The organism is Campylobacter concisus (assembly GCF_002913225.1).
Lineage (GTDB): Bacteria > Campylobacterota > Campylobacteria > Campylobacterales > Campylobacteraceae > Campylobacter_A > Campylobacter_A concisus_J.
Genome location: NZ_PPAW01000072.1, coordinates 1 through 57,671 on the forward strand (window position 1 = coordinate 1; position 57,671 = coordinate 57,671).

At 39.1% G+C, this 57,671-nt stretch carries 57 protein-coding genes and 6 tRNA genes (1 of these 63 running past the window's edge); 13 read left to right on the forward strand and 50 right to left on the reverse strand.

Annotation, left to right across the window (positions count from 1 at the left end; translation table 11 throughout):
- Positions 1–186 precede the first annotated feature (186 nt).
- The 5 genes from CYP26_RS09730 to mqnE are packed head-to-tail and all read right to left on the reverse strand — an operon-like array spanning position 187 to position 4,925.
- Positions 187–873, reverse strand: a complete 687-nt coding sequence (locus tag CYP26_RS09730; RefSeq protein WP_103631237.1) for a type II secretion system protein — start codon at positions 871–873, stop codon at positions 187–189.
- 3 nt (positions 874–876) lie between these two features.
- On the reverse strand, positions 877–2,094 hold the full coding sequence (locus CYP26_RS09735; protein ID WP_103631238.1) for an ArnT family glycosyltransferase: 1,218 nt from the start codon (positions 2,092–2,094) through the stop codon (positions 877–879).
- 9 nt (positions 2,095–2,103) lie between these two features.
- Entirely contained in the window at positions 2,104–2,544 is a 441-nt protein-coding gene (locus tag CYP26_RS09740; protein WP_103631239.1) for a phosphoribosyltransferase, read from the reverse strand.
- Between the two features lie 12 nt (positions 2,545–2,556).
- Positions 2,557–3,849: an NCS2 family permease gene (locus CYP26_RS09745; RefSeq protein ID WP_103631240.1), complete on the reverse strand. Its 1,293-nt coding sequence runs from the start codon at positions 3,847–3,849 to the stop codon at positions 2,557–2,559.
- A gap of 11 nt (positions 3,850–3,860) precedes the next feature.
- Positions 3,861–4,925 carry an aminofutalosine synthase MqnE gene (gene mqnE, locus CYP26_RS09750; RefSeq protein WP_103631241.1) on the reverse strand — a complete coding sequence of 355 codons (1,065 nt, stop codon included), beginning with the start codon at positions 4,923–4,925 and terminating at the stop codon, positions 3,861–3,863.
- A gap of 110 nt (positions 4,926–5,035) precedes the next feature.
- Between mqnE and CYP26_RS09755 the strand changes: the two genes are divergently transcribed.
- From CYP26_RS09755 to CYP26_RS09785, 7 genes are all read left to right on the forward strand, one after another.
- A complete protein-coding gene (locus CYP26_RS09755) occupies positions 5,036–7,534 on the forward strand; it encodes an HD domain-containing protein (protein ID WP_103631242.1) in 2,499 nt (832 codons plus the stop codon).
- Positions 7,535–7,537: 3 nt separating this feature from the next.
- The gene (gene glmS / locus CYP26_RS09760) at positions 7,538–9,349 is read left to right on the forward strand and encodes a glutamine--fructose-6-phosphate transaminase (isomerizing) (protein WP_103631243.1); all 1,812 of its coding nucleotides are present in this window, start codon (positions 7,538–7,540) and stop codon (positions 9,347–9,349) included.
- A 145-nt stretch (positions 9,350–9,494) separates the two neighbouring features.
- Positions 9,495–10,283: a peptidoglycan-binding protein gene (locus tag CYP26_RS09765; protein ID WP_103631244.1), complete on the forward strand. Its 789-nt coding sequence runs from the start codon at positions 9,495–9,497 to the stop codon at positions 10,281–10,283.
- A gap of 1 nt (position 10,284) precedes the next feature.
- Positions 10,285–10,707, forward strand: coding sequence for a gamma-glutamyl phosphate reductase (locus CYP26_RS09770; RefSeq protein ID WP_103631245.1), 423 nt, complete (start codon positions 10,285–10,287; stop codon positions 10,705–10,707).
- A gap of 144 nt (positions 10,708–10,851) precedes the next feature.
- Positions 10,852–11,088 (forward strand): DUF4172 domain-containing protein, encoded by a 237-nt coding sequence (locus tag CYP26_RS10705; RefSeq protein ID WP_103631289.1) that lies wholly within the window; start codon positions 10,852–10,854, stop codon positions 11,086–11,088.
- A 65-nt stretch (positions 11,089–11,153) separates the two neighbouring features.
- A complete protein-coding gene (locus CYP26_RS09780; RefSeq protein WP_103631246.1) occupies positions 11,154–11,405 on the forward strand; it encodes a hypothetical protein in 252 nt (83 codons plus the stop codon).
- A 63-nt stretch (positions 11,406–11,468) separates the two neighbouring features.
- A complete protein-coding gene (locus CYP26_RS09785) occupies positions 11,469–11,690 on the forward strand; it encodes a hypothetical protein (protein WP_103631247.1) in 222 nt (73 codons plus the stop codon).
- 36 nt (positions 11,691–11,726) lie between these two features.
- Here the strand turns inward: CYP26_RS09785 and CYP26_RS09790 are convergent, their stop codons facing one another.
- Both CYP26_RS09790 and CYP26_RS09795 read right to left on the reverse strand, forming a co-directional pair.
- A complete protein-coding gene (locus CYP26_RS09790) occupies positions 11,727–12,221 on the reverse strand; it encodes a hypothetical protein (protein ID WP_103631248.1) in 495 nt (164 codons plus the stop codon).
- Positions 12,222–12,232: 11 nt separating this feature from the next.
- Entirely contained in the window at positions 12,233–13,432 is a 1,200-nt protein-coding gene (locus CYP26_RS09795) for a tetrahydrodipicolinate N-succinyltransferase N-terminal domain-containing protein (protein WP_103631249.1), read from the reverse strand.
- Positions 13,433–13,592: 160 nt separating this feature from the next.
- Between CYP26_RS09795 and CYP26_RS09800 the strand changes: the two genes are divergently transcribed.
- Positions 13,593–14,189 carry a YagU family protein gene (locus CYP26_RS09800; RefSeq protein ID WP_103631250.1) on the forward strand — a complete coding sequence of 199 codons (597 nt, stop codon included), beginning with the start codon at positions 13,593–13,595 and terminating at the stop codon, positions 14,187–14,189.
- Between the two features lie 173 nt (positions 14,190–14,362).
- Here CYP26_RS09800 and CYP26_RS09805 read toward each other — a convergent pair whose 3' ends face one another.
- From CYP26_RS09805 to thiC, 7 genes are all read right to left on the reverse strand, one after another.
- A complete protein-coding gene (locus tag CYP26_RS09805) occupies positions 14,363–14,815 on the reverse strand; it encodes a hypothetical protein (RefSeq protein WP_103631251.1) in 453 nt (150 codons plus the stop codon).
- Between the two features lie 187 nt (positions 14,816–15,002).
- Positions 15,003–15,692 carry a cytochrome-c oxidase gene (locus CYP26_RS09810; RefSeq protein WP_103631252.1) on the reverse strand — a complete coding sequence of 230 codons (690 nt, stop codon included), beginning with the start codon at positions 15,690–15,692 and terminating at the stop codon, positions 15,003–15,005.
- Positions 15,693–15,770: 78 nt separating this feature from the next.
- On the reverse strand, positions 15,771–16,178 hold the full coding sequence (locus CYP26_RS09815) for a hypothetical protein (protein ID WP_103631253.1): 408 nt from the start codon (positions 16,176–16,178) through the stop codon (positions 15,771–15,773).
- A 25-nt stretch (positions 16,179–16,203) separates the two neighbouring features.
- Positions 16,204–17,541: a PFL family protein gene (locus tag CYP26_RS09820; protein ID WP_103571225.1), complete on the reverse strand. Its 1,338-nt coding sequence runs from the start codon at positions 17,539–17,541 to the stop codon at positions 16,204–16,206.
- Between the two features lie 9 nt (positions 17,542–17,550).
- Entirely contained in the window at positions 17,551–17,817 is a 267-nt protein-coding gene (locus tag CYP26_RS09825) for an ACT domain-containing protein (RefSeq protein WP_002939508.1), read from the reverse strand.
- Positions 17,818–17,947: 130 nt separating this feature from the next.
- Positions 17,948–19,048: an Mrp/NBP35 family ATP-binding protein gene (locus tag CYP26_RS09830; RefSeq protein ID WP_103631254.1), complete on the reverse strand. Its 1,101-nt coding sequence runs from the start codon at positions 19,046–19,048 to the stop codon at positions 17,948–17,950.
- Entirely contained in the window at positions 19,042–20,340 is a 1,299-nt protein-coding gene (gene thiC / locus CYP26_RS09835; protein ID WP_103631255.1) for a phosphomethylpyrimidine synthase ThiC, read from the reverse strand. The genes CYP26_RS09830 and thiC overlap by 7 nt, the downstream gene beginning before the upstream one ends.
- 149 nt (positions 20,341–20,489) lie before the next feature.
- Between thiC and CYP26_RS09840 the strand changes: the two genes are divergently transcribed.
- The 4 genes from CYP26_RS09840 to CYP26_RS09855 are packed head-to-tail and all read left to right on the forward strand — an operon-like array spanning position 20,490 to position 24,130.
- On the forward strand, positions 20,490–21,608 hold the full coding sequence (locus CYP26_RS09840; RefSeq protein ID WP_103631256.1) for a bifunctional 2-C-methyl-D-erythritol 4-phosphate cytidylyltransferase/2-C-methyl-D-erythritol 2,4-cyclodiphosphate synthase: 1,119 nt from the start codon (positions 20,490–20,492) through the stop codon (positions 21,606–21,608).
- Positions 21,605–22,495: a response regulator gene (locus tag CYP26_RS09845; RefSeq protein ID WP_103631257.1), complete on the forward strand. Its 891-nt coding sequence runs from the start codon at positions 21,605–21,607 to the stop codon at positions 22,493–22,495. The genes CYP26_RS09840 and CYP26_RS09845 overlap by 4 nt, the downstream gene beginning before the upstream one ends.
- Positions 22,473–23,654, forward strand: a complete 1,182-nt coding sequence (locus tag CYP26_RS09850) for a sulfate adenylyltransferase (protein ID WP_103631258.1) — start codon at positions 22,473–22,475, stop codon at positions 23,652–23,654. The genes CYP26_RS09845 and CYP26_RS09850 overlap by 23 nt, the downstream gene beginning before the upstream one ends.
- An 8-nt stretch (positions 23,655–23,662) precedes the next feature.
- Positions 23,663–24,130 carry a phosphatidylglycerophosphatase A family protein gene (locus tag CYP26_RS09855; RefSeq protein ID WP_103558370.1) on the forward strand — a complete coding sequence of 156 codons (468 nt, stop codon included), beginning with the start codon at positions 23,663–23,665 and terminating at the stop codon, positions 24,128–24,130.
- A 56-nt stretch (positions 24,131–24,186) separates the two neighbouring features.
- Here the strand turns inward: CYP26_RS09855 and CYP26_RS09860 are convergent, their stop codons facing one another.
- From CYP26_RS09860 to CYP26_RS10010, 31 genes are all read right to left on the reverse strand, one after another.
- Positions 24,187–24,753 carry a hypothetical protein gene (locus CYP26_RS09860; RefSeq protein WP_103631259.1) on the reverse strand — a complete coding sequence of 189 codons (567 nt, stop codon included), beginning with the start codon at positions 24,751–24,753 and terminating at the stop codon, positions 24,187–24,189.
- 78 nt (positions 24,754–24,831) lie between these two features.
- A complete protein-coding gene (locus CYP26_RS09865; RefSeq protein ID WP_012001513.1) occupies positions 24,832–25,266 on the reverse strand; it encodes a fatty-acid CoA ligase in 435 nt (144 codons plus the stop codon).
- Complete coding sequence (gene ccsA, locus CYP26_RS09870; RefSeq protein ID WP_103631260.1) at positions 25,267–28,362, reverse strand: cytochrome c biogenesis protein CcsA; 3,096 nt, start codon at positions 28,360–28,362, stop codon at positions 25,267–25,269.
- A 45-nt stretch (positions 28,363–28,407) separates the two neighbouring features.
- The gene (locus tag CYP26_RS09875) at positions 28,408–28,965 is read right to left on the reverse strand and encodes a c-type cytochrome (RefSeq protein ID WP_103631261.1); all 558 of its coding nucleotides are present in this window, start codon (positions 28,963–28,965) and stop codon (positions 28,408–28,410) included.
- A gap of 93 nt (positions 28,966–29,058) precedes the next feature.
- A complete protein-coding gene (locus tag CYP26_RS09880) occupies positions 29,059–30,330 on the reverse strand; it encodes an OprD family outer membrane porin (protein ID WP_103631262.1) in 1,272 nt (423 codons plus the stop codon).
- Positions 30,331–30,598: 268 nt separating this feature from the next.
- On the reverse strand, positions 30,599–31,036 hold the full coding sequence (locus CYP26_RS09885; protein ID WP_002941161.1) for a hypothetical protein: 438 nt from the start codon (positions 31,034–31,036) through the stop codon (positions 30,599–30,601).
- Positions 31,037–31,161: 125 nt separating this feature from the next.
- Complete coding sequence (locus CYP26_RS09890; RefSeq protein WP_103631263.1) at positions 31,162–31,749, reverse strand: hydrogenase-4 component G; 588 nt, start codon at positions 31,747–31,749, stop codon at positions 31,162–31,164.
- An 83-nt stretch (positions 31,750–31,832) separates the two neighbouring features.
- Positions 31,833–32,267: a Dps family protein gene (locus CYP26_RS09895; protein WP_009294499.1), complete on the reverse strand. Its 435-nt coding sequence runs from the start codon at positions 32,265–32,267 to the stop codon at positions 31,833–31,835.
- 153 nt (positions 32,268–32,420) lie between these two features.
- A complete protein-coding gene (locus CYP26_RS09900) occupies positions 32,421–32,798 on the reverse strand; it encodes a rhodanese-like domain-containing protein (protein ID WP_103631264.1) in 378 nt (125 codons plus the stop codon).
- Between the two features lie 223 nt (positions 32,799–33,021).
- A tRNA-Arg gene (locus CYP26_RS09905) sits at positions 33,022–33,098 on the reverse strand.
- 78 nt (positions 33,099–33,176) lie between these two features.
- Complete coding sequence (gene fusA, locus CYP26_RS09910; protein ID WP_087583697.1) at positions 33,177–35,255, reverse strand: elongation factor G; 2,079 nt, start codon at positions 35,253–35,255, stop codon at positions 33,177–33,179.
- Between the two features lie 12 nt (positions 35,256–35,267).
- Positions 35,268–35,738, reverse strand: coding sequence for a 30S ribosomal protein S7 (rpsG, locus tag CYP26_RS09915; protein WP_103631265.1), 471 nt, complete (start codon positions 35,736–35,738; stop codon positions 35,268–35,270).
- A gap of 78 nt (positions 35,739–35,816) precedes the next feature.
- Positions 35,817–36,212, reverse strand: a complete 396-nt coding sequence (gene rpsL, locus CYP26_RS09920) for a 30S ribosomal protein S12 (protein ID WP_002941121.1) — start codon at positions 36,210–36,212, stop codon at positions 35,817–35,819.
- Between the two features lie 80 nt (positions 36,213–36,292).
- Positions 36,293–37,426, reverse strand: coding sequence for a beta-aspartyl-peptidase (gene iadA, locus CYP26_RS09925; protein ID WP_103631266.1), 1,134 nt, complete (start codon positions 37,424–37,426; stop codon positions 36,293–36,295).
- The gene (gene nhaC, locus CYP26_RS09930; protein ID WP_103631267.1) at positions 37,423–38,835 is read right to left on the reverse strand and encodes a Na+/H+ antiporter NhaC; all 1,413 of its coding nucleotides are present in this window, start codon (positions 38,833–38,835) and stop codon (positions 37,423–37,425) included. Before nhaC ends, iadA begins: the two co-directional genes overlap by 4 nt.
- Before the next feature lie 135 nt (positions 38,836–38,970).
- Positions 38,971–39,360, reverse strand: a complete 390-nt coding sequence (locus CYP26_RS09935; RefSeq protein ID WP_103631268.1) for a DoxX family protein — start codon at positions 39,358–39,360, stop codon at positions 38,971–38,973.
- A gap of 133 nt (positions 39,361–39,493) precedes the next feature.
- On the reverse strand, positions 39,494–44,008 hold the full coding sequence (rpoC, locus tag CYP26_RS09940; protein WP_103631269.1) for a DNA-directed RNA polymerase subunit beta': 4,515 nt from the start codon (positions 44,006–44,008) through the stop codon (positions 39,494–39,496).
- Positions 43,995–48,140 carry a DNA-directed RNA polymerase subunit beta gene (gene rpoB / locus CYP26_RS09945; RefSeq protein WP_103631270.1) on the reverse strand — a complete coding sequence of 1,382 codons (4,146 nt, stop codon included), beginning with the start codon at positions 48,138–48,140 and terminating at the stop codon, positions 43,995–43,997. Before rpoB ends, rpoC begins: the two co-directional genes overlap by 14 nt.
- A gap of 117 nt (positions 48,141–48,257) precedes the next feature.
- Positions 48,258–48,635 carry a 50S ribosomal protein L7/L12 gene (gene rplL / locus CYP26_RS09950; RefSeq protein WP_009294518.1) on the reverse strand — a complete coding sequence of 126 codons (378 nt, stop codon included), beginning with the start codon at positions 48,633–48,635 and terminating at the stop codon, positions 48,258–48,260.
- Positions 48,636–48,662: 27 nt separating this feature from the next.
- Positions 48,663–49,148, reverse strand: a complete 486-nt coding sequence (gene rplJ, locus CYP26_RS09955) for a 50S ribosomal protein L10 (RefSeq protein ID WP_103567743.1) — start codon at positions 49,146–49,148, stop codon at positions 48,663–48,665.
- A 104-nt stretch (positions 49,149–49,252) separates the two neighbouring features.
- Positions 49,253–49,954, reverse strand: a complete 702-nt coding sequence (rplA, locus tag CYP26_RS09960) for a 50S ribosomal protein L1 (RefSeq protein ID WP_103631271.1) — start codon at positions 49,952–49,954, stop codon at positions 49,253–49,255.
- Between the two features lie 59 nt (positions 49,955–50,013).
- A complete protein-coding gene (gene rplK, locus CYP26_RS09965; RefSeq protein WP_021092996.1) occupies positions 50,014–50,439 on the reverse strand; it encodes a 50S ribosomal protein L11 in 426 nt (141 codons plus the stop codon).
- A 10-nt stretch (positions 50,440–50,449) separates the two neighbouring features.
- The gene (nusG, locus tag CYP26_RS09970) at positions 50,450–50,983 is read right to left on the reverse strand and encodes a transcription termination/antitermination protein NusG (RefSeq protein WP_180385147.1); all 534 of its coding nucleotides are present in this window, start codon (positions 50,981–50,983) and stop codon (positions 50,450–50,452) included.
- A 12-nt stretch (positions 50,984–50,995) separates the two neighbouring features.
- Positions 50,996–51,175 (reverse strand): preprotein translocase subunit SecE, encoded by a 180-nt coding sequence (gene secE / locus CYP26_RS09975; protein ID WP_002941070.1) that lies wholly within the window; start codon positions 51,173–51,175, stop codon positions 50,996–50,998.
- A 17-nt stretch (positions 51,176–51,192) separates the two neighbouring features.
- Positions 51,193–51,268: transfer RNA gene (locus tag CYP26_RS09980), tRNA-Trp, on the reverse strand.
- A 19-nt stretch (positions 51,269–51,287) separates the two neighbouring features.
- Complete coding sequence (gene rpmG / locus CYP26_RS09985) at positions 51,288–51,446, reverse strand: 50S ribosomal protein L33 (protein WP_002941157.1); 159 nt, start codon at positions 51,444–51,446, stop codon at positions 51,288–51,290.
- 53 nt (positions 51,447–51,499) lie between these two features.
- Positions 51,500–52,699: an elongation factor Tu gene (gene tuf / locus CYP26_RS09990; RefSeq protein WP_002941132.1), complete on the reverse strand. Its 1,200-nt coding sequence runs from the start codon at positions 52,697–52,699 to the stop codon at positions 51,500–51,502.
- A 72-nt stretch (positions 52,700–52,771) separates the two neighbouring features.
- A tRNA-Thr gene (locus tag CYP26_RS09995) sits at positions 52,772–52,846 on the reverse strand.
- Between the two features lie 124 nt (positions 52,847–52,970).
- Positions 52,971–53,047: transfer RNA gene (locus CYP26_RS10000), tRNA-Gly, on the reverse strand.
- Between the two features lie 7 nt (positions 53,048–53,054).
- Positions 53,055–53,139, reverse strand: a tRNA-Tyr gene (locus CYP26_RS10005).
- Between the two features lie 52 nt (positions 53,140–53,191).
- A tRNA-Thr gene (locus CYP26_RS10010) sits at positions 53,192–53,267 on the reverse strand.
- 257 nt (positions 53,268–53,524) lie between these two features.
- On the opposite strand from CYP26_RS10010, the gene CYP26_RS10015 reads away from it, so the two are divergent.
- Positions 53,525–53,773 (forward strand): flagellar biosynthesis protein, encoded by a 249-nt coding sequence (locus CYP26_RS10015; RefSeq protein ID WP_103589490.1) that lies wholly within the window; start codon positions 53,525–53,527, stop codon positions 53,771–53,773.
- Here the strand turns inward: CYP26_RS10015 and CYP26_RS10020 are convergent.
- The 5 genes from CYP26_RS10020 to CYP26_RS10040 form a co-directional block, all read right to left on the reverse strand.
- Entirely contained in the window at positions 53,770–54,264 is a 495-nt protein-coding gene (locus tag CYP26_RS10020; RefSeq protein WP_223228736.1) for a transglutaminase-like cysteine peptidase, read from the reverse strand. The two genes, CYP26_RS10015 and CYP26_RS10020, sit on opposite strands and share 4 nt — an antisense overlap.
- Positions 54,265–54,385: 121 nt before the next feature.
- Positions 54,386–55,021 carry a response regulator transcription factor gene (locus CYP26_RS10025; RefSeq protein WP_103631272.1) on the reverse strand — a complete coding sequence of 212 codons (636 nt, stop codon included), beginning with the start codon at positions 55,019–55,021 and terminating at the stop codon, positions 54,386–54,388.
- A gap of 17 nt (positions 55,022–55,038) precedes the next feature.
- Positions 55,039–55,536 (reverse strand): DUF5416 family protein, encoded by a 498-nt coding sequence (locus tag CYP26_RS10030; RefSeq protein ID WP_103631273.1) that lies wholly within the window; start codon positions 55,534–55,536, stop codon positions 55,039–55,041.
- Positions 55,536–57,002, reverse strand: coding sequence for an HlyD family type I secretion periplasmic adaptor subunit (locus CYP26_RS10035; RefSeq protein WP_021092966.1), 1,467 nt, complete (start codon positions 57,000–57,002; stop codon positions 55,536–55,538). Before CYP26_RS10035 ends, CYP26_RS10030 begins: the two co-directional genes overlap by 1 nt.
- 2 nt (positions 57,003–57,004) lie before the next feature.
- Positions 57,005–57,671: the end of a type I secretion system permease/ATPase gene (locus tag CYP26_RS10040; protein ID WP_021085509.1), read on the reverse strand. It continues 1,472 nt past the right edge of the window; the window shows 667 of its 2,139 coding nt (coding positions 1,473–2,139); its start codon lies beyond the right edge, outside the window; it ends in the stop codon at positions 57,005–57,007.

Consider the following 57,671-nt stretch of genomic DNA (forward strand, 5'->3'; position numbering starts at 1 on the left):
AAGATTGACTAATAGTTTAACAATTGTAAGTTAAAAGAACAACGATAAGAAAAAGGCTTTATTAACGTTGAAGTTAAAGGTGGTTTCTCATTTCGTGAGCTGGAATTATATATGAGGGATGCTTAAATGCAGATTAAAAAATGGCAACTTTTTTAAAAAATAAAAACTATAAGATTTTAATTAAATTTAACTATTTTCTTTTATAGATGCAAAGCCACTTTCTTTTTCTATAATAATAGTTGTTTGATTACCGCGTTTATCTGTTATTGTTATACTGCAATCTTTTTTAACAAGTCTATCGTATGGTCGCTTTATACCACCACCAACAGTGCTTATTGTCCACATCGGTCGTCCCATCTCATCAAAGGCTACTTTTTTATTTGCCTTACCTTTTACACATCCACCAGATAGAGTTACATCTATTATGCCAAATCTTTTTTCTATATTTAGCTCTTTGTTTATCTTTTTGCAGTCACCACCTGGCATACCACTCCAGCCAGCTGTTAATAACTTTCCAGTCTTATAAATATCACTTGCAAACTCATCTTGTGAATTCGGGTTTCCAGTCATACTTTTATCATAATAAATACTATATTTCCAAGTTAGCTCATTATTTTTATCAACCGAACAGCCATCTACTTTATCTTTCGCAAAAGCTATCGTCCAGCGCTGTTTTGCCCATCCTTTTTCGGTGATAGAATACTTATCATCCTGCATGGCGAGGTGTTGAGTGTATCTTATATGAGTTAGGATCTGATTTGCGGCTTCTCTTGAGGCATTTCTATTTAGTTTTGGGATCATAATGGCAGCTAAAATTCCAACAACAACAATAACAAAAACAAGCTCTATCATCGTAAAAGCTCTTTTTTTCATATTTTATCGTTCCTTGATATTGAAATTTGCAACTACTTTTCCCATTTTTTCTATACTAAATTTTGACTTCTCATCTAAATCGGCACTTGCTAATAAATTTTTAGAGTAGCTTTTTGTTTTTATGCCATAAAATTTAAGCCTTAGTGCAAGCCTTGTATCTTCGGTCACTATATCTTGCACTCCAGCCTCTTTTAGCTTATCTGCCAGCTCTTTTGCTACATCAAATTTATAAGTGAGATGTTTTGTAGGATCGTTTAAAAAGAGGTAAAAAATTTGATTAAAGATGATCGCTGACCAGTTAAATACCAAAAAAAGCATCACTAAGCCAGTGCAAATTTTGTGTCCTTTTCTAAATTTTGGCAGTCTCACGCGATATGAATTGAAAAAAACTCTTACCATAAGTGGCGTTGCGATCACGCAAAATGGCAAGAACTGCTCAAGCTCTAGCCTTTGGCGCACAGAGACTATCATACAAAAGCAAAATGAGCAAATGGCGATAAACCACAAAAGATCCTTCTTCTCCTTAACCCAAATTCTATAAATCGTATATACAAAAAAAATAAAGACAAATGGCGAAAAGACGGCGGCAAATATGCCAAAAGTATCGATAAAGTGCCCACTTGGTCTGCCATTTGTTTCAAAGCCAAAAAAGTAAAGTGTCAGCAAAAATAAAATGGCACTGAGCCAAGCAAGTGGCGGCTTTCGTTTATAAAGTGCAAATATAAAAAATCCTGCATAAAATATCAAAAAATCGCCATCTATGAAAAAGGCTAGGCAGAAAAAGAGACTAAATAAAATTTTCTTTTTAATATGAAAAAGATATATGCACAAAAGCGCTAAAGTGATGCAAATTCCAGCATTGTTTATAATAAGGGCTGAAGCTAGCGTGCCAGGAAGTAGCACAAAAAGTAGGACCGCTACGATCCTGTCAAACTCAAGCTTGATGTAAAATTTACTCACCTTATACATCAAAACTACGCTTGCGATGTGAAAAAAGATCATCACGCCTCGCACAGCAAGGTCATTTTGACCAAAAAAATGGGCGCTTAGTTTTAAGATATAGCCAAGAAGGCTGTGCTTTTGAAAGAAAATTTCAGCCTCGTTGTAGCTTATGCTAAGAGAATTTGTCGCATAAAGTAGAAATACAAAATCAATCAAACATATCAAAAATACGCTAAAAGCAATGTGCCTGCTAGCAAATTCTCTAACTCTTTCTAACAAATTTTGCCCTTAAATATGTATATCCCAGAAAAACTCAACCCAGTCATGAGCCTCTTTTACCTTAAATTCAGGCAAAAGCAGAGCCTTCTCTTTATAAAATACAGTAGCTATCTTTATATCTAAATTTGGATAGCGTTTAAGCAGCTCCCTTTTTATCTCAACCATGCTCTCGCCGCTATCGATGATATCATCAACAAGCAAAATTTTAATGTATCTGCTAAGATCTGGCACATTAAAAATTTGTATCGTATCAAGCTTGTTTGTATCTTCGTAGTGGATAGAATTTAATGTAAATAAATTTCTATTTTCAAGCGCAACAGCTAGTGAGTGGCCAAGCGTTAGACCGCCTCTTGCCACAGCTAGTATCACCTCTGGATCAAACTCATCTTTTATCTGTTTTGCCATCTTTTTGGCATCAACGGCAAATTCATCGTAACTATAAAATATCATCTTTAATCCTTATCAATGCACTAAAAATACGATAAAACTAATGAGCGCCAGCACAACTACACCTAAATTTATATCGCTAAATTCTCTCTTTATGAGCTTAACTATGACGTATGACATAAAGCCAAATGCAAGACCGTTTGTGATCGAGTAAGTAAGCGGGATGAGCACAACTATGAAAAATGTCGCAACGGCGATGGCTGGATCTTTGAAATTGATGCTAGCAAGCTCAGCAAACATAAGCACGCCAACCATTACAAGGATCGGATAGATGGCGTTACCAGGGATCGCTTTAAAAAGTGGCAACATAAATAATGTAAGTATAAATAAAAGTCCGCAAAATACAGCCGTTAGACCAGTCCTACCGCCCTCTTCTACGCCGCTAGCGCTTTCTACAAACGATGTGGTCGTACTTACACCTACAAGTGAGCCAGCTGCAGTAGCAACAGCGTCAGCTTCAAGAGTTTTTTCAAGTTTTACGACGCCATCTTTTTTGTTTTCGTCAAATATCCCAGCCCTCGTGCCAACGCCAGCTAGCGTGCCTATCGAGTCAAAAAGATCAGTCACAAAAAATGTAATAACAACTGGTAGTAAGGCTAGGCTAAACGCACCTTTTATATCAAGCTCTAAAAATATCGGTGAGATAGAGGCTGGAGTTGAGAAAATTTCTGTTGGATGAGGAGCGATGCCAAGCACCCAAGCTATCACAGAAGTAGCAAGCACAGCTAGAATAAATGCGCCCTTTATCTTCCATGCCCAAAAGCAGATAACCAAAAATAGCCCCAAAACGCCAAGAAGCACGTTTGGATCTTTGAAATTTCCTATGCCAACTAAAACCGCATCGTTATTTACGATAAAGCCCATTTGCTGAAATGCAACAAAGCTGATAAATGTGCCTATGCCAGCGCTTATCGCTCTTCTTAGATCAAGTGGGATGGATCTTATTATCCACATTCTAAAATTTGTAAAAGATAAGACGACAAATATCACGCCACTCAAGAAAACAACGCCAAGAGCCGTTTGCCAAGGCACTTTCATACCGATGCAAAGACCAAATGTAAAGTAGGCGTTAAGCCCCATGCCAACGCTCATCGCAACTGGCGTGTTCGCCCAAAGACCATTTAATATCGTAGAAAATATGGTAATTAGCGCTGTTGCAGTGATTAGTGCCTCATAAGGCATGCCAGTTTTGCTCATAATGATCGCATTTACCGGCACTATATACATCATCGCTAAAAATGTCGTAAGTCCCGCTCCAAATTCCTGCTTTACACTCGTTTTGTTTTGTGCTAAGTCAAAAAATTTCACCCCAAGCTCCTTTAGTAAATTTTAAGTTCGTTATATAAGCTATCACGCTCAACCGGCGTAAAACCAGATGTTTTAATAAGATCGCAAAATGTCTTTAGTGTGACGCCATTTGCGCTATTTGCACCAGCTGCACTTTGTATGCTCTCTTTTTCTATCGTGCCATCAAGATCATCAGCGCCAAATTCCTGAGCGATCATCGCTAAATTTAGCGTCGATGTAGCCCAGTATGCCTTTATATGTGGGACGTTATCAAGCACCAAGCGAGATATCGCCATAGTCTTTAAAATTTCAGCCGATCCTAGAAATTTCACATCTTTTAAGTAGTTATTTTCTCTTTGATAAACTAGCGGGATAAATGCGTTAAATCCGCCAGTTTCGTCCTGCAAGTCTCTGATTCTTAGCATGTGATCGACCCTATTTTCGCGGCTTTCTATGTGACCAAAAAGCATTGTTGCGTTGCTTTGTTTGCCTTTATCATGCCACATTTTGTGGATCTTCAGCCAGTTCTCGCTACTTACTTTGCCTTTACAAATTTTAGCCCTGACCTCTTCGTCAAAAATTTCAGCCCCACCGCCTGGCATGCTATCGACGCCATATTCGAGCATCTTTTCTATCACCTCATCGTAGCTTAAGCCGTAATGCCTTGACAAAAAGTCGATCTCAGCCGCCGTCATCGCCTTTACATGAAGCTCTGGATGAGCTGCCTTTATCTTTTTAAAAATTTCTAAGTACCACTGCCAGCCGCTAGTTGCGTTGTGGGCGGAGACGATGTGTATCTCTTTTGCGCCGTGACGCACGCTCTCATCAACGATCTTTAAAATTTCTTCGTGGCTCATTAAGTATGGATTTGGATTTTTTCTGTGGGCTGAAAATGCGCAAAATTTACAGATATCAGCACAGATATTTGTTGGATTGATATGGCGATTTACATTAAAAAAGACCTTGTTGCCGTGCAGTTTTCTGCGCTTTTTATCGGCAAATTTAGCTAAGGTAAAAAGATCAAGCTCATAAAGCGAAAAAGCCTCTTGCTTGCTTAATCTCTCGCCACTTTCTAGTTTTTGTAATAGATTCATTATTTATATCGTCCTAAAGCTGAACTTAAGGCTTCATTATAAGCAAATAAAGCTTTGTTTTTGCAAAAATTATGTAACATTTGCCAAGATATTTTTAACAATGGAAACACTAAATGCTAGCTGATAAAAGTGCCAAAAATAGTGATAATTATTCAAAGATCAAAGAGAAATTTCTTGATTTTAAGGCAAATTTGCCAAAACATTTTCAAAAAAATCAAGGTAGAAATTTCACAAATTCCTTAGCCAAAGAGTATGATGATTTTATAAAATCTTATTTAAATGAAACTATGCGAGATTTTTTTGATGAGTTTGTGCCACAAAACGACAGCTTTGCTTTTAGCGTTCTAGCCACTGGCAAATACGCCCAAACGCTACTTAGTGCAAATAGTGAGCTTGAAATTTTACTAGTTTATAAAAATTTAAAGGGCTATAATATAAAGAATTTCTTAAAAGAATTTTCTGAAATTTTAGATAGCTCTGGCATGAAATTTGTGATAAAAAGCGCCGAAGTGGATGAAATTTTTATAAATTTCAAAGATGACCTTAAATTTAAAAGTGAAACCTCGCAACTTCGCTATATCTGCGGCTCAAAAAGCTTATATCGCTTAGTAAAAAGCGAGATCATAAAGATAAAAGAATTTGATAAAAAAGCCTTTTTAAACTACCATTTAAAGGCATTTTTACCATTTTCTAGCATAAGCTACTTGACACAAGAGCCAAATTTAAAAAGTGGCTTTGGCGGGATCGATGAAATTTACCACTTAAACTGCATACTAAACTGCCTTGATAGCGACGTTTCGGTTAGATCGCAAGCGCTTAAAGTGATGAATGAAAAAGAGATCGCTAGCTTTAACCTAAATGTGGATTTTTTACTAAGCTTGCTAAGCGCTTTAAATTTAACCCAAAACACCGATACTTTCAGCGCCTCAAGTGTTGAGATCACGACAAATTTCATGCAGACAAAGTCCAAAAAGCTGCAAGACAACGAGAGCGTCATCAGCCAAAAGATGCTAAGCTCGATGAATAACGTAGCCATTTATTCAAGATTTATCGCGGCTTCGCTTTGTAGGCCATTTTTCAAAAGCGAGCTAAGCTTCGAGCAGAGAAAATTTGCTAGGCTAAAAAATGGCTTTTACGAGATAAATGGCGTCATCTACGTGCCACTTCACAAAAAGCCAGCCCTTATCGAGGATCTCATAAATGAGCTTTTGGAGCTAAAAGATGTGGATTATAAATTTGATATAAGCGCGATCTTTTATATCAAGCGAGCCATCATCACAAAAGATGGCTTAGAGCGCGCTATCAGCGAGTTTAAGAAGATATTTTTAAGAGAAAATTCCTACGCTATTTTAAAATCCTTGCTCGATGCGCAGATGATACAAATTTTGATAAAACCAATGGAGCATATCTCCCAGCTAGCAGAATATGACGGCTATCACGAATTTACGGTTGATGAGCATAGCGTTTTAAGTGTCAAATTTCTTGAAAATATAAAAGATAAATTTATAAAAGATCTCTACTCCGAGCTTTGCTTGGAGGGCAAAACGATGCTAAAGATCGTGACGCTTATGCATGATGTTGGCAAAGGTCTTGGCGGAAAAGATCACGCAAACATCGGCGCAAACATCTTTAGAGCCTACGCGAACAAGCTAAATTTAAGTCAAAAAGCTATCAACATCGGCGTTATATTGATAAAATACCACACCCTAATGAGCAACGTCTCAAACAGAGAGGACATCTACTCGCAGCGCGTCATCTTTGCCTTCATATCAAAGCTAGGCGACAAGCAGGTTTTAAAACTACTTTACATCCTTAGCTACTGCGTGATAAACGCCACAAATGAGAGGCTTTACAACGCCTACACAGCAAAGCTTTTAAGGGAGCTTTATGAAATTTCTCTTAGCGCATTTAGCGATGAAAATTTACTTGATGAAGCGACAAGGCGAGTAAAAAAAGAGCAATCTATAAAACGAAATAGCGAGTTTTTGGCGCTTGAGCCAAAACTGCAAGAGAAAATTTTCAAGATCACATCAAATTTGGTCTTTACAAAATATAGCGCGAGCGAGATCATAAATTTAAGCAAAGTGGCTGATAGCTTAAACGAAACAGAAATTTTCATAAACAATAGTAAAAATTTAAGCATTCAAATTTATACAAACAAGAGCCTAAATTTAAGTGCCCTGCTCTATGAATTTGCCAAATTTGACCTTGCGTATATGGAGATATTTGAGCTATTTGAGAAGAAATTTTATATCAGGCTTGACTTTAACCAAAATGTAAAAAATCATGAGCTTGAAAATACTAAAATTTTAGCCCTAAAATCCCTAAATAGCGAGGTTTTAAGAGAGCCTTTGAAACCAAATATTAACAAAGATGAGATAAACTTCGAGCTAAAACACTCAAAAGATTACGCCAAACTTAGCATCAACGCAAAAGATCAGCGCGGGCTAATGGCTTATGTGATGAGTGTTTTTGACAGACTTCATTTTCAAGTCACGAGTGCGAGAATTCAGACGGTTAAAAATAGAACGAGAAATCTCTTTTTGATCGAGAAAAACGAGCGACTTGAGAGTAAAGGCGATGAGATATTAAATTTATTAATAAGCGAGTAAAACATGTGTGGAATCGTAGGATACATCGGAGATAAAGAGAAAAAAGAGGTCATTTTAAGCGGACTAAAAGAGCTTGAGTATCGCGGATACGACAGCGCTGGCATGGCTGTGATGAGTGATGGCAAGATCGACTTTTTCAAAGCGGTCGGCAAGCTTGAAAATTTAGTCCTAAAGACAAAGGATTTTACATCTGAGGGCTTTGGTGTGGCGATAGGCCATACACGCTGGGCGACTCATGGTAAGCCAACTGAGATAAATGCTCACCCGCACCTTGGCGAGCACTCATTTGTCGTTCATAACGGCATCATCGAAAACTACAAAGAGCTTAAAGATGAGCTTGAGGCAAAGGGCGTTAAATTTGTCAGCCAAACCGACACCGAAGTGATCGTGCACCTTTTTGAGGAAATTTTAAAAGAGAAAAAAGACCCATTTAAGGCTTATGAGGCGACTATCGCGAAGCTAAGAGGCGCTTATGCGACGCTACTTATCACTAAAACTGCACCTGATAAGATATTTTTTGCAAAAGATGCCGCTCCTATGGCGATAGGCAAAAGCGACAAAAAAGAGCTATATTTTGCCTCATCAGATGCGCCGTTAATCGGCAACGCAACAGAAGTGGCATATCTTGATGATAACAACTACGGCTATGTGAGCTTAGATGAGATAGCTGTTTTTAAACACAGCAAAAAAGCTAGCATAACATTTAACGCACTGCCAAAAGATAAGAGCTATGCCCAAAAAGAGGGTTATACATTTTTCATGGAGAAAGAAATTTACGAGCAAGGCGCAGTCGTGTCTGAAACCATCATGGGCAGAGTTAAAAACCACAAAGTCACCCTTGAAAATTTAGACGATGAATACCTAAAAGGCATCGATGATGTCGTGCTTTGTGCGTGCGGTACGAGCTACCATGCAGCGCTTGTTGCAAGCTATCTTTTTGAGAGGCTTGCCAAAGTTAGAACAAAGGTCGAAGTGGCAAGCGAATTTAGATACAGAAAGCCTTATCTAAACAAAAACTCGCTCTTCATCGTCATCTCGCAAAGTGGCGAGACAGCTGACACTCTTGAGGCACTTAGGATAGCAAAAGAGGCTGGGCTAAAGACACTTGCAATTTGCAATGTCGATAACTCATCTATCGTTAGACTAGCTGATAATACGCTTCTAACTCGCGCCGGCATCGAAAAAGGTGTGGCAAGTACAAAGGCCTTTGCTACGCAAATCATCGTGCTTTGGATGCTTGTGCTTCAAATGGCATCAGCAAATGGATCTATCAGCAAAAAAGAGCTTGATCACGAGATTAAAACGCTTCTTCACATACCACAAATTTTAAATATAGATAACTCTTTGCAAGAGAAGCTTCACCGCCTAAGCAAGCACTATCTGCACGGTCATGGCTTCTTCTTTATCGGTAGAGACATCTTCTATCCGCTAGCACTTGAAGGTGCGTTAAAACTTAAAGAAATTTCATATCTTCACGCCGAGGGCTATCCATCAGGCGAAATGAAGCACGGACCTATCGCGCTTGCAGATGAGAAGCTATTTACGATCGCTTTAATGCCTCAAAATTTGTTATATGAAAAGACAAAGAGCAACGTCGAAGAGCTTGCTGCAAGAGATGCATATATCCTAGCGATCAGCCCACTTGAGTTTGAGCTAAGCGATGACTACGTAAAAACAAGCGTTCAAGATCACTATATGAGCGAATTTTTCGAGATGATGCTAGTGCTTCAGCTACTTGCACTTGAAATTTCCGTTAGACTTGGCAACAATGTCGATATGCCAAGAAACCTCGCAAAAAGCGTAACTGTCGAATAATTTATGTGGCTGGTATCTTGCTGGCCGCTTAAATTTTTGTAAAAATAATTTTGCATTATGTTATTAAATATAAATTTTATATTAATATTTTTATAATATTTACTCATATATAATTCTAAAACTAACTTAAACATTAAGGATAAAAATGAAGTTAAGTTCATCTTTACTAAGCGTAGGTCTTGGAGTTTTGCTTCTAAGTGGTTGCGCAACTGGTAACAACAATAGCGTAACTGGCAGTGCTGCTGGCAGCAACAACAAAAATGCTAACACAAAAATAGAAAAGTGTAGTAGCACTATTGGAACACTTGCGTTTTATGAAGACCAAAATTCAGACTGGTATTCATATTTAACACGCAACTACAAGCTAACATCAACTATTCCTGTTCTGCGCCTTCTTGCACAACAAACTGGTTGCTTTGTTATAGTTGAGCGTGGTGCTATGATGGATAATATGATGCAAGAGCGTGCGCTTGATAGATCAGGCGAACTACGTAGCGGTTCTGGCTTTGGCAAAGGCAAAATGGTGGCAGCTGATTATACTATTCGCCCTGAAATATTCTTTAGTAATGAAGATACAGGTGGTGCAGGTGGTCTTGTTGGAGCACTTTTTGGTAGTGTAGCGGGTGCTATAGCTGGTGGTTTTTCAACAAAAGAGACACAGACTACATTGGTTCTTATAGAAAATCGTTCAGGTGTTCAATTAGCAGCGGCCATTGGCTCAGCTTCTAGCACTGACTTCTTTGGCATGGGTGGCGGCGCTGGCGCTTCTCTTGGTGCTGGACTTGGCGCATATTCAAGAACACCTGAGGGAAAAACACTTGTAAATGCTTTCCTTGATTCAATGAATCAATTAGTTATCGCTCTAAAAGACTACAAAGCGCAAACAGTAAAAGGTGGTCTTGGCAAAGGTGGAAGCCTAAAAGTAGGAGATTAATATGAAATTTATAGCCATTTTATTTTGTTCATTAACTTTTTTGTTTTCTATGAGTTACGAAAAAAAAGTTGAAGCTAGGCTTTGTGGTCTTATAAATCAAAGAGAAATGGCTAAAATTTATGGCGACATAAGAAGTATTGATAGCTTTGATAAAAAAATAGAAAGCTATAAATTTCGCAACGGAATAGAAAAATTTGACGAGGATAGTTGTCGTGCAAATGGCTACTATCCTGTTGATCCAAACTATGCGCCATATTCGCCTAACTACCGCCCATACTATCAAAATGAGTACGAAAGATTTGATAGATTCCAGCGTGATTACCGCGGAGGCTACTATAATGATGACGACTATGATGATGGTTTTGATCGTGGTTATAGACGTGGTTATAAGGATGCCAGAAGAGATTATAGGCTAGGTAGATAATCTTATCTAGCCTTAACTTTCCTTAGCTCTATTTTCTAACAAAAAATTATTTTTACAAAATAACAAATCAAAAGCAATGCATATATCAAATTTTACTGCTATAAATAAGTTCAATACATTAAGTAAAAATTACAAAACCTTTGGATATGGCAACATCCTAACTACCCAAATTTCTCTTTCGATAAAAGAGAGATAGATATCATCATAAAAAAGCTAGAGCAAAATAACGAAATTTTAAAAGAGATAACAAGCAAGATCAGTAGAAACGATCTTTTAAAGGCGCAAATTAGCGCACTTGAAGATGAAATAATAAGCTCATCTCTCATAGAGGGCGAGAGACTTAATAGATCAAGCATTCGCTCATCGGAAAAAAGAGACTAGATGAAAAATTTGACTGGTTAGCTGACACTTATGCGACTAGACATAGCAATAATCTAGTCTCGCTAATGTTTGATGCAAATTTAAACAAAGCTCCTATGAACTTCGAGCAGCTACATGGCTGGCACAATGCCTTGTTTGAATATAGCCAAAGCAAAGCTTACAAGATAAAAAGAGCTAAATTTAGAGATGATGAGATGAGCGTCGTCTCAACTCCTTCAAAAAATGTGCAAATCCACTATGAAGCCTTGCTAGCAGAGCGTGTAGAGGATGAAATTTTTAAAATTTTATCAATAAAAGCTCCGAAAACGCCTATGTAAAAAGTGCCTTAGCACACCTTTGGTTTGTGATCATCCATCCTTATGATTGACGGCAACGGACGCATGGCAAGGGCTTTGGCACACTACTGCTTGGCTAGTGAAAGCATTGAGCCGTTTTCTATCTCGAGCATTATTTACGCAAATAAAAAAGGTTATTATGAAATTTTAGAGCAGATAACAAAGCTTAACAATAACCAAAATTTTGATTTTACGACGTGGATAGTGTGGTATTTAGAAACAGCAAATAGCTCCATAAAAGAGGCTATAAATTTAGTAAATGAGTAAAATTATCCAAAAACAAATTTAAGAGCCAAAAAGCCCTTAAATTTCGTTTTTGTTTAGTATCTTTACGAGCTGTTCTTTGATCTCATCATCAAATTCGCTAACACTTATCACGCCCCTGCTCTCGCACATCTTAGCGTCATTTACCTCGCAGTAGCCGCTTAGCGCATTTTTATATCCGCCCCTTATGCAGGCCTCTCTGTCCTCTAAAAACCCAGCCCCACCAAGGATGAGCACGCCAAGGTCAAAGCCGATCTTAAATTTCGCGCTCGCCGAGCTTTTTATCCAGCTTAAAAATATCTCATCATATCTTAGCCCAAGCGCCCCAATGCCATCTGGCACGACCAAGATATCCACGCCATAAAGGCTTTCAGCGTAAATTTCAGGATGAAGTCTAATGCCAAATTCATCGACTATCTCAGGCTTTAGGGCGTAGGTTTTGATGTTAAAACCTTCAAATTTATGCAAAAAATCATAAATTTTGGCAAAGCTTAACAAATTTATCTTGTCAAACATCAAAATGCCAACTTTCATGTTAGCTCCTTTTAATGAAGTGCCTCATTTAGCTTGATCGCCCTTTTGATCGCACTCGCGGTGATCTGCCCTGTTTGGCTATTTTGCCTAAAATGAAGTCCTTTTAGTCCGCCAAGCTCAAGCGCTTTGTAAATTTCAGCCTCAAATTTAAACTCTGGATTTAGCTTAACTAGCTTTTCGCGCTCGCTTGCCGAGATATAGACCTTTGTGCCCTCAAGCACCGCTATGCCAGCATCCACGATGCAGTTATCACCAAGAGGCACGCCAGTGACTGAGTTTGCGCCGAGCAAGCAGTGTTTGCCGATGCTTACAGGGTTGCCGTTTGTGCCGCTTAGCACGCCAAGTATGCTAGCTCCGCCACCAACGTCACTGCCCTCGCCCACTACGACAGAGCTGCTGACCCTGCCCTCGACCATGACGCCACCAGTCGTACCTGCGTTAAAGTTGATGTAAGCAGCCCCTGGCATGACGACTGTGCCAGGATGCACAGCAGCACCCATGCGGACTTTGGCAGCGTCTAAAATTCTCGTGTTATCAGCTGGGATGATGTGACTTAAAAATCTTGGGAATTTATCCACGCTCACGATCGCTGGATACTCGCCAAACATTTTTAGAGAAATTTCATTTTCTCTTAGCCACTCAAGCTCGATCGGGATGTTTTGGCTAGTCCATGCGACATTTGGTAACACCCCAAAGGCTCCATCAAGCACGATCGTCCTAGGTGCGACCTTGCCAAGTGATATCAAGTAGAGCTTGAGATAGACAGCCTCCACGCTAAGTGGCTTTGCGTCGTCGAACAAAAATACAAGCTTAAATTTATTCTCATTTAGCTCAAGATCGTCATCAAACGCCATCTTTACAGCGTGCAAATTCTCCACGTTTTTGTGTGATTTTATATCTTTTTCAAAGACGCTAAAGAGCTTACTGGCCTTTTTTGCTACCTTTGGCGTAAGCTCAGCCACGAACTCATGAGCGCTAAAATCAACCTCAACATCGCACTTTTGCAAGGCATAGATAAAGGCAGCTGCGCTTAAAAAGCTCTCTTTATAATTTACAACGGCATAACTTGCTTGCAAAATTTTATCTGCATTTTTTTGTCCGCGATCGACTCTTGCGATGCCAAAAGCAACTGGATCTTTGTAACCATCTTTTTTTCTAAATTCTTCAAAAAATTCTTTAAATTCGTTTGCGTCTTTGAACTCTTTAGACATCTATTCTCCTTTAAATTTTTTCTTAGTCTAGCCAAAAATGGCTAAAAATTTTATGATTTTAAAGCATTTGAGCTTTGATAAATTTATAAATTATAATAATGATTAATATTATCATAAAGAAAATAGAAACAAAATGGCACAAATTTTACAAGGAGAGAAAATGTCAAATTTAGCTACCAAACCAAAATTTGCTTTAGCTGCGCTGATCGGTTTAATCGCTGGCGTAGTTTCAGCTTTTGTTAAATGGGGCGCAGAAGTGCCACTTCCACCAAGAAGCCCCATGGATATGTTTAACGCTGCTTGCAGACCAGAAAGTGCCATCAGAGCGGCTGATGCGATCGACTGCTCGAGAAATTTTCTAAATCCCCCTTATGTGTTTTTGAGAGATTATGTCGGTATCGCTGATCCAAATGCTGCTATCTACGAGTTTTCAGGGCATGCCTTTAACTATGTGATGCTAACGCATATCATATTTTCAGTCGTTTTTGCTGTTGGCTACTGCCTCGTGGCTGAGAAATTTCCAAAGATCACGATGTGGCAAGGCGTGATGGCTGGTATCTTAGCAACTATCGCAGTTCATGGCATCTCACTGCCGCTTCTTGGCCTCACTCCGCCACTTTGGACGCTTCCTTGGTATGAGTATATCTCTGAGCTTGTAGGTCACATGGTCTGGTTTTGGTCCATAGAGATCATCCGCCACGACCTAAGAGCTAGGATCACAAAAGAAAAAGATCCAAGCGACTGCTGCAATGCATAGCTTGTAAATTTTGCTGTTTTGGGCGCAAAACCTAAGACAGCAAAATTTAATCATTTAAAAACTCTAGCGTCTCTTGATCGCAGCCAATACCTAAAAGCAAAATTTTCATCATTTTTTGCAAGGCTTGAAAATCTTAACTAGCTTTTAATGCATAAATTTAAAAATTTAAACGTTTAGCACTCCTCACTAAGCTCTAAATTTTCTAAACAAAGCGGCTTTTCACCCTCAAAGATCACCCCTATACCATAAGGCTCACAGATATCAAGCGCACCCTCGGCAAAGCTCATTAACCACTGCTTATCACGCGCATAAAAAGTACATTGCGGCGAGCCAAAGGGCAGGTCACAAACTGGCACGTCAAGCAAGCTAAGCTCATCATCACTCAAACAATGCTCTCGCCTAAGCTCATCTTTTAAAAAGACAAGCGCCTCTTTTATGTGTTGGTCGATATTCTTGGCAATTCGCTCTGCTAGCAAAATAGTCTCATCGTCTGCGCCAGTCTCGTCTTTACAGACAAGGCAAAACGGCACTTCTCCAAAGCTCTCGCTTTTTAGCTTCAGCTGCGCGTACCAAATAAAACCATCATCTACCGCGACTTTTTCAAGCTCGCCAAATTTCAAAGTCATTTTTTATTCTCATTTTGTATTTTGTGATCTTGCTAGCCTCTTATTGCAAAAGGCTAAATTTTAAGTATGTTTGTCGTAGGCAAAAGGGCTCAAGCGCCCAACACTTGCGAGTTAGAGCTAAATACTACCTTTCAATTTGCTGTCTTAGGCGCAAAACCTAAAACAGCAACTAAATTTAGCTCGCCGCTTAAAAGCAAAATTTCTCATCAGTGCCATTTTGCTTGCGCATAGCTTTAAAGTTAGCAAGATTGTCTTTGTCTAAAAAGTAATCTTTCTCTTTTTTATTGCTGGCTTCAAGCTTTTCTATGCCTTTTGCAAGGGCTGCTTTTCTATCTTCGTGAGGCGAGCTAAATTCTGGCGAAAACATCGCTTCATAGGCGTTTTTCTTAGTCCATTCAAGTGCTTTATCAGCGATCTCTTGTTGCTTTTTGATATCGCAAAATGCATAAGGATTAACCACGTCGCCAACAAGCTTCATAAACGCCCCTATCGCAGCCACCACGTCAGCAAATTTCTCGCCCTCCATATCTATAACACCTCTTAGCAAGATCGCGCGATTTTTTGCCACGTAAAACCAAAATACCGCATCATCGCGAAGTCCAAGATCATAAGCGCGAGCTGAGAGAACAAAAAGAGTTATCGGACTAACTAACTGTGGAGCGTCCTGCACAATCTTTTCTGCCTTTTTAAACTCCTCTACTTTGCCACTTTTTAAAAGCTCATCTATCTTGTCATAGACCTTGACATATTCCACCTTGCCAGCATTTGCTGAGTAGTAAGGCGTGACGTAGATGTCGATACTTCTTACTTTGCCGTCGTTTGCAAAGCCACATATCGCTGTAAAAAGTAGCATCGAAAGCAGTGATAAAATTTTCATTTTAGCTCCTTGTTAAATTTTTCTTTTTTTACTATCAAATTTATTAAAAAACTCGTATTTTTACATATCCTTATGAATTTAATACGCCTTTATTAGTCGTAAATTTTTTAAATTTATACCGCCTAAAAATACTCCTCTTTCAGGCTCAACCCACTCTACGACTATATTGTCTAGATCATCATTTGGCTCGCAATACATTTTTGAGCAATCATACTTTGCTACAAACTTATCACCAATGTTAAAATCCATCTGCGTAGAATTACTTGGTATGTGCAAAGTATATATTATTCTGTATTTTTCGCCCTCTTTTGTCTTTGCTGATGTCATCTTAATAAGAATGTCTTCATCATTATTAAATTTTGATCTATAGATACCATCTTTACCAATACCTGCTGCTTCAAATTTCATCTCTTTGCTATAAAATGGATATAGTGCCGAGCAACCAGATAAAAGCAAAATCATAAAAAATAGTCCAACTGCTTTCATTTTATAACCATCCTTTTAGAAACTTTTAGTTTTTAAAACTATGTATAGGCGCTGGAATTTGTCCGCCACGAGCGATGAAGTCAGCACTTGAGGCTTTATTTATCTTCATCACAGGCGCTCTTCCTAAAAGGCCACCAAACTCGATCATATCGCCCTCACGTCCAAGAGGTATGATACGAACGGCCGTTGTTTTTTGATTTATAACGCCGATAGCCGCCTCATCAGCGATCATCGCAGCAATGCTTTGGCTTGGCGTATCTGCAGGTATAGCGATCATATCAAGTCCCACCGAGCATATCGCCGTCATCGCTTCAAGCTTTTCTAAATTTAGCGATCCCGCGCGCACCGCAGCTATCATGCCCTCATCTTCTGAGACTGGGATAAACGCACCGCTTAAGCCGCCTACTTGATTGCACGCCATGACGCCACCTTTTTTGACCGCGTCATTTAGCAGAGCAAGTGCCGCAGTCGTGCCGTGCGTACCGACAGCCTCAAGCCCCATCTCCTCAAGCACGCGAGCTACCGAGTCGCCCACAGCTGGCGTTGGAGCAAGAGAGAGATCAACGATACCAAATTTAACCCCAAGGCGCTCGCTCGCCATTTGACCAACGAGCTGACCGATACGAGTGATCTTAAATGCCGTCTTTTTCACAGTCTCAGCTACTACGTCAAAGCTCTCGCCACGCACCTTTTCAAGCGCTCTTTTTACGACACCTGGGCCTGAAACACCGACATTTATCACCACATCAGCCTCGCCCACACCGTGAAATGCACCAGCCATGAAAGGATTGTCCTCGACTGCGTTTGCAAAGACAACAAGCTTCGCACAGCCCATCTCTGATGCTGCCGCTGTCTCTTTTATGATGCGTCCCATGTCACGCACTGCGCTCATGTTTATGCCACTTTTTGTTGAGCCGACATTGACACTTGAGCACACTTTTGCGGTTTGTGCTAGAGCTTGTGGGATAGAATTTATCAAAATTTCATCGCCCTTTTGATAGCCCTTTTGCACTAGAGCCGAAAAACCACCTATAAAATCAATACCAACTTCAATAGCCGCCCTATCAAGAGTCTTTGCGATCATTACGTAGTCTTTTGCATCCGTTGCGGCGCCGATTATCGAGATGGGCGTCACGCTCACTCTTTTATTGACGATTGGTATGCCTAGTTCAGCGGAAATTTCGTTGCCCACTCTAACTAGGTCTTTGGCTTTAGTGGTGATTTTTGCGTAAATTTTGTCGCAGGCTTTGCCCATGTCAGGATCGATACAGTCAAGCAAACTAATGCCCATCGTGATCGTTCTGATGTCAAAATTTTGCTCTTCGATCATCGAGATCGTTTCGGTTACGTTTTTGATATCCATCTTTTGTCCTTAAATTTTGTGCATAGCATCAAAAATGGCTGAGCTTTGGATATTTATCTTTACTTTTAGGCTCTCTCCAAGCTTATCTAGCTCCGCTCTTAAGGCCGTAAAGTCCTTATTTTCATCACTTGAAACCACCGCCATCATCGTGAAAAAGTCGCTTAAAATAGTCTGGCTTATATCGTCTATGTTTAGCCCTAGCTCGCTAAGCTTTGCTGAGACGCCAGCAACGATGCCAACTCTATCTTTTCCGACTACGGTTACGATCGCTTTCATCTTTTCTCCTGTTAAATTTTCTTTTTAATGATTGCATTTTGGCTCCAAAATTTAAGCCCTACATCAAGCAAGCCAAATTTTGGTAGCCAAATTTAATTAAAATTTGCTCTAAAATTTATCTTTTGCAAATTTACTTCGAGCAAGCACTCTTGCCGTCATTTACTGGTTGGATCGCTGAGTTATCAGCTCCGCCGCCGTTATTTATATTTTCTATTATCTCCCAAAGCCTTGCAGCTGCGCTCTCGTAGCGTTTTGCAGTGACTGAGTTTGGCTCGTAAAAGCTCACTGGCTTGCCACTATCGCCGCCCACTCTAACCGCTGGCTCGATAGGAATTTCGGCTAAAATTTGAGTGTTATAAGCCTTTGCTACCTCTTCGGTCGTGCCTTTGCCAAAGATATCATACTCTTTGCCGTTATCTGGGCAGATAAAGCCACTCATGTTCTCTATGACACCAGCGATTGGGATGTGAAGCTTCTCAAACATATCAAGCGCACGTTTGCTATCGTCAAGTGCGACCACTTGAGGCGTTGTGACGCATACGCCTGCCGTTACTGGCACGCTTTGAGCAAGGGTAAGCTGCGCGTCGCCCGTTCCTGGAGGCATATCGAGAAACAAGACATCAAGCTCGCTCCAAAGCACATCTCTTAGCAGCTGCTCGATCGCTTTCATGATCATCGAGCCACGCCAGATAAGGCTCATACCCTCTTCCATCAAAACGCCCATACTCATCATCTCCACGCCGTGACTAAGTATCGGCTTTAGTTTGTTGCCAACGACTTGTGGCTGAGTATTTACTTCACCAAGCATCCTTGGGATATTTGGTCCGTAGATGTCAGCGTCTAAAATTCCCACTTTTTTGCCTAGTTTTGCCATTGAGATGGCTAAATTTAGCGTTGTGGTTGATTTACCAACGCCGCCTTTTCCAGAGCTTACCATTACGAAATTTTTAACTTGAGGCGCGATATTTTTGCCACTTTGAGTGTTACTTTTCTCCTCAGGTATCTTTGGCTGGATCAAATTTAGCACGTACTCATTTGATCCCATGACACGTTTGATATCTGTTTTTAGCTCGTTTGCCACATCAGGATTTGAGCTAACGATCTCGACTTCGATTAAAATTTTATCGCCAAATTCGATATTTTTTACAAAGCCAAAACTAACTATATCCTTTTCAAATCCCGGATATATGACGCCTTTTAGTCTATTTAAGACCTCTTCTTTATTTAACATTTTTCTCCTTTTTCTAGATCTTTTGAAATTTTATATGCACAAAATTTTGGTCCGCACATCGAACAAAAATGAGCGCTCTTAAACGTATCTTCTGGCAAGCTCTCATCGTGAAGCTCTCTAGCCTTTTTTGGATCAAAGCTAAGCTCAAACTGCTTATTCCAGTCAAACGCATATCTAGCGTCACTCATCTCATGGTCTTTTTCGATAGCTCCAGCCTTACCAAGTGCGACGTCTGCGGCATGAGCTGCTATCTTGTGAGCTACGATGCCCTCTCTTACGTCATTTTCATTTGGTAGTCCTAGGTGCTCTTTTTGCGTCACATAGCAAAGCATGCTAGCGCCGTGATATGCCGCCATCGTACCACCTATCGCCGAGGTAATATGATCATACCCCGCACCGATATCGCTAACAAGCGGTCCAAGCACGTAAAATGGGGCGTCATGGCAGAGCTCTTGTTCGATTTTCATATTATACTCAATTTGACTTAATGGCACATGACCAGGGCCCTCTATCATCACCTGAACATCTTTCTGCCACGCACGAAGTGTTAGCTCTCCAAGCACTTTTAGCTCACTAAGCTGCGCCTCGTCTGTCGCGTCGTAAAGACATCCTGGGCGAAGTCCGTCACCAAGCGAGAGCGAGACGTCGTATTTAGCGCAAATTTCTAAAATTTGATCAAAAATTTCATAGAAAGGATTTTGCCTATTTAGCTTTGACATGTAGCTAGCACTTAGGCTGCCACCACGGCTAACTATGCCCATTTTGCGCTTTTTAACAAGCGGTAAAAACTCACGCAAAAAGCCAGCGTGTATCGTAAAGTAACTAACCCCTTGCTTTGCTTGTTTCTCTAGCACGCTTAAAATTAGCTCATTTGTGATATTTGTAACCTCTTTTGCCTCTTTTAAAATTTCATACATAGGCACCGTTCCCACAGGCACGCTTGAATGCTCTATGATCGCACTTCTAATGGCATCCAAATCGCCGTCTGTGCTTAGATCCATAACCGTATCAGCGCCAAATTCTAAGCAAATTTCAAGCTTTCTTAGCTCCGCGCAAATGTCACTGCTTAGGCTTGAGTTGCCGATATTTGCATTAACCTTTGTCTTTAGCTTTCTGCCTATGCCCATTGGCTTTAAATTTATATGATTTACATTTGCTGGGATGATGATCCTGCCGTTTGCCACCTCGTCCATCACTAAATTTTCGCCTATCCCCTCGAGCATAGCCACATAGCTCATCTCCTTTGTGAGCTCACCTCGCCTAGCATAATACATCTGCGTCTTTTCTCTCATGAGTAGCCTTTTTAAATTTATAAAAAAGCTAATTTTAGTCCTTTTTATATTTGAACTAACTAAATAAATCTAAATTTCTACTCTTTTTTAAAAAGATTTTTTCAAGTTTTAGAATGTATAATTCCGTAACAATCTTCAAAGGAGCTACCTTGCTTGATATCTCACTTATAATGCTAGGAGCAGGAAATTCCAGCCGTTTTGAGCTACCTGTAAAGAAGCAATGGCTTCGCATCGGCAGCGATCCACTTTGGCTATTTGCCACTAAAAATTTGAGTAACTTTTACACATTTAAAGAGATCATCGTCGTTAGTAAAGAGTGTAAATATATGTCTAAATTTGCTCCAAACTATAAATTTGTTGATGGCGGCGAGACAAGACAAGATAGCTTAAAAAACGCTCTTGAGCTAGTAAGTAGCGAATTTGTCCTAGTTAGCGACATCGCGCGCCCTTGCATATCAAGCGAGCTCTTTCACAAGATCATCGAGGCAGCCGCTCAGGCTGACTGCGTAGTCCCTGCGCTAAAGATCGCTGACACAGCCTATCTTGGCGAAAATGCAATCGATAGAGAAAAGGTAAAACTTATCCAAACGCCGCAGCTCTCGCGCACAGCACTTCTTAAAAAAGCTCTTAGCGGCGCTGAAATTTACACAGATGATAGCTCGGCCATGAGAGCCATTGGCGCAAGTGTTTGGCACATTTTGGGCGATGAGATGGCTAGAAAGATCACTTTTAAAGAGGATCTTGCCAAAATTTCAGCCCTAAAAGCACCAGAAAATGAGGTCTTTGTCGGCAACGGCTTTGATGTGCACGAGTTTGAAAAGGGTCGTCCGCTTGTGCTTTGTGGCGAAAAGATCGACTATGAGTTTGGGCTAAAGGCTCACAGCGACGGCGACGTGGCACTTCATGCACTAACAGACGCAATCCTAGGAGCTGCTGGGCTTGGCGACATAGGCGAGCTCTTTCCTGATACGGACGCTAAATTTAAAGATATTAGCTCTATTTACTTGCTGCAGGAGGCCTACAAAAGAGTACAAAGTGTTGGCTTTGTGCTAACAAACGCTGATATCACGATAATGGCGCAAAAGCCAAAAATCTCAAGGCTAAAATCAAAAATGGAGGCAACCATCGCACAGGCTTTAAGCTTAAGCCAGAACCGCATAAATGTAAAGGCGACGACGACTGAAGGGCTTGGCTTTGTCGGCAGATGCGAAGGGATCGCTGTCATGGCAAGCGCTAGCCTTAAATTTTACAACTGGACACAAATATGAAAATTTTAATAGTAGAAAACGAAATTTACCTAGCTGGCTCGATGGCTAGCAAACTAGCTGACTTTGGCTACGACTGCGAAATCGCAAAGAGCGTCAAAGAGGCTTTGAAATTTGAAAATTTTGACGTAGTGTTACTTTCTACCACACTCCCGGGGCAGGACTTCTACCCAGTCATAGAGAAATTTAAAAGTTCTATCATCATCTTACTCATCGCCTACATCAACAGCGACACCGTGCTAAAACCGATACAAGCGGGCGCGGTGGATTACATCCAAAAGCCATTTATGATAGAAGAGCTTGTTAGAAAGATAAGGCATTTTGAGGAATTTAGAAATTTCAAAAATGAGATCAAAAACTATGAAAACTATATAAATTTCGCCCTAAAAGACTACGAGATACCTTGTTTTGAAGCTAAAAAAATCAAATTTCCACTTCTTTTAAAATCAAGCAAAAATGGCTACAGCGATAAATTTATCTTTAACTATGTAAAGGCAAACAAAACGCCATTTTTGTTTTTGGGCAAAGCCTGTTTTAGCGAGCTTGAAAAAGCACTTTCTCAAAGTGGCAACGAGCTAATATACATCACAAACCTTGAAGAGCTAAAAGATGATGAAAAAGAGAAAATTTTAGAGCTTTGCAAAAAGAAAAAAGTAGCTATCCAAACTAGCGATTTTGCGCAAAGTGCGCCATTTGACGAGGTTGAACTATCTATCAGAGATAAAAACTTTGACATCGGCGAGATCGTCACGATCGATGAATATATAAAATATATCATCGTTAATTATCAAGATAAATTCCCCGACACCGAGCTAAGCAAAAAGCTTGGAATTTCTAGAAAATCACTTTGGGAAAAGAGAAAGAAATATGACGTCAGCAAGAAAAAATAGTGAAATTTCTATAAACACCGAAGTTTATGGCGCCTTAGAGCTTATCAAAAACAAAATTCTCTCAAATTTTAGCGCCCTGATGGATGACGAGCAGATCAAAGAGGTGGCAAAAAAGGGCTACTTTAACGGCGAGCCGATGCCCTACTCTTTTGGCTTTGCGCCATTTGGCGAGGTCAATCAAAATATCGCTAGCAAGCTGCATGCTGGTCAAAGAGTAAATTTAAATATGGACGGCAAGATCGTTGGGCACATCGACGTGGCAAAGGTCTTTAAATTTGACGAGAGTATGCGAGCTAAAAATATATTTTTAGCAAATGAGTCAAACAGCGAAATGTCACTAAATTTGGGCAAATACGGCATAAGTGGCGAGTTTGAGCTATATGATGAGAGCCTCCAAATAAGCAAAGATGCGCTAAATGAGCTGATAAAAGAGAGTGGCGCCAAGAAAATAACGGCTGTCTTTTTAACAGCTGATCCATTTAACCGCGCGCATGAACGCCTAGTTAGGATGACCATCGACAAGGCCGATCTCGTGGTTGTTTTTCTAGTAAGAACGCGCGAAGAGAGGCATATTGATTACGAGATCAGAAAGCAGGTGCTTGACTTTTTTAACCAAAACTATCTGCCAACAAAAAAGGTCTTTGTTTTCGCACTAAAAAACACGACCCTTTTTAGCTCGCACGCCAACCCAACGCTTGAGTGCATCGCGGCCTCAAGGCTTGGCGCAAACAAGCTAGTCATCGGACAAAACCACTCAGGCATTGGCATGTTCTTTGACCACAACGAGGCGCACACGATCCTTGATATCTACAAAAACGACCTAAATTTAGACGTGATCGTCCTGCCTGAGCTGGTTTATTGCAACAAGTGCAAGACGCTAGTTAGCACCAAAAGCTGCCCACACGGTCAGCACCACCAGATCAAATACCACCCAGACGTGATCAAAGAGCTGCTATTTAATGGCATAATGCCGCCAGCCATACTAGTAAGACCTGAAATTTCAGCGCTCATCTTAAGCAAGCTCTTTGTAAATCGCTTTAAAGATATACAAAAGCTCTGTGACGATCTCTTTGTAAATTCTGGGCTACTTGAAAACAAGACTGATCGCGACTTTTACGAGGAGCTAATGAAGCTTTATCAGACATCATCACTCACTTAAGGAAATTTATGCAAAAGCTATTTTTGACATTTTTTGGATTTGGACTTTTACCAAAGGCGCCTGGCACTTGGGGCTCGGTGGCTGGTGCTGTGGCAGCTTATTTTGTGTTATATTTTTTCTCAGCGACCACGCTTTTACTGGCTAGCATTTTGCTGTTTTTGGTAAGCATTAGTGTTATTGATGATTTTGAAAAAAAGGTAAATTCGCACGACGAAAGCTTTATCGTGATCGATGAAGTTGCTGGCGTTTGGCTTGCTATCGCCATTAGCGGAGCGACGATCTCACAGCTAGTTCTTTCTCTAGTACTTTTTAGAGTGCTTGACATCAAAAAACCATCGATCATTGGCCGGATCGACCGCAACGTAAAGGGCGGACTTGGCGTCATGGGTGATGATATGGTCGCTGGATTTTTCGCTGGCATTATTAGCGCGATGATATATGGTGTGGCTATGAAATTTGGCGTAGTTTTGCCGTAAGCTGGGCTAGCTATCTTGCTGGCTCTTTTTAGATTTAGCCCTCTCTGTTTTTTATTTTAAACCTCTTTTGAGATGAGAACTTTGTCGCTAAAATTTTTCTCATCCCTGCCTGCAAATTTCTCTTTGTCGTGAATTTTTCTAAAGACAATCATATTATAAAGTGAAAATTTTAGCTCTTTAAAAATGCTTAAATTTTTCACATTTTCAGGGGTTATCTCATTGCCATTTTTGTCACGTCCTTTACCACCCAAAAACAGCAAATAAACAAGCGGGGTCATGAAGTTAAATCTTAAAAGAAGTACCCAAAAGCAGTTTAAAAAGCCATGATTATATTTAATGCAAACGTAAAAGCCAAAAACGGCGTAAATAGCTATTATAAAAAGTATAGTGTAAAAAATATAAGCTAGCCCATCATCGTTTGAAACGCCTAAATACTCACATACTGCACAAAAGATAGCTACAAAGATGGGAAATATTATAAATGGGAAAACTAGATGCAGCCCAACTAGATCAAATTTACTCACATAGACTTTTATATTTCGCCTGCCAGCAAAGATCATCAACAAAATAGCTAAAACTACCGGCAAAAAGACCAAACTAGCATAGAGATCACTTATATCCAAGTTGCGCTCCTATTTTTGCTTTGTAAATTTGAGTTTTGCTAACGATGTTTTGCGTTCTTAAATTTAAAAAAGCTAAATTTACCTGCGATTTTTGCGGTTTTCTATACCTATCCTCTCGCTATCTTCGATCTCTGCAACATAGCTTGGATTTTTCTTTTTAGCCTCTTTGTCTAAAAAGCTAATAAGCTTTGCATCGGCATTTTGATGAGAGCAGATTAGGATTATAAAATTTATGTAGTTGCTAGCTTCTTTTGGAGCAACCTGATTTTTTTTCGCTGGTATTATAAATTTCTCTCCAAAAATTTGTATAAGCTCGAAAAGCTCGTTTTTGCTTAGAGTTTTATCACCAGCAAGTTCTTCAAGCTTTTCGATCGTGATCTCTTCTTCGCTCTCAGGCTCTAGCCCTCTTGCCAAGACTTGATGATCTTTGTTTTTTAGCAAAAGATAGACTAGCGCGCAAATGGCCACTATAAGCAAAAAAATAAAAAAGACTATCAAGCCTTTAAGAAGCATCTATAACCTTATGCAAAGAGAGCGTTTCGTAAATGCAAGAACGCTCATCGCTATCATAATGGCGATGCTTATCCAGACAAAATCAGGCACTGGAAGCGGATCTCCAGCTGCGTATGAGTGCATGCCAGCTAGATAGAAATTTACCCCAAAATAGGTCATTATGATCGACCAATAGGCAAAAAATGATGCAACAGCAAATGCGTATTGATTATTAAGCTTTGGTATAAATCTCATGTGAAGCACTGCTGCATAGACAAGGATCGAAACTAGCGCCCAAGTCTCCTTGCTGTCCCAGCCCCAGTATCTACCCCAGCTCTCATTCGCCCAGACACCACCTAAAAAGTTTCCAAGTGTGAGCAAGCTAAGACCTAGTATCATCGCCATCTCATTTATACGCGTTGCTTCAGTGATATTACGCGCGATCTCTGCATTTGACTTTTTCTTATTTTGCAAGATGATAAGTAGCAAAGTAAAGCCACCAAGCAGTGAGCAAAGACCTAAAAATCCATAACTTGCAGTTATGATAGAGACGTGGATAGTTAGCCAGTAGCTCTGAAGTACAGGCACAAGTGTCGTGATCTGCGGATCCATCCAGCTAAGGTGTGCAACAAATAGCGTAACGCCAGCTAATATAGATGTAAGCGCAAGTGCGATCGGACTGCGTTTTGCAAAGATGATGCCAGATAGACCAAGCGCCCAAGCGATATAGACCATCGACTCGTAGGCGTTACTCCAAGGGGCGTGCTCAGCGATATACCAGCGAAGGCCAAGTCCAGCTGTGTGCGCAAGAAAAGCTAGTAAATTTATAATATATACAGCTTTAACTATGCCATTTATCTGCACTTTTGGCGCTAACATCTTGACGAAAACAAATAGTAAAAGAGCAAGACCAGCCAAAAGATATATCGGCGTCAAGCGGTCAAATACTTGAAATTTATTAAATAAAATTTCTATATCTATTTTTTTCTCACTTGGCATGACGGCAGAGCCGTATTTGTGCTGATAGGCTGAAATTTTCTCAAGCGCCGCATCCGCCTTACTCCAGTCATTATCTTTTGTGGCTGCATCAACAGCTGAAAAATACTCTCTCATCATGCCAACTACTAGCTCAGCCTCTTTTGGCGAGAAGTACATCATCGCACTAGCTGGCGAATACCAAGAATTTGACGGATCATCTTGTTTTGGGAAAATTTTGAAAATTTCACCGATAAATATCATATAAAATACATTTAGTCTCTCGTCGATCTTTATCACATCTTTGTCGAAAGTATTGCGTGAGCCTGGGTGTTTGCGGTTTGCTATCTCGGCAAATTTTGTTAGTTTATACTCGCTTCCGCCATCTTTTGTCGCTTTAAAAAATTCATCAAAGCTTGCGTATCTTGCATTTTCATCGACGTCTAGCTCTTTTTTTAGCTCCTTGCTTTGACCAAGTGCGATGATCTTCTCATTTCGCCAAAAATCAGGCGTTACCATTATAGAAAGCATCGCTTGGTTTGAATTTAGGCTACCTATGCTCTCGCCTCTGTGAATTTTGTTTAAAACCTCTTTGCTAAGCGTATCAAATGGCTTCATCCTGCCATCTGGACTTTGCACGATGAGTCTAGCAAGCTTGTCAGCATGCTCTTTGCTGATATGCGGCAAGAAGTCCTCTGCCTTTAGCGGGCTAAAATTTAAGCCCAAAAGTAAAACCGCTATGAGCGCAGCCACTTTTTTACCGCTTTTTGTTGATTCATTATCTATTAGTTTAGCTAGCTTTCTAAAGCGGCTGTTAGGGTTTATGACATTTAGCAAGAAGCCAAGACCTAGCAAAAAGTAGCCGATATATGTCGGGATCTTGCCTGGGTCTTTATTGACAGAGAGGATCGTGCCTTTCTCGTCAGTATCGTATGAGCTTTGGAAAAATCTATATCCATCATAATCAAGCACGTGGTTCATATAAATTCTATAATCAAACCCCGGATCATTTGTGCCATCTTTTACCACAACCTCGCTTGAGTAGCTCATAGGAGAATTTGAGCCAGGATATCTTTTTAGCTCAAAGTCCTTTAGGTAGAGGCTAAATGGGAGTTTTATCTGCTGAGCTCCCCATGAAGCGTTAAATTTCTGTCCAGCCACAGCGATACGTGAAGGCTCCATTAGGTTGTAAAATACATGCATCTCTCTACTCTCACCTTTGTAGTTTAGCTCAGCTATCAACGCATTAAACTCGCTATCCTTCGAGCTAACTAGCTTTCTCGTGGCGTGCGCTGAGACTAGCCTTGGGGCGAAATTTATATTTGAGATAGTATATAAGCTACCTGTGCCAAATTCATTCACGCTGCCAGCTTTTAGCTCAGTTTTTGAGCTATCTGCCATAGTAAATTTTGAAAGATCGACACTTGAAGTAACTGTGAAATTTCCATCATTTAGTCTAAAAAGAACGTATTTTTTATTTTCATCTGGTTTAGCATTAAAGATAAAACTAATATCCCCAACCCTCGCCTCTTCTTCTTCAAGTAAAAATATCTCTTCACTTTCGCTCTCGTTTGAGACTACAAACTCAACGACAGGCTTTCCGCTATCATCATTTACAAATTTATAACTTGCATTTGGCACAAATTCTTTAAATTTTAAACTGGCCTCACCGTCTGCTGTTTTTAGCTTTAGATCAAAGCCCTTCTTTACATCAGCAAGCCCTAAAGGCATAGCTGAGCTGATTTCTTCGCCTTTGTCGTTAAGCGCTGTTAAATTTATATACGAAACCTTCGTGCTAACAACGTTTGAAGCAGTGTTTTCACGTATATGCATATCAGCTTCAAAGCCAAGATATCTTGTGATGCCAGCACCTATTAAGATGATGATAAAACCTAAGTGAAAGATGAGTGATGGAAGTTTTTTAGGATCGATTAGGTTGTATCTAAAGATGTTAAAGGCTAAATTTATACCAAGAAGTAGTTGAATGAGCGCAAACCAGCCAGCCCCATAAACATAGTACCAAGCTGCTTCGGTGCTGGTTTTGCTCTCTATTATTGTGGCGGCTCCGCTAGCTACGGCAAAGATTATCATCAAAACGATAGCTGAGCCCATACTTAAAAATAATGTTTTTGGATTTAACATCTGCTTCCTTTTATTTATATTGTGGCAAAGCTACCGAAGTGAAATTTATCTTAAATAACTGCCCTGCTTTGTTTCGGTTGAAACTGGTTTATTTTCATTTGTATCTTGATCTGCAAGTGCATCTTTGCCTTTTAGATAAGCTAGTATTGCACCTAGATCATTGTTTGAGATGATCTTAGCTTGGTTTTGCATTACGTTTTTACCGCTACCACCAAAGCTTGAGTCACTTCTATAAGAGATGATGCTGTCTTCTATATCTTTAGCATCCATGTTTTTAAGTGGTGTTGAGCCAAATGGTCTTTTGTCTGCGCTTTCGCCATGGCAGCTAGCACATTGTTTCTCATAAAGCTCTTTTCCTAAAGAGACACTATATCTACCTTTTCTATCAACACCAAATTTTAAAATTCTATTGTCTTTATAGCGTCTTGGATCTTCATCGACATAGACATTTACTTTTTCATTTCTGTCATTAGCCTGCTTTTTTGCCATTTCGGCAAGCTCTTTACCAAACTCACCACGAGCCTCAATATAATAAACCTGAGAAGCTGCAAAAGCATTTGCCACCAAAAAACACGCCAAAAAAGAAATTTTAATATTTTTCATGAGTTTCCTTGAAATTTTGCTCTAAATTTAAAAATCCCGGATCAGATTGCTCCGACCTGGGATTATATCATAAGTTGATTAACGAGCTATGAATTAGAATGAGTATTTAGCTTCAAATCTGAACTGATCTTCTTTCTTTTTGTCTTGATCAGCAAATTTTGAAGTTTTGAATGCATAGTATGAGCTAAATTCTAGCTTTTTGCTATATTGATAAGCAAATCTTGGAGTGATCTCTTCAACTTTTTCTTTACCATTTTTGCCAACAGCTGCAGCATGTTTAATATGACCTTTTATGTAATCTGCACCAACTGTAAATTTATCAAATGTATATCCAGCTGTAGCATATATCAAATTAGCTTTACCGTCAGCCCAAGTTGGATCAAGTGTAAGCTCACCTACATCTATTAGGCCACCTTTATCTTCAAAAACAAAAGATGTTACACCTTTATCTTGAACTTTCCAGCCCATATAACCTAATCTTGCGTCAAGACCAAATAGTGAAGCTGTAAGTTCACCAGCATAGAAGTTACCATCATTGTAGTTTGCAACGCCATTAGATGCATCTATGCTTTTAGATAAAGGCGCAAATGATTTTGCATCTATATCTGCATTGCTATTTACATAGTTGATTCTACCACCTAAGCTAACATCGTCACTGATGGCAAAATTTGCAGAAACATCAGCAGCAAGAAGATCAGCTAGGTTTGTTAGACTACCATACCATAGTTGGAAGTTAATAGGATCGTATGAGCCAATAACAGCTGCAGCATATAGATTGCCAACATCATAAGCTTCAAGCGATCTTACACCTTTTGTTATTTCGTATAAAGTGCCATCACTCTCATCTTCGTTGTCTTCGATAGCATCAAAAGCTGCTGCTGCTAAAGTAAGACCTTCTATATCTTGGTTTACTACCTTAATACCTGTTCCTACAGCATCATCAGTAAAGTATGAACCTATAACTTGTTTACCAGCTGTTACAGTAGTGCCACCAATCTTATAACCAAGATAGAATTGATAAACATTAAAGGCTGTTGTTGTATCTGTTTTATCTGTACCTTTGCCTGCATTATCGCCTGAACCATCAGCTTTATTGTATCTTAAGCCAATAACGCCATAAAAATTATCATCGATCGCAGCTTTAAAGTCAGTGATCATTCTAAATCCATGACCTGCTTCATTTCTGTCTTCTGCTGGTGTCGCATAAGCATTAGCACTCTTATCTCTAGTATTTGTATATCTATATCTTGCAAATCCTGAAAGATCTACGTTTTTTATAGCTTCTTCAAGTGGAGTAGCACTTGCTACACTTGAAAATGCGCCTAAAGCAACCAAAGCGGCTAAACTAATTTTTGTTAGTTTCATTTTTTCTCCTTTTAAGGTTTTTGTGTTGACGATTATAATCAATAAATTTTAAGATGAAGCTTAAAAAATCATAAAATTTTGCATTTTTGTTACCGATCGTTTACCGATTTTGACCAAAAAGAGGTATATTTTGATAATTTATCTTTCGCAAATGAGACTTTAAAAAGGAGGATAAAAAGAAAAAGGGGCCGTTGCTTTGCCCCTTAAAAGGAGTTCTAGTTTTGATTGCTGATGAAATTATATATGCTGGCAGTAAATCAACGGTAATCTAAAAAGAAATTTTCTCCTCTTTTGGTACTTCGATATTTGTTTTTATATTTTTTCTTTTTACAACTACTTCATTTTGTGGTTTTCTTATGCCATTATATGCACCCCTAGAGCCGCCCTCTTTTATAAGAAGCATGTCTATGAGCTTATCTGCGTAAAAAGTCGCATAGACAAGATCGCCCTTATCGTAATAATATCTGTTTGCACAAAAATTTGCTTTGTTTAGTTTGTGATTTTTCACATCGCTGGCTACTATCTCGTAGCAGTATTTCGAATCTTTATAGCTGACATCTTTTATGAAGCCTTTGATGGAGCTTTTTGCAGGTGTAGTTTTAGTAGCTTGCCTTGGTTGCTTGCGGACTGGTGGATTATCATCAAAAAATGAACATCCCAAAAACATAGTGGCTACTGCTAGAGGAAGTAAAATTTTAGCTTTCATCTTTTCTCCTTAATATAAAGAGCAAAGTATAGCTTTTAAGATTAAATAAAATTTGAGAGTTTTTAAAATTTGAGTTTTGTGCTTACATTAATATATTTAAATTTCTTGGGAGAGTCCCAAGAAATTTAAGCTGATACATTTAAGACGTTACCACCAAGCTCGGCGATCTTTTTGTCAAGCGTCTCAAGCGTCTTTTCGATAGTCTTTTGTGAAATTTCAGGTAGCTCTCCGCCCCAAATTTTCTTTGCGTCCTCAAAGCCCTTTGCCACGCCCTCTCTACCAGCTTTTAGCTTCTCGATATCATCTCCTGCGCCATTTAGCACAAAGCCAGCTATCCTCTCGGCTGTATTCGCAATGCCAAAAAAGCCATTTTCACTAACTAGCTCACTCGCCTCATCGCTGCTTAGCTCTCCTATAGCTTTGCCATCGTAGCCGATACTTGCTAGATCAAGGCCGGATAAAATTTCAGATAAATTTTCAGGTACGTTAAAGCTTAGACCACCTTGTGCTAGTAAATTTGAGCTAGCGCTTTGAGTGATCTCTTTTTGATACTGCAAAAAATAGCTATTTGAGATCTCTTTTGCGCTTAAATTTGAAACCTCGGGCTGCTTTTTAGAAACCTCTTTTTCATCTTTGTGAAGTGAAATTTCTGATTTTACATTTTCTTTTACACTTGAAGTGTTGTATGAGCTTACGATTTGACTGATTTGCATATTTGGCTCCTATAAGTTTATAAAAACTATATCGCCAAAAGGTAGAATTTATTTAGGGTAAAGCGGGAGAGCTCCCGCTGTGATTATTTGCCAAGTGTTGCGTTTAGCATCCAGATGGCTTTTTCAAATTTCGCTATTTGATCTTGCGCGTACATCTGAGTTGTTGTGTCGCCCTCTGCAAGCTCATCAAGCTTTTTAAATTCGCCTAAAAGATGCTTGTAGTCAGCCAAAACGATCTCTAAAACTTCAGTCGGAGTGTAGCTCTCTTTTGGCTCATGCTTGATGTGAGCGACTTTTGCTAGCTCCTCAGCCTTGACAATAGGTCTGCCACCAAGCATAAGAGCTCTCTCAGCTGCGTCATCAAAAATCTCACTCATATCCTCATAAGCTTTTTCAGTATATTCGTGGACGCTAAAAAATTGAATACCTTTTACATTCCAGTGAAGATCATGAAATTTAATGTAAAGTGCATTCGCATCAGCCTGAATTGTGTTTAACTGTAAAATAACTTTTGACATTTGTGTCTCCTTTTTTATTATTTAAATGTGGTGAAATTATATGTAGTTAGAGTTAATCACTGGTTAATCAAATAATAAAATTTATTATTTAGTATAAATTTTGACTACAAAATAAATTTATCTTGTAGTCAAATGTAGAATTTGGAGATTTGCTTATTTTTTATATGGCGTAGTTTTGTAGCCTTGCTCGATTAAACTACTCATGCCACCATCTAAATTTATAATCTTAAGATCTGAATTATCTATCGCTGCAGCTGCTGCCGTGCTTCTTCTGCCACTTCTACAAATAAGTGCGATAGGCTTTTTGATATCAACCGCCTTTGAAAGCTCATCTAAAAATGCACTCTTGTTACTTGGATCAAAAGTGATGGTCTTCGCACCAGCTATGATGCCAGTCTCTTGCCACTCAGATGGAGTTCTAATATCGACAATCTGATCATATTTTTTGATCTCATCTGGGCTTATATTAACAGTTTTAACATCGGCTGACAACATACAACAAACGGCTCCTAAAAGTAAAAATTTTTTCATCTACTCTCCTTAAATAAATTTTTGAAATGTTAGCATGGATTATTAAATATATAAAATTTTTGTTGATAAATTTTATTGATAATAAGGTCATACAAATAATTCATTAAAAAAATAAATTTATTTATATGCCAAAGATAACTACTTATAAAAATAAGAATTCTAAATATAAATGATTAAAAGCACTCTATAAAAGATTGTTATTGCATGGTATTAAAAGCATGAGTGGTGTCCCCAGCGAGGTTCGAACTCACGACCTCAGAATTAGGAATTCTGCGCTCTATCCAGCTGAGCTATGAGGACAAATTTATAAGATAGTTAAATTTTTATCCGAGTAGTTAAATTTTAAAGGGCAGATCGCTCTGCCCTATTTTTGGCTAATTAGCCATTTCTCTTTTTAATGATCTCTTCACTTACGTTTTTAGGAACTTCTTCGTAGTGATCAAATTCCATAGAGTAAGTCGCACGACCTTGAGTCATTGAGCGAAGATCTGTTGAGTAGCCAAACATTTGAGCTAGCGGACAATAAGCTGCAATGATTTTTACACCATTTCTATCATCCATTGAATTTACTTGGCCACGGCGCTTATTGAGGTCACCAATAACATCACCCATATACTCTTCTGGAGTCTCGACTTCAACTTTCATCATAGGCTCAAGGATAACCGCACCTGCTTTTCTAGCGCCCTCTTTAAAGCCCATTGAAGCAGCAAGTTTAAATGCCATTTCAGATGAGTCAACTTCGTGGTAACTACCATCGAAAAGTGTAACTTTAACATCTTCAACTGGATATCCAGCAAGAACACCACTTTGAAGCGCTTCTTTACAACCTTTTTCAACAGCTGGGATGTACTCTTTTGGAACAACACCACCTTTGATATCGTTAACAAATTCAAATCCGCTAGCAGCTGGAAGTGGCTCGATGCGTAAGAATACGTGACCGTATTGACCACGACCACCTGATTGTTTAGCATACTTATACTCTTGTTCAACTGCCTTACGGATAGTCTCGCGGTAAGCAACTTGTGGCTGACCAACTTCAGCATCAACTTTAAATTCGCGAAGCATACGATCAACAATGATCTCTAGGTGAAGCTCACCCATACCGCTAATAATAGTTTGTCCGCTCTCTTCATCAGTGCTAACTCTAAAGCTTGGATCTTCTTGAGCTAGTTTTTGAAGAGCTATCGCCATCTTCTCTTGATCTGCTTTTGTTTTTGGCTCAACTGCAACGCTAATAACTGGCTCTGGGAAGTCCATTCTCTCAAGGATAACTTTATCTTTTTCACTTGCGAGAGTATCGCCGGTTAGAGTATTTTTTAGACCAACAACAGCACCGATTTCACCAGCAAAAAGCTCAGTAATCTCTTCACGTTTATTTGAGTGCATTTTTAGTAAGCGGCCGATTCTCTCTTTGCTGTCTTGAACTGTGTTGTAAGCGTAGCTACCACTTTCAAGGCTTCCTCTATAAACACGGATAAATGTTAGCTGTCCAACAAATGGGTCAGTCATAATCTTAAACGCAAGAGCGGCAAATTCGCCATCATCTGTACTTTCAACAGTCACTTCAGTACCATCTTCATAAACACCATTTATCGCTGCGATCTCATCTGGAGCTGGTAAATAATCAACAACAGCATCAAGTAGAGGTTGGATGCCTTTGTTCTTAAACGCAGTTCCGCAAAGCATAGGTGTGATAGTCATTCTTAAGCAGCCTGCTTTTATACCTTTTTTGATCTCTTCTTCAGTTAGCTCTTCACCTGCAAAGAATTTCTCCATCAAGCTATCGTCTGTCTCAGAAACAGCTTCGATTAGTTTTGCGCGGTATTCTTCAGCTTTATCTTTAACTTCAGCCGGAATTTCTTCTTCTACATAGTCAGTTGGCTTTTTCTCGTCATTCCAAACATAAGCTTTCATTCTTACAAGATCAACCACACCTTTAAAGTTATCCTCTGCACCGATAGGAATTTGAATAGGTACTGGATTTGCTTTTAATCTTTCTCTGATCTGCTCTTCAACTCTAAAGAAATTTGCACCAATTCTATCCATTTTATTGACAAAAACGATTCTTGGTACGTGATATTTATTTGCTTGTCTCCAAACAGTTTCAGACTGTGGCTGAACACCACCAACAGAACAAAATACCGCAACAGCACCGTCAAGAACACGCATAGAACGCTCAACTTCGATGGTAAAGTCAACGTGTCCCGGAGTGTCGATTAGGTTTACTTGATAACCCTTCCAAAACGCTGTAGTTGCAGCCGATGTAATAGTAATACCACGCTCTTTTTCTTGCTCCATCCAGTCCATAGTAGCAGCGCCATCATGAACCTCACCTATTTTATGGCTCATACCAGTGAAGAACAAAATTCTCTCACTGGTAGTTGTTTTTCCAGCATCAATGTGAGCCGCAATACCGATATTTCTTACCTTATGTAAAGGCGTTTTTCTCTCTGCCATACTAATTCTTTCTTACCAGCGGTAGTGAGCAAATGCTTTATTAGCCTCTGCCATCTTGTAAGTATCTTCCTTCTTCTTGAAAGATGCACCTTTTGAATTTGCCGCATCTAAAAGCTCATTTGCTAGTTTATCAACCATTGTTCTTTCGCTTCTTTTTCTAGCAAAAGTTATAAGCCAGCGGATAGCAAGAGCTTGTTGGCGAGCTGGGCGAACCTCAACTGGTACTTGATAAGTAGCACCACCAACACGGCGTGATTTAACTTCTAAAATAGGTTTTACATTTTCGATAGCGTCGTTAAAAACGTCGATGCCTTTAACCTCAGTATTTTTCTTTTCGATAGCTTTAATAGCACCATACATTATCTCTGTAGCAACGCTTTTTTTGCCATCATACATAAGAGAATTAATAAATTTAGTGATTATTTTATTTCCGTAAATCGGATCAGGTAAAACTTCCCTTACAGGAGCTTTTCTTCTTCTCATTTTGATTTTTCCTTCAAATTTTTATGAAATTTTACTCAAACATTTGCAAATTTAAGCAACGTCTGCGAACCTAATTTTTTACTTTTTTGGAGCAGCAGCGCCAGCTTTAGGGCGTTTTGCACCATATTTAGAACGAGAAACTGTTCTTTTTGCAACACCAGCAGTATCAAGTGCGCCACGAACGATGTGATATTTAACACCTGGCAAGTCTTTAACCCTACCGCCGCGAACTAAAACTATACTGTGTTCTTGTAGGTTGTGACCTTCACCGCCGATATAGCTGATGACTTCAAAACCGCTTGTAAGCCTAACTTTGGCAACTTTCCTCAAAGCTGAGTTTGGTTTTTTAGGAGTTGTAGTATAAACCCTAGTGCAAACTCCTCTTCTTTGAGGGCACTCTTTTAACGCTGGAGATTTTGACTTAACAGTCACTTTCTTGCGTTCATTTCTGACCAATTGATTTATGGTTGGCACAATAATTCCTTTCAACTAAATTTATTAAAAAGACCTAATTTTATTTAAAAAAAGCTTAAATAACGGTTAATAAGTTAGACTTATTCATAAGTTCCTTTTTTTATAAAACCACTGTCATCTTTTAAAATTTCACCCTTTGCAACGACAAATTTAATCTCAAATTTCTCATCGATTAGCAAAATATCTGCATCGTAATTTTCCTTTATCTCGCCTTTTTTGTTTTGCAAGGCCACGCTTTTTGCCACGTTTGTCGTAAAATATGGCAACGCCTCCTCGATGCTAAAGTCATCTTTTACAAAATTTATAAACTCTTCATATAGGCTCTTAACGCTAGCGATGCCAATTTTTAGTAAATTTCCGTCGCTATCATAACTAGAGTAGCTACCAAAGCCGTCTGAGCTGATGGTTATCTTATTTGTCGGTAAATTTTCTTTTTTGATGCGCTTTACAGCCTCAAGTGGCGTAAGTCCTGGCATGCAGGTAAAGTCGATATAACCGCCGTCTTTTATAAATTTAAAGCTTTGTTTAAAAAGCTCCTCGTTTCTATTTACGTGCGTTGGCTGAAATAGTGTGATCGGCATGTCGTACTCATTTAGCACTTCGTAGATCAAATTTAAACCCTTCTTGCCATCACCCATGTGAAGCGTGGTATGTCCTGACTTTGAGCTGATCATACCAGCCACCCTGCCGGCTGAAACGATGTGAGCGAGCTCATCTTTGCTTACACTTGATGAGCGGTGGTCGCTTATGGCTAGCTTGGTGCCAATTATCGGATCAACAAAGACAATATCTTTTTCGATCTCGCCAGTTATAGTTGGCGTTTTAGAGCTATATGCGCCCGTGTGAGCATAACATGTGATACCCTCGTCGTTTAGTGCGTGTGCTTTTGCGACCAAATTTTCAACGCTTCTTGTCGTGCTGTCAGTTCCAAGTAGGCCAACTGCTGTCGTTATGCCAGCTTCTATTAAATTTGAAAGCATGATCTCAGGCACCCTAGTCTTAAAGCCGCCCTCTCCGCCGCCTCCAGTGATATGCACGTGCTTATCAACAAGACCTGGTATGGCTATTAAATTTAAAGCATCGATCACCTTTACATTTGGCAAATTTGGCTCTATATTTTCAGCTATGCAGACGATCTTGCCATTACATATAAATATATCTTTTTTACCTAGAAATTTTGGCGAGTAAATTTTGGCGTTTTTTATAAGTATCATTTGGCATCCTTGTTTATCTTAGCTATGCCGATGCCAGTGATTGCTAAAATGATAGCAAAGACAACGCCCATGTAGTTTAGTATCGCCCATGGCAAATAATCTGCCGTTGGCACACCAAGTGTAGCTGTCATATATGCGCCTGCTGCTGACCAAGGGATGAGTGGGACGATAACGGTGCCAGAATCTTCAAGTGTTCTTGATAGGTTTTTGGCTGCTAAATTTTTCTCTTTATAAAAGTCCTTAAACATCTCGCCAGGGATAAGGATAGAAAGATATGAGCTACCTGTGACAAATGCGACAGTTAAGCATGATCCAATAGTCGAGATGATGACGCCTGCTGCTGATTTGACCTTCGCCATAATAGTGTGAAGCACCTTTGTAAGCATGCCGGTTTTTGAGATGATGCCAGCAAAGCCCATAGCGCAGATGACTAGGATAGTTGTTGAGTTTACAGAGCTCACGCCGCCTCTATTTAGAAGTTTAGTGATATCTTTTGAAAACTCCATATTAATGCCGCTCATAGTGACGTTAAAGCCAGTCATCACTGAGATAAAGCCATTTTTAAAGCTAAAATCTTGAACTATAACTCCAAGAAGCACTGAAAATAGAGAAGCGATGATCATTACAGGTATCGTTGGCCACTTTAGCACCGAGCCAGCCAAGACAAAAAACACAGGCAAAAGCAAGATGATGTTCCAGTGAAAAATTTTATCAAGCTGACCTTGAAGCGCCAAAACCGACTCTGAAACATTTGCGCCACTACTTGCAGCCTCGCTTCCAAAAAATAGATAAGCTGCTACCGCAACGATAGTTGCTGGGATGGTCGTATAAAACATGTGTTTGATGTGTTCATAAAGCTCTGAGCCAGCTGCTATCGGAGCTAGGTTTGTCGTGTCTGAGAGTGGGGAGAGCTTATCGCCAAAGTATGCTCCTGCGACTACCGCACCAGCAGTTGCTGCTAAATTTACATCAAGACCTTGAGCTATGCCCATGATAGCGACGCCAACTGTGCCAGCAGAACCCCAAGATGTGCCAGTTACGGTTGAGATGATAGCTGCGATGACAAAAGCAGTTAGGACTAGATACTGCGGACTTATAAGATCTACGCCGTAGTAGATGATCATAGGGATGGTGCCTGAAAATACCCACGAGCCAATAAGCAGACCGACTGCCCAAAGTATCATAAGCGCTGGCAATGAGCTAGAAATTTTCTCTATCACCCCTTCTTGAAGCTCGCTCCAACTATATCCTAGCCTCCAAGCGATGCCACCAGCCACGAGGGCTGCTATCAAAATGATCGGCTCAACCTTTAGTTTCATATAACCAACGCCAAGCGCAAGGCCTACGATCATAACCAAAATAGGCGTAAGGGCCAGCAGAAACGAAGGCTCTTTTTTTATAGAGTTCATCATGTGTCCTTTAAATTTGAGTTATTTTTGAATTTAAAGGCTAGAAACTTAAATTGTTATAAAAAAATAAAATAAAATTAAAATTTAAATAAAATGTGTGAAAATTTAGCACATTTAATATGTGCCAAATTTAGATCAGTCTTGCTTGATAGCGTATTTACCACTACCAGTCGAGACGATGCAAAGTGATATAGCGATATAAAGATATATAAGCTCTGCTTTAAAGCCATTTACATTAGTTAGTTCAAGTAAATTTGATAAACCAAAATATGAATACAAAATGACAAGACTAGAGCCAAAAACTAGGAGCGCGCCAAGCCTTGAGTAAAAGCCAACAGCGATCATTATAGGGGCTAAGACCTCGCTAAGATAGGCAAAATATGCCAGAAAACTAGGTAGCCCAGCATCAACCAAAATGCTCTTTACACCGCCAACTCCGTGTAAAATTTTCCCAAAGCCGTGCATAAAAAGGCAAATTCCAAGACCTAGGCGTAGAAATAAGAGTCCAAGATCGACATTTTTCATAATATCTCCGTTACATATTTTTAGTCATGGATTTTATTTAATATTGATTAATGGCTTGTAAATTTTGAAATTTTCTAAATTTAAGTGGGTAAATTTATGAGAGGTTTAAGCCCCAAAAGCGGGGCTTAATATATTAGTTTTCTTTGATCTTTATCTTTTTGTCCTTGTAAAAACCAGTACCAACTGGGATCATACGTCCAAGGATGACGTTCTCTTTTAGATCTTCAAGATAGTCAAATTTAGCAGCGATTGACGCTTCTGTTAAGACCTTAGTTGTCTCTTGGAATGACGCAGCAGAGATCACACTATCACTTCCGATAGCCGCTCTTGTGACACCAAGAAGGATCGGCTCAGCGATAGCTGGCTCGCCACCCATTTTCATGATGCGCTCGTTCTCTTCTTTAAATTTGTTTCTTGAAACCATGTCGCCAACGATGAAATTTGTATTTCCACTATCGACGATTTTGACTTGGCGAAGCATTTGAGAAACGATGATCTCGATATGCTTATCAGCGATCGCAACACCCTGGCGGCGATAAACTTGCTGAATTTCACTGATCAAATAGTAGTGAAGCGCCTTTTCACCAAGAATTCTTAAAATATCGTGGCTTGAGATAAGTCCGTCTGTTAGTTTCTCGCCAGCATGGACAAATTCGCCGTCTCTTACTTGGATCTGGCGGCTCTTCTCGATCAAATACTCAGCCGTCGTGCCATCTTCTGCTTGGATGATGATGCGCTCTTTTGAGCGAAGTGGCTTGTCAAATCTAACAACGCCATCGATCTCTGCAACGATAGCTGTATTCTTAGGACGTCTTGCTTCAAATAGCTCACTAACTCTTGGAAGACCACCAGTAATGTCTTTTGATTTAGCAACAGCTTTTGGAGTCTTAGCCAAGATGTCAGCTTGTGCCACTTCATCGCCACTTGAAACAAAGATCGCAGTTTTTGGATCAAGCGGATACTTGATCAAATGTCCGCTCTTTGTAGTGATAATGATCGCTGGTTTTACGCCACTTGGCAAATACTCGTTGATAACAAGACGTCTTTGACCAGTTGCCTCGTCAGCTTGCTCAGTCGCGCTATATCCTGGCTCGATATCCTCAAAGATAACCACACCAGCCTCTTCTGCGATAGTTGGAGTTGAGTATGGATCCCACTCAGCGATTATTAGCTTGTCATCTTTTTCAGGTAGTGAGACCACTGTCGCTCTTTCTACCGCATCATTATCTGATACTTGGATGATAGAATTTCTTGGGATGTAGTGGCGAACTGCCTCACGTCCGTCCTTGTCAGAAACGACAACAAAGAAGCCTTTTTCAGTTACTTTGTGACCTTTTTTGATATCTTTTAGTCTATCAAGGAAGTCACCTTTTAGTATGAAAAATTTAACCACACCATTTGCATCTGCGGTGATCTTTCTAGTTACTGGATCGCCGTCTGAAATTTTAAGCTCACTTGCGTATGGGATACGATTTGGAACGTTCCAGCCCTCTTTTATGATCTCGACGATACTCTCATTCTCTTTTACCTTGTCGCCATTTGCATAAGGGATATACATCTTGCCTTCGATCTTACCGCTAACGCCAGCTAGTTCGTTTGGTTTAGCAAGGTCGTTTCTTCTGATAGTATATTTGATCTCTTCTTTTTTGCCTTTGATAACGATATTTACGTCTTCGTGAGCATATTCGATCTCGATTTTACCATCAATTGTTGATTTTATCTTTGGCTCAACAAGTAGCACAGCTGCACTTCTTCTGTTTGCAACGATTTTCTTGCCGTTGTTCTCGTATGTACTAAGGTTGTAATACCTAATAAAACCCTCTTTTTGAGCGATGACTTGGCGGTCTTGTTGCTCAGTAGAAGCCGTACCACCAATGTGGAATGTTCTTAGCGTTAGCTGAGTACCTGGCTCACCGATTGATTGAGCCGAGATGATACCGACAGCCTCGCCTGGTTTTACAAGTTTGCCCTCACCCAAATTTAAGCCGTAGCATTTTGCGCAAACGCCTTTTGGCGCCTTGCACGTGATAGGTGTTCTAATACTTACTGATTTTATGCCAGCTTCTGTTATAGCCTTAGCTTTCTCTTCATCAAGTAAAGTGCCTTCACTAAATAAAATTTCATTTGTTATAGGATCGATCACATCATCTGCCAAAACACGGCCTAATACTCTCTCTTCAAGGCTCTCTATTAGCTCGCCACTCTCTGTGATATCTGTGATCTCAACACCTTCGTGAGTACCGCAGTCGTGCATTGTGACTTTAACGTTTTGAGCAACGTCAATCAGCTTTCTTGTTAGGTAACCAGCATTGGCAGTTTTTAGCGCGGTATCTGCAAGACCTTTTCTAGCTCCGTGGGTTGAGTTGAAGTACTCCATTATGTTTAGACCTTCACGGAAGTTTGAAATGATCGGTGTTTCGATGATCGAGCCATCTGGTTTTGCCATAAGACCACGCATACCGGCTAGCTGACGAATTTGCGCTGCACTACCTCTCGCACCAGAGTCTGCCATCATATAAATTGAGTTAAATCCGCCCTTATCATTTTGGATAAGCTTCATCATCTCACTTGCAACACTATTGTTTGTATCAGTCCAGATATCGATGATCTTATTGTATCTCTCACTATCTGTTAAAAGACCGGCACCGTATTGTTTTTGAATTTCACGAACTTTTTTCTTAGCTTCGTCGATATATTTTTGCTTGCTATCTGGCACGATGATGTCTGCGATAGAGATAGAAATTCCCGCTTTTGTAGCATATCTAAAGCCTAAATTTTTAAGCTTATCAAGGAAGTCAGCCGTTACTTCAAGGCCGCCATTTCTATAAACATAATCAACCAAATTTGCAATGTCTTTTTTCTTCATGATCTTATTCCACATATTTTCAGGGACAAAATCAGGTAGTATCGCTCTTAGGATCAAGCGACCAGCCGTTGTAAAGATGATCTTGTTATCAACCATTGTCTTAATTTTAGCGTGAAGGCCAAGAGTATTAGCCTCTTCAGCGATCATTACTTCATCAACGCTTGAGAAAATTTTATTTGCACCTTTTTCGTCATTTCTCTCTAGGCTTAGGTAATAAATTCCCAAAACCATATCTTGTGAAGGGACTGTGATAGCCTTACCACTTGCAGGAAGCAAGATGTTCATTGAGCTAAGCATCAAAATTTTACACTCAGCGATAGCCTCTTGAGATAGTGGTACGTGAACAGCCATTTGGTCACCGTCGAAGTCAGCGTTGAACGCCGCACAAACTAGTGGGTGAAGCTGGATCGCCTTGCCCTCAACAAGCACTGGGTGAAACGCTTGGATAGAAAGCTTGTGAAGTGTTGGAGCACGGTTTAGCATGACTGGATAGTCTTTAACAACCTCTTCTAAGCACTCCCAAACCTCATTTGTCTTATCTTCTATCATCTTTTTAGCTTGCTTAACGGTTGTCGCATAGCCTTTTTCTTCAAGGCGAGCAAGCAAATGTGGCTTGAATAGCTCTAAAGCCATCTTCTTTGGAAGACCGCACTGATCCATCTTTAGCTTTGGACCAACGACGATAACAGAACGTCCAGAGAAATCAACACGCTTACCTAGCAAATTCTGACGGAAGCGGCCTTGCTTACCTTTAATGATCTCGCTTAGTGATTTTAGTGGGCGTTTATTTGCACCTTTTACTGCATTTGCTCTGCGGCCATTATCAAATAGCGCATCAACAGCCTCTTGAAGCATTCTCTTTTCGTTTCTTATAATGATCTCAGGTGCGTCAAGCTCAAGCAGGCGTTTTAGACGGCTATTTCTATTTATTACACGGCGATATAGATCATTTACGTCCGAAACAGCAAATTTACCACCATCAAGATTAACAAGTGGTCTAAGATCAGGCGGAAGAACTGGTAAATTTGTTATCATCATCCACTCTGGGCGGTTGCCTGAATTTAAAAAGCTCTCGATAACCTTTAGACGTTTTACGATAGTCTTTTTCTTGGCCTCAGAATTTGTAGCCTCCATCTCTTCTTGTAGCTGATTTAAAATTTGAGTTAGGTCAAGCTCAGCTAGCATATCATAGATGACCTCGCCACCCATTCTAGCGCTAAAGCCAGTTTCTTCATATCTTGAAGCCAGGCTTTGATATTGCTCTTCGTTTAAAACGTCATATTTTTCAACTTTTTTAGAATTTTCATTGTCATAATAAGCCTCGCCAGCATTATCAACAATATACGCCTCATAGTAAAGTACGCGCTCGAGGTCTTTCATCTTGATACCAAGAAGCGCACCTATACGGCTTGGCAAGAAATTTACATACCAGATGTGAGCCACTGGAGTTACAAGCTCGATGTGACCCATGCGAGAACGACGAACTTTAGATGTTGTTACTTCAACGCCGCACTTTTCGCACTTGATGCCCTTATAACGCATCTTTTTATATTTGCCACAAAGACACTCGTAGTCACGGATCGGTCCAAAAATTTTGGCACAAAACAGACCGTCACGCTCAGGTTTTAGCGTGCGGTAGTTGATAGTTTCTGGTTTTTTAACCTCGCCATAACTCCAAGATTTTATCTTCTCAGGACTTGCTAAACGAAGTTGGAAAGCTTCAAAATCACGAGGTCTATGCTCTTCTTTTATCTCAACTGGTTTTAAATTAGTTAGTTTCATTTGTCTCATCCTCATCATATACTTCCACATCAAGAGCTAGTGATTTTAGCTCGTTTGTTAGAACAAAGAACGTCTCAGGGATACCAGTCTCAGGAACGTTTTCACCTCTTGTTAAAGCTTTGTAAGCAGAAAGTCTTCCCTCAACATCATCTGATTTTACAGTTAGCATCTCTCTTAGTGTATGAGCAGCACCATAAGCCTCAAGTGCCCAAACCTCCATCTCACCAAACCTTTGACCACCAAATAGCGCCTTACCGCCGACTGGTTGTTGTGTAACAAGGCTGTATGGTCCAGTACTTCTTGCGTGAACTTTTTCATCAACCAAGTGGTGAAGTTTTAGCATATACATACAACCAACATTAACGCGTTCTCTTATCTTTGAGCCTGTGCGTCCGTCATATAGCTCAGTTTTACCATCGCTATCTATCTTTGCCATCTCAAATAATTTTGCAAATTCGTCAGCTTTAACGCCTTCAAAAATCGGAGTTGCAAATCTTACGCCATTACTCCAATCTTTTGCATACTCAAGAAGCTTCTCATCATTCATCTTACCAAGAGCTTTTTTAGCGTCCATTAGCTTAGCAACACTTGCGATCTCTATCATCTTAGCTCTTAGCTCTTTTATCCACTCACCTTTTTTAGTCTCAAAAATTTCATTGATCTGCTCGCCTAAGCGGTAGCCAACAAGACCAAGGTGGCTCTCTAAAATTTGACCGATGTTCATACGGCTTGGAACGCCTAGTGGGTTTAGCACGATGTCTACGATCTGACCGCTTGGAAGATACGGCATATCGACTTCTCTAACTATGTTTGAAACGATACCTTTGTTACCGTGACGTCCAGCCATCTTATCGCCAACTTTTAGTTTGCGTTTTGTAGCTATATAAACTTTTACAAGTTTTACAACACCGCTTGGTAAAATGTCATCTTTCTCTAAAATTTCTATCTTAGCGTCGTGCTCTTCTTTGAGCTTTTTCTTCTCGTTTTGGAAGTAATTTTTTAGCTCATCATATTTCTTTTGGATATCTTTTGAAAAGCTCTTTACTATAGCATTTAGGGTAAATCTGTTGATATTCTCAAAGTCAGCCTTGTTGATCTTTGAGCCCTTTTTATACTCTTTTTTATTTACCTCTTGATCGCTCGCTAGTGGGTTTTTAGATAGAAGCGCTGTGACTTTTAGCATCTCTTCGCGATCTAGCATAAGTAGTCTATCGTGGTGCTCTTTTTCTAAAAGTGTCTTCTCCTCTTCATAAGCCTTGTTTGTTCTGCTATCTTTTTCATAACCTTTTTTGGTAAAAATTTTAACATCAACAACAACGCCTTCCATTGAAGCTGAAGCATAGAGTGATTTATTTACCACGTGGCCAGCTTTTTCGCCAAAGATCGCACGAAGTAGCCTCTCTTCTGGAGTTGGCTTAACCTCGCCTTTTGGCGATACTTTGCCAACTAAAATCATACCAGGCTTGATCTCTGTGCCGATTTTAACGATACCGCTTTCATCAAGGTGCATAAGCTCCTCTTCTTTGACGTTTGGTATATCTTTTGTTATCTCTTCAACGCCGTCTTTTAGCTCACGAGCTTCGATCTCTTTTTCATAGATATGAACGCTTGTAAAGGCATCTTCACGTATCATTTTTTCACTAATAACGATCGCATCCTCGTAGTTGTAGCCATTCCAAGGCATAAACGCGATTAGTGCGTTTTTACCGATAGCTAGCTCGCCTTTTTCCATACTTGGACCATCAGCTATGATTTGATTAGCAACGATCTCATCGCCTTTTTTAACGATCGGATGTTGTGAAAATGTCGTATTTTGGTTTGTTCTTAAATTTTTCTCTAAAGAGTAGTGATCGATATATGGACCAGCTTCATCTTCACCAAGGATAAAGATATTTTTATTATCAACCTTTTCAACCACGCCGCCTCGTTTTGCTTTTACGCTCTCCCAAGCATCTCTTGCGATAACGCTCTCCATGCCTGTTCCAACAATAGGGGCAGTTGAACGAAGTAGCGGCACTGCTTGACGTTGCATGTTTGATCCCATAAGCGCACGGTTGGCGTCATCGTGCTCTAGAAATGGGATAAGCGAAGCTGCAACACCAGCTATCATACCAGAGCAAAGGTCGATCAGGGTAACATCTTCTCTACGAGCAAGCATCATCTCGCCCTCTTTTCTAACCTCGATCAAGTCCTCAACGATATGTCCATTTTCATCAAGTTTAGTTGATGCTGGGGCGATAACATTGCCCTCTTCTTGAGTTGCAGTTAGATAAACTATCTCATCAGTTACCTTGCCATCAACGACCTTTTTATATGGCGCTTCAACAAAGCCAAGGTCATTTACTTTTGCATAAGTTGAAAGGGTGTTAATAAGACCGATATTTTGACCTTCTGGAGTCTCAACCGGACAAATTCTGCCGTAGTGAGTTGGGTGAACGTCACGCACCTCAAAGCCAGCACGCTCTTTTACTAAGCCACCCTCGCCAAGCGCAGATAGACGGCGCTTGTGAGTAACCTCACTAAGTGGGTTTGTCTGATCCATAAACTGGCTTAGCTGACCGCCTGTGAAAAATTCCATAATTGTCGCTGTGATCATTTTTGGATTGATAAGATCATAAGGCATGATCTCATCAGTATTGTTGCTTAGACTTGTAAATTTATCACGGATAGCCTTTTGCATCTTAACAAAACCAAGGTGAAGCTCACTAGCAAGTAGCTCACCGATAGATCTTATACGGCGGTTGCCAAGGTGATCGCGGTCATCAATGTGGCCTTGTCCGTTTTTAACTTTTATAAGATATTTTGCAGTTTTGATGATATCTTCGCTAGTTAGCAAAGTAACATACTCTGGCACATCAAGCGAAAGCTTGTGGTTCATCTTCATACGACCAACTTTTGTTAGGTCATATCTTTCAGGGTTAAACAATATATCATTTACAAAGCTTTTTGCGGCCTCTTTAACTACTGGCTCGCCAGGTCTCATAACCTTATAAATTCTAATCGCAGCAAGGTCATTTTCATCATCAACACCCTCAGTTTGTTTTAGAACTTTAAGCATATCATTGTCAGCGATAAATGAATTTATAATAGCGTCGTCAACACCGGCTGCAGAGTTGTTTATGATCTCGATACTTTCATACTCAGCTAAAATTTTGGCAAGTTTATTCTCATCAAGAGCAGATAGTGTATCATATAAAATTTCGCCGCTTTCTGTGTTTATCACAGGGTTTGCCAAATATCTACCAATAAGTGCTTCGATCGGATACTCGACAAATTTAACGCCATCTTCTATTAATTTATCAGCTTTTTTCTTTGTTAGACGCTTGCCAGCTTGGTGAAGAACATCACCCTCTTCATTTTTTATATCATACTCAACTCTTCCTAGATAATCCTCTGGATTGAAAAGAGTTAAAAATTTATTATTTTTAATAACTAAATTTTGTATCGGATAAAATAGCTTAATAATGTCTTGTTTTTTATATCCTAATGCCCTAAACAAGATAGTTACAGGCACTTTTCTGCGCTTATTTATCCTAACATATAAAATATCTTTTGTGTCATATTCAAAGTGCAACCAAGAGCCACGATCTGGGATTATTTGAGCTGTATAGATAAGTTTATTTGCAACTGTCGCACTCTCTTCTTGTTTAAAGATAACGCCAGGGCTTCTATGAAGTTGATTTACAACAACACGTTCAACGCCATTTATAATAAATGAAATTCTATCTGTCATCAACGGAATTTCACGTATGAAAATTTCTTGCTCTTTTATATCTTTAACACCAACTTTATCACCGGTCTTATCATCTTTCTCATGGACGATAAGGCGTATTTTCATTTTTAAATTTACAGAGTATGTAAGACCTCTTTCTATACACTCTCTGATTGTATATTTTGGTTTTCCAATCTCTGAGCTAACATATTCTAAAGTCAAACGATTTTGCGGATCATGTATAGGAAAAATCGACTTAAAAACTTTTTCGATACCGCTTTCTGTCTGATTGTTATTTAGATTTAAAAAATTATCAAAGCTCTTTTTTTGTAGTTGTAGTAGGTTCGGAACGTCTATCTCTTTAACGACATTAGAGAAGTCAACTCTAAGACGATTTCCTGAGTATAAGCTATTTAACATTGCATCTACCTCGTGGTAATTTTGAAAGAAAAGTATAGCCTTTTACAAGGCATCTAAAATTTAAAAAAGAGAGAGCCTCTGCCCTCTCTTGAAATATTAAGCCTAAATAATAAAAAATTATTTAAGTTCAACCTTAGCACCAGCCTCTTCAAGCTCTTTTTTAGCTGCTTCAGCTTCGTCTTTGCTAACGCCTTCTTTAAGAACAGATGGAGTTCCCTCAACTGCGTCTTTAGCCTCTTTAAGGCCAAGACCAGTAAGTGCTCTAACAACCTTAATAACGTTGATTTTCTTATCACCAGAATCAACAAGAACGATGTTAAATTCTGTTTTTTCTTCAGCAGCAGCTGCACCACCAGCAGCAGCTGCACCACCAGCTACCATTACAGGAGCTGCACTAACACCAAATTTCTCTTCGAACTCTTTTACAAGTTCGCTAAGTTCAAGTACAGAAAGATTAGATATAAACTCTAATACGTCTTCTTTTGTAATTGCCATTTTTAATCCTTATTATTTTTAATTTAATTAAGCTGATTGTTCTTTTTTCTCTTTAAGCGCATTCAAACCAATTGTGAAATTTTGAATTGGCGCATTCCAAACTTGCAAAAGCATCGCAATAAGCTCATCACGGCTAGGCATTTTAGATAGAGCTTTAACTTTATCAACGCTTGCAACTTCGCCATCAATATATGCTGTTTTAATTTTGAAAAGGTCAGCATTAGCCTCTTCAAATTTTGCGGCTACTTTAGTTACTGCTAATTGATCTTCACTCCAAAGATAGATGTTTGTATCTTTAAGTTCCATTCCGACTTTATCAGAATTTTTAAGAGCAATATTTGCAAGAGTATTTTTAATAACTTGAACTTTTACATTTTGTTCTTTTGCAGAATTTCTTAAAACTTCAAGTTTTTTAACTGAAAGACCACGATAGTCACAAACTACAATAGCTTCAGCAGTTTTAAATTCACTCTCTAATTTTGCAACAACTTCAGTTTTTTCGTTACGTGTCACTTTTTCTCCTTTCCGACCGGTAATTTCAAGCAGAGCGGGTCGAATCAATTAAGCCCAAGGGCCTCGGCTATCTCCAATCTAAGATATAAAATTTCTCTAAATTCTTATTTTAAATCCATAACTTCTTGAGTATCAAGAGATATAGATGGGCTCATTGTTAAAGACAATGAAGCATTTTTAACATATCTGCCTTTTGCAGCAGCTGGTTTGTGTTTATTTATTGCTTTTATAAATGTTGAAATGTTTTCACAAAGCTGCTCTTTTGTAAAATTTACCTTACCAAGACCAGCATGGATATTTCCTTGTTTGTCAACACGGAAATTTACTTGACCACTCTTTGCATTGTTTACAGCTTGGGCAACGTCCATTGTAACTGTTCCAGTTTTTGGGTTTGGCATTAAACCTTTTGGTCCTAAAATTCTACCAACTTTACCTACAAGACCCATTAAATTTGGAGTAGCTATAAGAACGTCAAAATTCATTATGCCTTTTTGAATATCTTCAACCAAATCATCCGCGCCAACGATATCAGCACCAGCAGCTTTAGCCTCATCAGCTTTAGCATCTTTTGCAATTACAGCAACTCTTACAGTTTTACCTGTACCAGCTGGTAAAACAACTGAACCACGAACCATTTGATCAGCATGTCTTGGATCAACGTTTAATTTTAACGCGATCTCAACTGTTTCATTAAATTTAGCAGAAGCTAGAGCTTTAACTGTATCGATAGCTTCACTAAGGTTATAAATTTTATCTTGCTCTACTTTTTTGAGCAATTCTTGAAATCTCTTACTAGTTTTTCCCATAAATTTCTCCGCATATAAATTGCTTCCGTCTTTTGAAAATCAACCTGACGGTAAAGGTTTTAGTCTATTACTTCGACACCCATTGAACGAGCTGAACCAGCAATAATCTTAGCTGCTTGCTCTTTATCATTTGTATTTAAATCAACAAGTTTTTTCTCAACTATTTCTAAAACTTGAGCTTTTGTTAATTTACCTACTTTATTTTTTAAAGGATTATCTGTTCCTTTTGTTATACCTGCAGCCTTTTTGATAAGGTCCGTAGCAGGTGGTTGTTTAGTGATAAATGTAAAACTTTTATCAGCATAAACAGTAATAACAACTGGGATATTAAATCCAACCATATCTTTTGTTTTTTCATTAAAGGCTTTACAAAATTCCATAATATTAACGCCTTTTTGTCCTAATGCTGGACCAACTGGCGGGCTAGGATTTGCTTTTGTTGCGGCAATTTGTAATTTTATTTCACCTATAACTTTTTTAGCCATTTCTTGCTCCTTAAATTATCTTCTCAACTTGTGAATACAAAATATCAACAGGGGTACTTCTACCAAAAATAGAAACATTGAGTCTAAGCTTGCCATGTATCATATCGTATTCTTCAACAATACCTGTAAAGTTAGCAAAAGGACCTTCTGTTATGCGAACGCTTTCACCATCCTCAAAAAATATTTTAGGTTTTGGTGCCGCTCTTTTTTGAACTTTCTCCAAGATAGTATTTATATCTTTTTCAGTCAGTGGCGTAGGCTTTTTAGCCTCACCGATAAAACGCCCAACCTTTGGCAAAGACTGAATCTTATGCCAAAGAGCCGTATCAAGATCTAAACATGCAAAAGCATATCCAGGATAAAGAGTTCTTTCATTAATTTTTTGCTTACCGTTTTTTATCTCTATTACGTCTTCTGTAGGAACGATAACTTCTTTTAGTTGATCTTCAATACCGTGATCTCTAACTAAATTTTCAATTCCTCTTTTTACTGCCATTTCGCTACCAGCGTAAGTTTGTATAGCATACCATTTATGTGACATTATCTTTTCCTCATTCTATATAACTTTAGAAAGAACAAAGGACATAATAACATCAACAAGAGCTAAAAAAAGTGAAACAACAGCGACCACGATAAAAACTGCAATAAAAGCATTTCTAATTTGTTCTTTAGTAGGAAAGATAACCTTCATTATTTCCAATTTAGATAGCTTTATATAATTTATAAATTTTTCCATAATCTTAACCTTAATTGTGGCAGGGCAAGAGGGATTCGAACCCCCAACCATTGGATTTGGAATCCAGCGCTCTACCGTTGGAGCTATTGCCCTAATAGCTACTTATTCTTAATTAGCTTTTTAACTTAACTTCTTTATGAACAGTATGTTTTTTTAATCTTGGGCAATATTTTTTGAGCTCAACCTTATCTGTAGTGGTTTTGCTGTTTTTTGTAGTAGTATAATTAATATCACCACACTCAGAGCATTTTAAACCGATTTTAATTCTCATATATATTCCTTATAGAAAGCCAAAGGGTTTCCCCTTTGGCATAATTTTATAAATTAACCAAGTATTTTTGAAACAACACCTGAACCAACAGTTCTACCACCTTCACGGATAGCAAAACGAGTTCCTTCTTCAAGTGCAACTGGAGCTATAAGCTCAACAGAAATTCTTACGTTATCACCTGGCATAACCATCTCTGTGCCTTCTGGTAATGTAATAGAACCAGTAACGTCAGTTGTTCTTACGTAGAATTGTGGTCTATAGTTATTAAAGAAAGGAGTATGACGACCACCCTCTTCTTTAGTTAGGATATAAACCTCGCCCTCAAATTTTGTGTGAGGAGTAATTGATTTAGGTTTGCAAAGAACCATACCACGTTCAACGTCTTCTTTTTTAGTACCACGAAGAAGAACACCAACGTTATCGCCAGCTTCACCTTGATCCATCTCTTTTCTAAACATCTCAACACCAGTAACTGTTGTTGTTTGTGTAGGTTTGATACCAACGATTTCTATAGTGTCACCAACTTTAACAACACCTTTCTCAATTCTACCTGTTACAACTGTACCACGACCTGAGATTGAGAAAACGTCTTCGATTGGCATAAGAAGATCTTTATCTGTAGCACGAACTGGAGTTGGGATATAGCTATCAACTGCATCCATTAGTTCCATAATTTTTGCTGACCATTCACCATCTTGTCCAGCTTTTGCCTCTTCAAGAGCTTTAAGTGCTGAACCAGAAACTATCGGAGTATCATCACCTGGGAAGTTATACTCGTTAAGTAGTTCGCGAATTTCCATTTCAACTAGTTCAAGTAACTCAGCGTCATCAACCATATCTGCTTTGTTCATGAAAACAACAATGTAAGGAACACCAACTTGGCGAGATAGCAAGATGTGCTCTCTAGTTTGTGGCATTGGGCCGTCTGCTGCAGAAACAACAAGAATAGCGCCGTCCATTTGAGCAGCACCTGTAATCATATTTTTTACATAGTCGGCGTGACCTGGGCAGTCGACGTGAGCATAGTGACGTTTCTCTGTCTCATACTCAATGTGTGAAGTAGCAATTGTAATACCACGCTCTTTCTCTTCTGGAGCATTATCAATATTATCATAATCTTTTAGCTCAGCAAGACCTTTGCGTGAAAGAACAGCAGATATTGCAGCTGTTAAAGTAGTTTTACCATGGTCAACGTGACCGATAGTGCCTATGTTTACGTGTGGCTTGTTGCGTGAAAATTTTTCTTTAGCCATCTTTTCCTCCGTTATGATATGTGTCTTTATCTAATTCAAATTCGTATAGTAATATAAAATCATATAAACCAGTGGAGCTCATAGCGGGACTTGAACCCGCGACCTCTTCCTTACCAAGGAAGTGCTCTACCTCTGAGCCATATGAGCGAAAAACGCTTGGCTGAGATGATTTTAATCAACATACAAACAACTAAAAATTCATGAAAATAAAGATGGAATAACTGTGTTTAGTAAAATCTAGATACAGCTCCCAGTTTACTTTCCCAAATTTTGGAGCGGGAAACGGGGCTCGAACCCGCGACCCTCAGCTTGGAAGGCTGATGCTCTAGCCAACTGAGCTACTCCCGCATAACAATGGTGGTGAGACGTGGATTCGAACCACGGAAGACATAGTCAGCAGATTTACAGTCTGCCCTCGTTGGCCGCTTGAGTATCTCACCTTAAACATTAATAAGTTATTTTGGTATTTTCTGGTCAAACACTGTTACAAAATGGAGCTGGTGAACGGACTTGAACCGCCGACCCACTGCTTACAAGGCAGTAGCTCTACCAACTGAGCTACACCAGCACCTGTTTTGTGAAGTGGCAATTATAGCCCAAAACAAAATAAAAGTCAAGGAGATTTTGAAAAATATTTTATCTAATTTTTTTGCAATCAAAAATTAGATGAAATTTACAAAAATTTCAAAAACAGCCACTAGTATGAGCCCCTTCTACCAAAAATCAAAGATAAATTTTACATATATAAAATTTCATATTTTCATAGTTTTATTTTTTTTAAAAGCTAAAATTTCTATAATTACGAAAAATTACAAAGGATTTAATATGCAATTTTTACCTTGGGCGGTAATTTTACTGCTAATTTATGTGATCTACTTCTTGATGATCCGCTATGAAAAAAAGATAGCAACATTAAGTAAAATGATCGAGCAAAACAGTGATGGCATCAAAGAAAATAGAGACCTTATAGGTCAAAACAGATCGTTAATCGAGAAAAATAAACACAGCATTGAGAAAAATACCAAAGATATTACAACAAATGTTGAAAAAATAGACATCGACTTGGAAGATTAATTCTTCCAAAATTTCTCTTCTTTTTCCTTTTTTATCAAATTTTCGTAAGTTTGCATTCTTATATTTACTGGCTCTAAATTTATGCCATCTTTTTTTATCTTAAAATATTTTCCATCCATCAAGCAATACTCTGGCACCAGGTCGTAGCGCTTCGAAAGTGGCAAAACTCTAAAGCTTAAATTATCTAGTATCAAAGGCTCTTTGTGTAAATTTTCCCAAACAGCTAGCACCATATGATATTTTTTCGTATTTTTTTCCTGAACGACTAGAAGACATTTTTGATTATCTACACCAAGATCTTTTAGGCTATCACGCTTTGATATCGCGTACTCCTCGCAGTCTCCGCCACCTCGCCTTAAAAACTCGCTTCTAGTGCTCCACACATCGACATTTGTATTGTAAAAATCATCATATCTTGGCATTAAGGAATTTAAGTATGAATTTATGAGTTCTAGCTTTCTTATAAAGCTTTCGTGTTCTATTTTTTTCATAAAATTTGCATAGTGATTTAGGATATTTTTGCAAATTTGATTTTTGCATTGAGATATATTTTTTGGAGAAATTTCAAAATTATTTGCAAAAAGTGAAGAGACAAAAAAAAGAAGCAAAATTTTACGCATGTAGCTGCTTCATCAAAAGTACAAGACCTATTCTATCTTTCACATTTAGTTTGCTATAAATCGACGTGGTGTGTGCCTTTACTGTCCTTAAAGTAATGCCTGTTTGCTCTGAAATTTCATTGTTTGTTAGACCTTGATAGATTAAGTTTGCGATCTCTTTTTCACGTGAGCTAAGCTCGCTTAGATCAGACTTTTTCTCCAAAGTTTCACTTTCATTATTTATATATGAGCCAGTTAGCTCTCCGATCATCGCTTGGATAAATTCTGGATAAAGCCAAACTTTGCCATTTAAAATCGTCTCAAAGGCATCTTCAAAGTGAGTTTTTCTCATGTGTGAGTTTGCATATCCTTTGACACCAAGAGCCAGCAGATGTTTGCCTTCACTAAATTTTGGTTCGTTTGCAAGGATTAGACATTTTATATTTGGAAAAGTTTCATGAATGGTTTTAATATTTTCATCAAGGCTATCTTTAAAAGCGTTTGTATCGATACCGACGATATCAACCTCGTCGTTTAAATTTGCAAAAAAATCTTTTTTATTGTGAGTAAATTTCACATCTTCATCTGAAAAATACCCTCGCCAAAGATTATTAAGCGAACCATTTTGAGTAAAAAAAACCACATTCATAACCATATTTCCTTATATCACATATAGGTTTGCTCGTAAATTTTTGACTCATTTACGAATACTATCACGTGGCGCTCCTTGCCACTATTTGCCTCAAATTTATAACTAAAAGTAGATAAGAATTTCTCAACCACTTCTTTGCCTTCTTTTAAAAAGATACTCATCTCAAAACAACCATTTGATATGGCATATCTATATGGCACACTAAGAGATAGTAAATTTAGATCAAAGTCCAAGCTATCACTACTTTCATCGTAGCCGCTAATAGATATCTTGATGCTCTTTATAAGCTCATCTTTAATCTCTACGCCAGATAAATTTATACAATTTTCTCTTTTTAAATTTATCATCTCGTCAAAGCTTTTTTCACAGTCTTTAAAGAGAAATTTAACTACCTCTCTTCCGATTAGATCGCATATTTTGCCATCATTTACAATGACAAATTCATCAGCCAACTTCGCTCTTGAAATTTGATATTCGCTAAAATTTCGCTCAAAGCTAGCTGATTTTTGCATTATCGCTCCGTTAAAGCGTTTTGTTTTGCTTTTAAGATAGGTTTTAGCAGATAGTCAAGTATCGTCTTTTTACCAGTGATGATATCAGCTGAAACTATCATACCAACCTTGATCCTAAGTGGCTTCTCTTCGCTGCCAAGATAGTTTTTCTCAGTTTCTATCCTGACTAGATAGTAGCTCTCGCCTGTTTTTTCATTTGTCTCGGTATCGGCACTGATCTGCGTTACTTTGCCTTTTAAGCCGCCATAAATACTAAAATCATACGCCGTAAATTTAACCATCGTATCAAGTCCAGGTCTTAAGAACGCAACATCGGCTGGCTTAACCTTTACCTCAGCGATGAGCTTATCTTCTAGTGGGACGATCTCAGCTATGTTTTCACCAGGCTTGATAACGCCAGAGACTGTATGCACCATCATCTTACTAACGATACCATTTACTGGAGATCTTACATAAGTTCTTTCAACCCTATCACTTAAGCTAATTTGCGACTCGTTTATCCTTGCGATCTCAGCAGAGACTTCGTTTAGCTCTTTCTTTGCATTGTTTTTAAATGCCAGTTTTGCCTCTTCTATCTTGTTTTTTGCCTCTTTTATGGTTGATTCAACCCTTGGCACAGCAAGCACAGATGCGTCAAGCTCGCCCTTTAGGTCATTTACACGTCTTTGAAGCTGGATATACTCGACCTCACTAACAAGACCTTTTTTAAAGATAGGCTCCATGATCGCCTTCTCTTTTAAGACAAGATTGTAACTATTTTGAGTTTGAGAAATTTTGTTTCTAAGCTCGGTTAGCTCACTTTGGCGCTGGTGAATTTGCTCTGTTAAAATTCCTATTTGCTCGTTTAGGTGATCGATGTTTGAGTTATGCAAACTTATCTCGTATCTTACAGCCTTGCTATTGTTCGCATCCCTTGTTTCGTTGTAGTCAAATTCTTTATCATTAGCTTCAGCATCAAGCCTCATAAATTTAGCCTGAAGCTCATCAAGTCTTAGCTTTGACTCGCCGTAGCTACTTGTAAAGTTTTTATTATCAAGCCTGATCAGAATTTGATCTTTTTTAACTTCATCGCCCTCTTTTACAAAAATTTGATCTACGATACCACCCTCAAGGTTTTGTATCGCTTGGTTTTTGCCTGATGGGATGATCTTGCCGCTACCTCTTGTTATCTCGTCTATCTGTGCCCACGAAGCCCACAAAAGTAGCCAAAATACAGTTATGCTAACTGCATAAAGTATCTTTTTTGATGTTGATGGAGCCTTTGCCAAAACTGCTTCTGAGAGGCTTGACATAAATTTCAAGTCATAAGCGTCGTAGTTTTTAGCTTGGATGTTTGACTTGATGCCATCTACGCTATTTAAAATTTGATCTCCAGCGCTCTCTTGCTCTTTTATGTCGCTTTTTTGAACCGGCTTTTCGTCTGGCTTTAAATTTTCATTTTGTTGATTTTTTATATCTTCTTGCATAATCACTTCCCACTAAGTCTAGCTAAAACTTCGTCTCTTGGACCATCTAGTAAAATTTTGCCGTTATCCATCACTATGAGCCTATCAACAAGATCAAGCATCGATGTTCTGTGAGTTACTAAAATCATAGTTTTATTTACGGTATTTACCTTTAAATTTGCTTTTAGCTTGCTCTCAACAGTATTATCAAGCGAATTTGTAGGCTCGTCAAGCAAGATGATAGGACTATCAAGCAAAAATGCCCTAGCCACAGCTATACTTTGACGCTGACCACCACTGATGCCATCGCCCCTTTCAAAGACAGGCATATCAAAACCAAGTGGGTGAGCATTGACATATTCATCAACGCCACTTACCTTAGCCGCCTTAATGATCTGCATATCATCGACATAAGGAGCTTTTTGAACGATATTTTCTCTAACCGTTCCTTTAAACAGCACAACATCTTGTGGCACATAGCCGATATTTCTTCTAAGGTCAGCTGGGTCTATCTGGTTGATATCTATACCATCAATTAGCACTGAGCCTTCAGTAGGCGCGTAAAGACCTAGGATTATCTTTTGTAAGGTTGTCTTACCAGAGCCATTTCTACCGATGATGCCTACTTTCTCACCCGGTTGAATGACAAAATTTATCCTATCAAGTGAGCCTTTTGTGGTGTCTGGATAA

What these genes read in the sequence shown, in the direction of transcription:
- fusA (WP_087583697.1), bottom strand. Translation starts at nt 35,255, where the DNA reads ATGGCAGAGAGAAAAACGCCTTTACATAAGGTAAGAAATATCGGTATT.
- CYP26_RS09740 (WP_103631239.1), bottom strand. Translation starts at nt 2,544, where the DNA reads ATGATATTTTATAGTTACGATGAATTTGCCGTTGATGCCAAAAAGATG.
- CYP26_RS09800 (WP_103631250.1), top strand. Translation starts at nt 13,593, where the DNA reads ATGTCAAATTTAGCTACCAAACCAAAATTTGCTTTAGCTGCGCTGATC.
- CYP26_RS10030 (WP_103631273.1), bottom strand. Translation starts at nt 55,536, where the DNA reads ATGCAAAAATCAGCTAGCTTTGAGCGAAATTTTAGCGAATATCAAATT.
- CYP26_RS09895 (WP_009294499.1), bottom strand. Translation starts at nt 32,267, where the DNA reads ATGTCAAAAGTTATTTTACAGTTAAACACAATTCAGGCTGATGCGAAT.
- CYP26_RS10015 (WP_103589490.1), top strand. Translation starts at nt 53,525, where the DNA reads ATGCAATTTTTACCTTGGGCGGTAATTTTACTGCTAATTTATGTGATC.
- CYP26_RS09865 (WP_012001513.1), bottom strand. Translation starts at nt 25,266, where the DNA reads ATGCTTCTTAAAGGCTTGATAGTCTTTTTTATTTTTTTGCTTATAGTG.
- CYP26_RS09900 (WP_103631264.1), bottom strand. Translation starts at nt 32,798, where the DNA reads ATGAAAAAATTTTTACTTTTAGGAGCCGTTTGTTGTATGTTGTCAGCC.
- rpoC (WP_103631269.1), bottom strand. Translation starts at nt 44,008, where the DNA reads ATGAAACTAACTAATTTAAAACCAGTTGAGATAAAAGAAGAGCATAGA.
- CYP26_RS09810 (WP_103631252.1), bottom strand. Translation starts at nt 15,692, where the DNA reads ATGAAAATTTTATCACTGCTTTCGATGCTACTTTTTACAGCGATATGT.
- CYP26_RS09875 (WP_103631261.1), bottom strand. Translation starts at nt 28,965, where the DNA reads ATGAAAAATATTAAAATTTCTTTTTTGGCGTGTTTTTTGGTGGCAAAT.
- secE (WP_002941070.1), bottom strand. Translation starts at nt 51,175, where the DNA reads ATGGAAAAATTTATAAATTATATAAAGCTATCTAAATTGGAAATAATG.
- CYP26_RS09935 (WP_103631268.1), bottom strand. Translation starts at nt 39,360, where the DNA reads ATGAAAAATGTCGATCTTGGACTCTTATTTCTACGCCTAGGTCTTGGA.
- ccsA (WP_103631260.1), bottom strand. Translation starts at nt 28,362, where the DNA reads ATGTTAAATCCAAAAACATTATTTTTAAGTATGGGCTCAGCTATCGTT.
- CYP26_RS09880 (WP_103631262.1), bottom strand. Translation starts at nt 30,330, where the DNA reads ATGAAACTAACAAAAATTAGTTTAGCCGCTTTGGTTGCTTTAGGCGCA.
- CYP26_RS09830 (WP_103631254.1), bottom strand. Translation starts at nt 19,048, where the DNA reads ATGTTAAATAAAGAAGAGGTCTTAAATAGACTAAAAGGCGTCATATAT.
- CYP26_RS10020 (WP_223228736.1), bottom strand. Translation starts at nt 54,264, where the DNA reads ATGAAAAAAATAGAACACGAAAGCTTTATAAGAAAGCTAGAACTCATA.
- CYP26_RS10025 (WP_103631272.1), bottom strand. Translation starts at nt 55,021, where the DNA reads ATGAATGTGGTTTTTTTTACTCAAAATGGTTCGCTTAATAATCTTTGG.
- CYP26_RS09850 (WP_103631258.1), top strand. Translation starts at nt 22,473, where the DNA reads ATGACGTCAGCAAGAAAAAATAGTGAAATTTCTATAAACACCGAAGTT.
- CYP26_RS09785 (WP_103631247.1), top strand. Translation starts at nt 11,469, where the DNA reads ATGGCAAGGGCTTTGGCACACTACTGCTTGGCTAGTGAAAGCATTGAG.
- nhaC (WP_103631267.1), bottom strand. Translation starts at nt 38,835, where the DNA reads ATGAACTCTATAAAAAAAGAGCCTTCGTTTCTGCTGGCCCTTACGCCT.
- CYP26_RS09765 (WP_103631244.1), top strand. Translation starts at nt 9,495, where the DNA reads ATGAAGTTAAGTTCATCTTTACTAAGCGTAGGTCTTGGAGTTTTGCTT.
- CYP26_RS09820 (WP_103571225.1), bottom strand. Translation starts at nt 17,541, where the DNA reads ATGGATATCAAAAACGTAACCGAAACGATCTCGATGATCGAAGAGCAA.
- CYP26_RS09825 (WP_002939508.1), bottom strand. Translation starts at nt 17,817, where the DNA reads ATGAAAGCGATCGTAACCGTAGTCGGAAAAGATAGAGTTGGCATCGTT.
- CYP26_RS09770 (WP_103631245.1), top strand. Translation starts at nt 10,285, where the DNA reads ATGAAATTTATAGCCATTTTATTTTGTTCATTAACTTTTTTGTTTTCT.
- CYP26_RS09780 (WP_103631246.1), top strand. Translation starts at nt 11,154, where the DNA reads ATGTTTGATGCAAATTTAAACAAAGCTCCTATGAACTTCGAGCAGCTA.
- rpmG (WP_002941157.1), bottom strand. Translation starts at nt 51,446, where the DNA reads ATGAGAATTAAAATCGGTTTAAAATGCTCTGAGTGTGGTGATATTAAT.
- iadA (WP_103631266.1), bottom strand. Translation starts at nt 37,426, where the DNA reads ATGATACTTATAAAAAACGCCAAAATTTACTCGCCAAAATTTCTAGGT.
- glmS (WP_103631243.1), top strand. Translation starts at nt 7,538, where the DNA reads ATGTGTGGAATCGTAGGATACATCGGAGATAAAGAGAAAAAAGAGGTC.
- CYP26_RS09855 (WP_103558370.1), top strand. Translation starts at nt 23,663, where the DNA reads ATGCAAAAGCTATTTTTGACATTTTTTGGATTTGGACTTTTACCAAAG.
- CYP26_RS09890 (WP_103631263.1), bottom strand. Translation starts at nt 31,749, where the DNA reads ATGCAAATCAGTCAAATCGTAAGCTCATACAACACTTCAAGTGTAAAA.
- CYP26_RS09755 (WP_103631242.1), top strand. Translation starts at nt 5,036, where the DNA reads ATGCTAGCTGATAAAAGTGCCAAAAATAGTGATAATTATTCAAAGATC.
- CYP26_RS09815 (WP_103631253.1), bottom strand. Translation starts at nt 16,178, where the DNA reads ATGAAAGCAGTTGGACTATTTTTTATGATTTTGCTTTTATCTGGTTGC.
- rplK (WP_021092996.1), bottom strand. Translation starts at nt 50,439, where the DNA reads ATGGCTAAAAAAGTTATAGGTGAAATAAAATTACAAATTGCCGCAACA.
- CYP26_RS09730 (WP_103631237.1), bottom strand. Translation starts at nt 873, where the DNA reads ATGAAAAAAAGAGCTTTTACGATGATAGAGCTTGTTTTTGTTATTGTT.
- CYP26_RS09885 (WP_002941161.1), bottom strand. Translation starts at nt 31,036, where the DNA reads ATGAAAGCTAAAATTTTACTTCCTCTAGCAGTAGCCACTATGTTTTTG.
- rplL (WP_009294518.1), bottom strand. Translation starts at nt 48,635, where the DNA reads ATGGCAATTACAAAAGAAGACGTATTAGAGTTTATATCTAATCTTTCT.
- CYP26_RS09790 (WP_103631248.1), bottom strand. Translation starts at nt 12,221, where the DNA reads ATGAAAGTTGGCATTTTGATGTTTGACAAGATAAATTTGTTAAGCTTT.
- rpsG (WP_103631265.1), bottom strand. Translation starts at nt 35,738, where the DNA reads ATGAGAAGAAGAAAAGCTCCTGTAAGGGAAGTTTTACCTGATCCGATT.
- thiC (WP_103631255.1), bottom strand. Translation starts at nt 20,340, where the DNA reads ATGAGAGAAAAGACGCAGATGTATTATGCTAGGCGAGGTGAGCTCACA.
- tuf (WP_002941132.1), bottom strand. Translation starts at nt 52,699, where the DNA reads ATGGCTAAAGAAAAATTTTCACGCAACAAGCCACACGTAAACATAGGC.
- CYP26_RS09845 (WP_103631257.1), top strand. Translation starts at nt 21,605, where the DNA reads ATGAAAATTTTAATAGTAGAAAACGAAATTTACCTAGCTGGCTCGATG.
- CYP26_RS09795 (WP_103631249.1), bottom strand. Translation starts at nt 13,432, where the DNA reads ATGTCTAAAGAGTTCAAAGACGCAAACGAATTTAAAGAATTTTTTGAA.
- CYP26_RS09805 (WP_103631251.1), bottom strand. Translation starts at nt 14,815, where the DNA reads ATGACTTTGAAATTTGGCGAGCTTGAAAAAGTCGCGGTAGATGATGGT.
- rpoB (WP_103631270.1), bottom strand. Translation starts at nt 48,140, where the DNA reads ATGTTAAATAGCTTATACTCAGGAAATCGTCTTAGAGTTGACTTCTCT.
- rplA (WP_103631271.1), bottom strand. Translation starts at nt 49,954, where the DNA reads ATGGGAAAAACTAGTAAGAGATTTCAAGAATTGCTCAAAAAAGTAGAG.
- CYP26_RS10035 (WP_021092966.1), bottom strand. Translation starts at nt 57,002, where the DNA reads ATGCAAGAAGATATAAAAAATCAACAAAATGAAAATTTAAAGCCAGAC.